The following is a 55,267-nucleotide window of genomic DNA, read 5'->3' on the forward strand; positions in this document are numbered from 1 at the left end:
CGTCGATCATCTTCAGCGCATGACGCTGGGCGATCCGGGCCTCGAGCGGGAAGTGCTGGCCATGTTCTCGACCCAGTCGGCCCGGATCCTCGGTGAACTGGCCGCCTTGCCGCCCGAGGCGGCGACCCATGCCCACACCCTGAAAGGATCGGCGCGGGCGATCGGCGCCTTCGGCGTCGCCGAGGCTGCTGCCCAGCTGGAGACCGCGCTGAGCGGCGGTTCCGATGCGGCCCAGCCGCTTGCCGCGCTCGGCGCCGCGATTGCCGAGGCGCGCACGGCGATCGAGCTGATCCTGGGCCGCTCCTAGGCGTCCGGCGTCTCAGCGGTCCGCCGCGACTGCTTGGGCGGCATCCCAACAGGCGGGCAGGTTTTCGGTCTCCGCGCTAGCGCTGTGCGGACCGACCCGTTATACGACTGCCCGGGACCTTTCCATCCATCGTCCGGCGCATTCCGGCAGCACGAGCAATCATGGCCAAAATCCACTTTATCGACCATTCCGGCGAGAAACGCACAGTTGACATCGAGAACGGCGCGACGGTGATGGAAGGCGCGATCCGCAACGCCATTCCCGGCATTGAAGCCGAATGCGGCGGCGCCTGCGCCTGTGCGACCTGCCATGTCTATGTCGATGAAGCCTGGCGCGAGAAGGTCGGCGCGCCGTCACCGATGGAAGAGGACATGCTGGATTTCGGCTTCGACGTGCGTCCGAATTCGCGGCTGTCCTGCCAGATCAAGGTGACCGACGATCTCGACGGACTGGTCGTGTCGACGCCGGAACGACAGGCCTAGAGCCTTTCGTTCCGATTGAATCGGAACGAGGCTCTAGATTTTTGTTTTGACGCGTTTTCTTCACGCGAACCGGTATCCACTTCGCTTGAAAACGCTCTGCCGTCTCTATTCGCCGTCCGGATTCACTCCGCGACGGACCCAGCGGCGGAAGTTCTGCTTGACCTCCGCCGGCAGCGGCGTCGGCCTGCGCGTGGCCTCATCGATCATCACCGTGACCGCCTTCGCCGACGCCACGCATCTGCCTTCCGAAAACACCACCTGGTCGAAGGTGGTCGATGTGCGTCCAAACTTGACGAGACCGAGCCCGAGCTCGATCTGACCCGGCCAGTGCAGCTCGGCGCGGAAATGGATGTCGAGGCGCACCATGATCCAGCCGAGCCCCGCCGGCATCAGCCCCATGCTGCGGTCCTTTACCAGCGTGACGCGGCCGGTTTCAAAATAGCTCGCATAGACGGCGTTGTTGACGTGCCCGTTGGGGTCGAGATCGGCAAAGCGCACATTGTCGGACAGGCGGTAGGGAAAGTCTTCCAGGCGCGGCGCATCGTCAGCACGAACAGGGGCATTCACGAGGGGGATCTCCGTCGGTTTCCCGCCCATACAGCCGACTTGCGCAGGCTCGGCAAGGGGTTGCCGCGCCAGCCGCTGTCCCTATTATGCGTGTCGCGATCCGGCCCACTTGGCTGGACAGGCGAAAAAGCCGTCCAGTCGATTTCAACTGAAAAGAAGCGGACATGAGCGAAGCGATCAAGACCGATGTGCTGATTATTGGCGCGGGCCCCTGCGGACTGTTCGCCGTGTTCGAACTGGGCCTGCTCGACATGAAGGTGCATCTGGTCGACATCCTCGACAAGATCGGCGGGCAGTGTGCCGAGCTCTATCCCGAGAAGCCGATCTACGACATTCCCGGAATTCCCTTCGTCACCGGTCAGGGCCTCACCGAACAGCTGCTGGAGCAGATCAAGCCGTTCAATCCGACCTTCCATCTCAACGAGATGGTGGAGAGCATCGAGAAGATCGGCGATCCCTTGTTCCGCGTGAAGACCGATGCCGGCAAGGAGTTCGAGTGCAAGGTCGTCGTGATCTCGGCCGGCGGCGGCTCGTTCCAGCCGAAGCGCCCGCCGGTGCCGGGCATCGAGGCCTATGAAGGCACGTCGGTGTTTTATGCCGTGCGCAAGATGGAGCAATTCCGCGACAAGAACATCCTGATCGTCGGCGGCGGCGACTCCGCGCTCGACTGGACGCTCAATCTGCATCCGATCGCCAAGCGCATCACGCTGCTGCACCGGCGCGACGATTTTCGCGCGGCGCCGCACAGCGTCGAGCAGATGCGTGCGCTCGTTGCCGACGGCAGGATGGATCTGAAGATCGGCCAGGTCACGGGGCTCGAAGGCGCCAACGGCCAGCTCTCGGGCGCGGCGCTCAAGGGCAACGACAATGCGGTCTCGACGATCGCGTGCGATACGATGCTGCCGTTCTTCGGACTCACCATGAAGCTCGGCCCGGTCGCGAACTGGGGCGTGGCGCTGGAGAACAATCTGGTGCCGGTCGACACCGCGGCGTTCGAGACCAACGTGTCAGGCATCTTCGCGATCGGCGACATCAACACCTATCCGGGCAAGCTCAAGCTCATTCTCTCCGGCTTCCACGAGGGTGCGCTGATGGCGCAGAAGGCGCACCGCTACGTGTATCCGGACAAGCGGCTGGTGTTCCAATACACAACCTCGTCATCGAGTCTGCAGAAGAAGCTCGGGGTGAACTGATTTCACTCGGGCAGAGACCAATGCCAGGGGCATGGGCCACTTCCTGCGCGGCTCCTGCGCGGCGCGGGCACTGGAACGCTCCGTGAAATGGCCGTAGTCTGCTTGTAGTCGAGTTGGTCGATTGATCAGGTGATGATGATGCGGAACACGCTATCCAGACTTCGGCTGATCCTCGCGATCGCCACGGCCTTTGCGCTAGCTGCTCCGCTTGCGGCCTCGGCGGCCGACCCGTCGGCTGCCGGCCTGTGGCAAAAGATCGAAGACGGCAAGCCCGAGGGCTGGTTCCTGGTGATCGAGCGCAATGGCCTGTTCGAAGGCATGATCGCAAAGATGTTCTCATCGCCCGGCGACCCGCCCAATCCGGTTTGCTCGAAATGCACCGACGATCGCAAGGACATGCCGTGGCTCGGCATTCCCCTCATCCGCGACATGAAGCGCAACGGGCTCGCCTATGAAGGCGGCAACGTGCTCGATCCGCGCAACGGCAAGGTCTATAAGGCCAAGATGACGTTGAGCGCCGATGGTCAGACGCTGACGATGCGCGGCTTTCTCGGCATCTCGCTGTTCGGCAAGGATGAGGTCTGGACCCGGCTGCCTGACACCGCGGTGGCCCAACTCGATCCCGCGATCGTCGCCAAATATCTGCCGGCGCAAGCCGCCGTGGCGAAGCCGGCGGCGCCGGTGCCCGCGACGAAGCGGCACTAAGGCGCGATGAGATTAGGTTGAATCGTCATCGCGCTTTAGTTCTTTGTTTGAGCATGATCTTTTCGGAAAACCGCTTCGCACTTTTCCGGATCATGCTTTAGCACTTCTCTCTAACGCTCCGATCTGCGCACGCTCGTGCTCCGCTCTTGCGTGGCAACGTGAGCGTTCAGCGCTGTCCCGTCGGTGCAATCGGCATCGGCAGTGGCGCGACCGGCTCGGTAATCACCTCGGGCACCGCGGTGTTCAGCTGCAGCACGGTGGCGGCCGCGGGGACCGCGGCATCGGCCATCGCGGCATGGCCTTCGGCGCTCGGATGCACCGCGCCGCCATACACCGCCGACAGGATGCCCCATGTCGCGTCGTGGATGTCGCTTGGCTGCATCGAGGACGGCAGGCCCTGCGGGTAGGTCATCGCCGTGAAGTAGCTGTCATTGGCGTCGCGGATCCAGCGCGCGCGGGGCAGATAGGCGCGGTATTCGCCGGCGCTGCGGCCGCATTTGAGCGGCTGGTTGGCGGCGGCGACGATGTCCGAGACGAAGCTGTCGCCATTGGCGGCGAAGCAGTCGCGGTCGAATTCCGGATCGGTCGAGGCGCGTGCGCAGAAGCCATGGCTCGCAAACGCGTCCTGATGCGCATCGACGAAGGTCATGCGGTCGGCCTGCGGATTGCGGCAGATGATGCCGGACTGGCACTGCGCGATCGCCTTGAGCTGCGGCAGGAACTCGTTCTGCACGAAGCTCGAGACCGACGCGAGGCGGTTGGGATCCGCGTTGAACGAGGGATGGATCTCGAAGCCGGCGCGGCCGCCGGGGCAGGGCGCGCCGCCATTGGCCAGCGCCGGATTGGCATAGGCCGTGTAGATCACGTGCGAGAGATCGCCGCCGACCAGCGGCTTCAGCGCATCGCGCAGCTTGGCAAAATCGGCCGGCAGGTCGCGCGCCAGCGCCGAACGGGCATCGTCGACGCTGGCCATCGAGCCGCCGCGGCTGAACAGCGTGCGCTCGGTCGGCGTGTCGACGATCACGTTGGCGACGAGGCCGGAGAAGTAGATATCGTTGGCGCCGATCGAGAGCAGCACGAGGTCGAGGGTGCGGTCGGGCTGACGGCGCTTGGCGGCGGCGAGTGCCGTGCGCAGCTCCGCGATCTGGCCGTTGACGGTGCCCGAGCAGGTGTTGGCTGTCTTCGTCGGCAGGCATTCCCGCGCCTGCTGCGAGCCGAGCAGGCCGTCGGCGATGGTGGCGCCGGTGCAGGCCAGCGGCAGATAGGTCACCGCAATGTGCGGATATTGCACGGCGAGCGCGAGCGCCGTGCGGGTCTGGTAGCTGTACAGCGACCGGTGACAGGCCGAGTTGAGCCACAGCGCGCTCTGGCGCTGCCAGTTGGTCAGGGTGTCCGGTGCTTCGCAGGCGCGGCCGCCTTTGTAGCCGGCGCGGCTCGGCCGGTAATATTGCGCTCCGCCGAGATAGGAGCGGAAGCAGAACCCCTCGTCGGAGAGCGCAATCGCGCGGTCGGGATTGCCCTCGCCGGACGCGATGCTGTCGCCGAGGCCCGCGATCAGCAAGTCGCGTACCTCGATCTGCGTCGTCACGCGCTGGTTGGCGTCCGAGCCGCTTGCGACGTCGACGGTCGCGACCGTGGTGCGGCCGTAGCGGACGCGCAGGTTGATCGGCTCGGCGCAATCGAATGTCGAGGATTGCGGCCCGTCGCCGTCGTCGAACGACCAGGCGCAGGTCGCGCCGACCGGAACCGGCCCGGTGAGCCGTACGACGATCGGATGATCGATCGGCGTCAGATAGCTTTCCTTGACGTTGTCGCGCGTGCAGGGTTCGCTGACGCGGCCCTGCAGGTCGATGCAGAGCCGGTTCACGGTGTTGCGCGCCCAGCCGCGGCCGTCGCTTTGCAGTTCCAGCGTTTGTTCCGAGGCCAGCACGCTGCGGCCAAGCCCGCTCTCGACATGCAGGCGGAAGTCGCGTTCCTCGCGGAACAGGCGGAAGCGGTTGCGGACCTCCCAGGAGATCTGCAGCTGGTTGTCCTGCGCCTCCGCGGCCGATGCGAAGACCGCGGCCAGCGCGCTGCCGAGCAGCACGCTGCAGACCGTCACCCGAAACGAAAATCTAACCAAAAAGCCAATCATGGCGCGGTTTGACGCGAGCGGTACGGCGAAAATAAGAGAAGCGGCCGCGAGGATCGAAAATCCGGGGTCGAGGGGCCCGCACAGGGCCGATAACGTTGTCCGTTACCGTTTCAGCTGCCTGACCCGCTGCTGCCGGCTTTCGATCGGTTGCCGCACGGTCGCCGAAGCCGTGCAGGCTTGGCTTAGTCGTTTCCGCTCTTGCCAGGGCTGCACCACGTTGAGCCAGAGCTCGCGCATGCCCATGATCGAGATCGAAATCCCGAACGGGATCAGGAAGTAGAGGATGCGGAACACGACCAGCGTCGCCAGCAATTGTTCCTTGCTGAACTCCGGCAGCGCCACCAGCATCGCGGCGTCGAACACGCCGATCGAGCCGGGGGCGTGGCTGGCGAAGCCGAGCAGCGTCGCCAGGATGAACACGACCGCCAGCGAGACGAAGTCGATATGCGGCTCGGTCGGCATCAGCAGGTACATCGCGAGCGCGCAGAAACCGAGGTCGACCACTCCGATCAGGATCTGCAACAGCGTCAACTTGGCCGAGGGCAGCACCACCTTCCAGCCGTTCTGGCCGAGCTCGCGGCGCTTCACGCCGGTCAGGAGCCAGACGAAATAGGCGCCGATGCCGGCAAGGCAGCCGAGCGCGATCAGCCGGTTCATCGCCGGCGGCAGCAGGTCCATCGCCGACGCCGCCGCCGGGTGCCAGGCCATGCCGAAGCCGAGCACGAACAAATTGCCGAGCCAGAAGGTCAGGCCCGACAGAAAGCAGATCTTGGCGACGTCGATCGCGGAGAGGCCATAATCGGAATAGATCCGGAAGCGGATCGCGCCGCCGGTGAAAACCGTGGCGCCGATATTGTGGCCGATCGTGTAGCTCGTGAAGCTCGACAGCGCTGCGATGCGGTAGGGGACATGGATCTTGCCGATCGTGCGCAGCGCGAAGAAGTCGTAGAAGGTCAGCGTGCAGAACGCCCCGACCACGCAGAGCGCCGCCAGCGCGATCCGGTGCGGCGCGATGTTGGTGAGCGCGGTGAGAATGATGCCGGTATCGACGCCCTTCAGGGTGTGAACAAGCGACGTGATCGCGAACGCGATGATCAACACGCTCGCGGCGATCCCGAGCCGTTTCCAGCCGATCTTTTCCTTGAAACCACGCCCAAGCGTGGTCAGCAGCCGAAGCATTCATCCTCCCGGCGGGGCGGCAAATTTCAGTGGGACCCGGTCACGGACGGCGACGGGTGACGGGCAAACGCACCGTACGCGATGACCCATAAGGCAAAACCGATGCGTTGTGCAGCCCTTGACAAGCCAACCTTCGGCCCTCGTCCAGCGTCATTGTCATATTGGCTACATATGTTCTCGCTCTGCGGAATGTGAGTCGCAGGACCGCGATGGGGCCACTGCATGTTCCGCCGCTTCAGGCGGTTTCGCAGGCTTTTTTGCCGATTTTGCGGCCGTCCCGGCGTCGATGCGGGTTCATTGGCGCGAGGCGAATGGACGATATGCGTCAGCGTGGGGACGGCTGAGCCGGCTGTGACGTTTACCAAAGTGTGAAGTCGACGCGCGCATGCGCATGATGCGCCCTGCGCTCGGGCCAGTGAGCCGCGCGAGGGCGGCCCGTAGGTCTATTGAGGCAAAACGCCGCGCAAGCGGGCCGCCGTCGGATAGACGGCCAGGCACGCGATTTCACACTTCGATCCGTGGCGAAGTGTTGCGGCGAAACGAAGGCCTATGTCTCGCATTGGTTGCCGAGAGCAAGGACAAGACCATGCAACAGACATCCCTGAACGTCCGGCACATGCCGGGGCGCCGCGCAACGTCGCATCAGCAAACGAGCGGGCTCGCGGCGACGTTGACGCTCGCCGCGATGAGTCTCGGCTATGGCGTCGTGCAGCTCGACGTCACCATCGTCAACACGGCGCTCAACGCGATCGGCGCCTCGCTCGGCGGCGGCGTTGCCGAACTGCAATGGGTGGTCAGCGCCTACACGATTGCCTTTGCGGCCTTCATCCTGACCGCGGGCGCGCTCGGCGACCGGATCGGCGCCAAGCGCATCTTCATGGCCGGGTTTGCGATCTTCACCGCGGCATCGGTTGCCTGCGCGGTCGCGCCTGATGCGGCGACGCTGATCGCCGCCCGCTGCGCGCAGGGGCTGGCCGCGGCCATCCTGGTGCCGAACTCGCTGGCGCTGCTCCGCCATGCCTATGAAGACGAGAAGGCGCGGGGACGCGCGGTCGGTGTCTGGGCCGCGGGCGCGAGCCTTGCGCTGACCGCCGGCCCGTTCGTCGGCGGCGGACTGATCGCGCTGGTCGGCTGGCGCGCGATCTTTCTGGTCAACCTGCCGATCGGCCTCGCCGGCTTGTGGCTCGCCTGGCGCTTTGCCAGCGAAACCGCGCGTCATCAGCAACACCGGCTCGATCTGCCGGGTCAGGTCGCGGCGATCGCCGCGCTCGGCACTTTGGCCGGCGCGCTGATCGAAGGCGGCGCGCTCGGCTGGGGCAACCCGTTCGTGATCGCAGGCTTCGCTCTCGCCGCCGTCTTCTCCGTGCTGTTCGTCTGGCGTGAGGCGCGCGCGCCGCAGCCGATGCTGCCGCTCTCGCTGTTCCGCCACCGGATGTTTGCCCTGACCTCGCTGGTCGGCCTCCTGGTCAATGTCGCGTTCTACGGCCTGATCTTCGTGCTCAGCCTCTACTTCCAGCAGGTCAACGGGCTGTCGGCGTTCGCCACTGGCCTCGCGTTCGTGCCGATGCTCGGCGCCGTGCTGCCCGCCAACCTGATCGCACCGCATGTCGCGGAGCGGATCGGCGCGCCGGCGACAATCGCGCTCGGCGCCGCTCTCTCCGCCACCGGATGTCTTGCGATGCTGTTCATCGGCCCCGGCACCAGCTACCTCGCGATCTGCCTGCAATTGCTGGCCATGAGCGGCGGCCTCGGCCTGCTGGTGCCGCCCCTGACATCGGCGCTGCTCGGCAGTGCCGGGCCACAGCATGCCGGCATCGCGGCCGGGGTGTTGAACGCGACCCGGCAGACCGGCAGCGTGCTCGGTGTCGCGCTGTTCGGCTCGATGGTCAGCCGGTCCGCGGCCTTCATCACCGGCCTGCATGCGGCCCTCGTCATCTCCGCCGGCGTGTTGCTGGCGGCGGCTGCGCTGATCTGGATCGGCGCATGGTCACAGGCTCGGCGCTGAGACGAACCGCAGCGAGGCATCTCCGCGTTGCCCTGACCCGATCGCCTGCATTCAAGGCTTCTTCACCATGCGTGGAACCTTGCTGCGGTGCGGTTACCGTTCCTACACGAATGCGTCTGTTCTTATAGGTCCATAAAGGGGGCCTATATGTATCGCGTTCTGACCTGTCTCACTTTGGAACATGACTGGCGGTTGGTCGTCCTCGGCGGGGTGATCTGCCTGCTCGCCAGCGCCGTCGCGATCAGCCTGTTTCACCGTGCCCGCGCTGCGCAGGGGCGGGCCCGCGAGATCTGGATCGGCCTCGATGCGGCGGTCGGCGGTTGCGGTATCTGGGCCACCCATTTCGTTGCCATGCTGGCGTACGATCCCGGCATCGAGGCCGGGTACAACATTCCCATCACGCTGCTGTCGCTGGTGCTCGCGGTTGCGATCCTGGCGGTCGGATTGGCCGTCGCCACGCTCGATGGACGCTGGCAGACGGTTGCGGCCGGTGGCGCGATCGTCGGCGCCGGTGTCGCGGCGATGCATTACACCGGCATGCTCGGGCTGGAGCTGCCCGCGCGCATCATCTGGTCGCCCGGCATCGTCGCCTCGTCGATCGCGTTCGGAAGCCTGTTCGGCGCGCTCGCGCTCGTCGTTGCCACCCGTGGCGAACGTTTCGGCACCACCGCCGCCGCGACCGGTCTTCTGACCGTCGCGATCGTCTCGCATCATTTCACTGCGATGGGCGCGGTGACGCTCGTCCCGGATCCGACCATCGTTTCCGGCGGACTTACGGTCTCGCCGCGCGTGCTCTCGTTCATGACCGCCGTTGCGGCCTTCGCGATCCTCGGCCTCTCGCTGATCGCCTCGATCCTCGACCGTCGCGCCAAGACCGAACTTCACAAGCAGAAGGTGGTGCTCGATACCGCGCTCGAGAACATGTCGCAGGGGCTGTGCATGTTCGATGCCGACGGCCGCATCATGCTGTTCAACGAGCGCTACAGCGAGATGATGGGGCGCAGTCGCATACCGCTGCAGGGACGCCTGCTGATCGATGTCCTGCAGGACCTCCATTCCATCGGCGAGTGGGACGGCGATCCCGAGGAGTTCTGCAATGCTCTCGTCGCCGAGGCAAAGGCCGGCCACAGCGCGACGCGGATCGTCAGCCGCAACGAGCGCGCGATCCGCGTCGTCGACCAGCCGATGAAGGGCGGCGGCTGGGTCGCGACCTTCGAGGACATCACCGAATGGCAGCAGGCACAGGAGCAGATTTCGCACATGGCGCGGCATGACGCGCTGACCAATTTGCCGAACCGGACGCTGTTCCGCGAGCAGCTCGAGAAGGCCTCGAGACTGGCCAAGCGCTCCGACCAGCTGGCCGTGCTCTGTCTCGATCTCGATCATTTCAAGGAAATCAACGACACGCTCGGACATCCGATCGGCGACGCGCTGCTCCGCGAAGTCGCGCGCCGGCTGGGCGAATGCGTCACCGAGCACGACACCGTGGCGCGGCTCGGCGGCGACGAATTCGCCATCGTGCAGTTCTGCAGCAATTGCGAGCCGTCCGTCGTGTCGTCGCTGGCAAGTCTCGTGGTCGAGCGGATCGCTGCGCCCTACGAGATCGGCGGCCATCAGCTCGTGATCGGCGTCAGCATCGGCATCTCGCTCGCGCCCGAAGACGGCAAGGATCCCGACGAATTGCTGCAAAAGGCCGATCTCGCGCTGTACCGCGCCAAGGCCGACGGCCGCGGCACCTATCGCTTCTTCGAGACCGGGATGGATGCGCGTGCGCAGGCGCGCCGCCTGCTGGAGCGCGACCTGCGGCTCGCGCTCGAGCATGACGAGTTCGAGGTCTACTACCAGCCGATCCGCGATGTCGCGGGCGATCGGATCGTCGCCTTCGAGGCGCTGGCGCGCTGGAACCATTCGCTGCGTGGCCTGATCGCGCCGAACAATTTCATTCCTGTCGCCGAGGAAACCGGGCTGATCGTTCCGCTTGGCGAGATCGTGTTGCGCAAGGCCTGCGCGGATGCCGCGGGCTGGCCCGAGGCCGTCGCGGTTGCCGTCAATCTCTCGCCGGTGCAGTTCAAGAACCCGAACCTGGTGTCGTCGGTGAAGGCGGCGCTGGAAGCATCGGGCCTGTCGGCGGACCGGCTTGAGCTCGAGATCACCGAATCGGTGCTGCTGCAGAACAGCGAGGCGACGCTCGCGGTGCTGCATGAGCTTCGCGGCTTCGGCGTCCGCATCTCGCTGGACGATTTCGGCACCGGCTATTCCTCGCTGAGCTATCTGCGCAGCTTCCCGTTCGACAAGATCAAGATCGACCGGTCCTTCGTCACCGACCTTGCGACACGCGAGGACTCGATGGCGATCGTGCGCGCGGTCACCGGCCTCGGCAAGAGCCTCGGCATCGTCACGACCGCCGAAGGGGTCGAGACCGATACCCAGTTCGACCTGCTGCGTCGGGAGGGCTGCACGCAGGCGCAGGGCTATTTGTTCAGCCCGCCGCGGCCGGCAGCCGACGTCGCCAAGATGTTGCGCAGGACGCCGGAACGGTCGGTCGCCTGAGTTGGAGGGCTAGCTCAGCTCTTGCGCAGGGCAAAATAGGCGCCGCAGAACGCCATCAATGCGCCGAGGCACAGGGCGGCGAGGCCAGCGAGCACGGCGGAAATGGTCGAGACCGTGCTCGGCGCCGACGCGGCCTGGCCGGCACCGGCCAGCATCAGCACGCCGACGACGATCAGGAAGTTACGCATCCGCTGCGGGATCTGGCCGGCCACCGCGCTGTGCATCAGATTGGCGGTGAAGTAGCCGCCCGAAAATCCGACGGTCGCGATCAGCCACCACGCAATCGCGGCGCCCGCCGGCATGAACTCGTGGCTGTCGGAGCGCCACAGGCCGCCGAGATCGAGCCCGTAGCGCGCGCCGAGCATGTGCACGGCAAGCGCCAGCAGCACGCCGGATATCATCGCGCCGCCGAGGATGAGGTAGCGCGGAAAATAGGTCGTCTCGGGCATGGCTCGCTTGTAGGATAGGCGCGACAGGCTGCGCAAGCTGCGTGTGCGTTTGAACAGGTGGAACGGCGGCTTGCCAACAACGTTGCAGGATCGATCGGAGGCAGGCGAGGGCTCGCCGCTGCGCTACGCCTACAAGGCCTCATTGATCGGCTCGGCGCACCAGTTCGAGCTGACCGAGGACGGGCTGGCGTGGCGGATCGCCGGCCGGTCGGGCGTGTGGGACTATGCCGACATCTCCGCGGTGAAACTGTCCTATCGCCCGGTCTCGATGCAGCAGCAGCGGTTTCGCGCCGACATCGACAACGCCAGGGGCGGGCGGATCGCGATCCTCTCGACCACCTGGCAGACCGCGACGCTGGTGGCGCCGCAGGGCCATCTCTACCGCGACTTCATCGTCGAGCTGCATCGCCGGATGCAGGCGGCGGGCAGCACGGCCAAGCTGGTCGGAGGCCTCGGGCCGAAGACGTACACCGCCGCGCTGGCGCTGCTGGCCTGCCTTGCGGTGGCAATGATCGGATTGCTGCTGACGGCGCTGCTGACCTCGAACTGGATGGGCGCGCTGTTCCTGGTCGGCTTTGCCGCGCTGTTCACCTGGCAGGTCGGCGGCTTCGTCACGCGCAACCGGCCGCGGCGCTACAGCTTCGATCAATTGCCCGATGCGCTGCTGCCGAAGGCGGTTCGCAATCGGTGAAGCGGTTCGCGCGGCCGGACTGTAAGCGGGTTGTAAGCAACGCGCTGTAAACTCGGCGACGGATTTGCTTTTGGCTGGAGCGTCAGATGACAATCCGGACCCCATTTTTGGCTCTATGCCTTGTGCTCCTGAGCATCCCGCCGGCTCTTTCCAAGGGCAGCGTGGGCAACAAACATGATCCGCTTGATCCCAATCACGTCGACAATCTGCCGCCCGACGTGCGGCGATACGTTGCCGGAATCTGCAGGGGAACGCCGGTCGCGCAGCACGACTTTGCGACCTACTCGCCGCAAGAAAAGCGCTGGCGGATAAACCTCGAATATCTGCAGTGCGGCGTGATCGGGGAGTATCGCAAAGGCAACCAGTGCATGGATGTGGACTTCGTAGCCGAGGGCGCGCATTTTCGTCTCGTGAGAAAGACGTATGCGGCCTGTGGCTTTTGATGCCCTGGCGCTCACTGGAAATGGGCCGCTGCGAGTGCCACTCCTATCCAATTCTGGACTGCGGCGCCGCTTCGGAGTGAACGTGCGATGTCACTCCGTCGAGTCAAAATCCTCTTCGGTCGCGCTCAGCATTCCCGCCAGTGTCCGCAGGCCGAGGTCGAGTTGCTCCATCGGCGGTGCGGCGAGTGCGAGCCGCACCGCATTGGGCGCGTGCCCCGGCGTGGCCGCAAAGGTGGTCGACGGCGTCAGCGCGATGTCGCGGCGCGCCGCGGCCGCGACCAGTGTCTGCGAGCGCCAATGCGGCGGCAAGGTCAGCCAGAGATGATACGACTTCGGATTGGTCTGGATTTCGAAATCGGCCAGATGCTTGGCCGCCAGAAGCTGGCGGCGGCCGGCATCGATCCGCTTCAGCCGTGACAATTCGGCGGCGGTGCCGTCGGCCATCAGCCGCTGCCCCGCGGCGAAGGCGTAGCCCGACGCGGTCCAGCCGCCCGAGCGCACCGCGGCCATGATGCTCTCGCGCAGCCGCGGCGGCGACACGATGAAGCCGAGCGCAAGGCCCGGCGCGACCTTCTTCGACAGGCTGTCGAGCACGATGCAGCTGTCGGGCGCCAGCGCGGCGAGCGGCGCCTCATCGTCGAGGAATCCGTAGACGCCGTCCTCGATGACGATGAGGCCGAGCTTCTCCACCACGCGCAACAGCTCGGCGCGGCGCTCGGCCGGCATGGTGATGCTGAGCGGGTTCTGGATCGTGGGCTGGACGTAGATCGCGGACAGGTGCGCCTCGCGATGCGCCTTCTGCACCGCATCCGGCCGCACGCCGTGTTCGTCCATCGCGAGCGGCACCAGCGAGATGCCGAGCCGCGCCGCGATGCCCTTGACGAACGGGTAGGTCAGCGCCTCGACGCCGCAGCGTCCGCCGGGCGGCACCACGGCGGCGAGCGCGGCGGCGATGCATTGCCGGCCATTGGCGGTGAACACGATCTGGTCGGGATTTGGCGTCCAGCTTTTGCGCGCCAGAAATTCCGAGGAGATGGTGCGTGCCGCCCGCGTGCCAAAGCTGGTCGCCGGCCGCAGCGCGCCCTCGAGCACCTCGGGCCGCTCCAGTCCTTCGAGGCTCTTGGCGATCATCGTCGCCTGGTGCGGCAGCAGCGGATAGTTGAACTCAAGGTCGATGCGGGCGCCGCGCGGTTCGGTCGGGGCCGTGATGCCGCGGCGTGCCTCGCCGGACACGAAAGTGCCGCGGCCGACTTCACCGACTACCAACCCGCGCCGCAACAGTTCGGTGTAGACCCGGCTCGCCGTCGAGACGGCGATGTTGCGGTCATAGGCGAAATGACGCTGCGGCGGCAGCCGGTCGCCCGCCTTCAGCGCGCCGCTGGCGATCTCGGCGGCCACCGCATCCGCCAGCTTCAGATATTCGAACCTCGACATTATTGCACCGAGAGCAATGTTTTACTTGCTCCGAGCAATGTACCGGATCATTTAAGAGGGAACAAGCCCATGATTGCACCGATGAGTGCGCAAGCAATCCGAGGTCCCGGCGGCGCAGGCGCTGAAACAGCATTTGCGTCAACGGCGTAGCTTTGTCTATGGGCAGCGAAGGAGAGATGACAATGTCAGCGATATCCTCAGCCGCCGCAGCGCCCGCGCGGCCTAGCACATTGGGCGGATTGCTCCGATTGCTCCGAGTGTGGGGCGATGCGCTCGCGACCTATTGGGTGCGCCGCGAGGCGATCAAGACGCTGCGCCAGCTCGATGACCGGGCGTTGCGCGATATCGGACTCTCGCGCTGCCAGATCGAGACCGCCGTCACCGGCGACTTCGACCTGGAGCTGGTGCGGATCCGTTAAGATGCCGGTGCTGCGCTCATGCATGATCCGGAAAAGTGCGAAGCGGTTTTCCCTCGCGACAAACGCGGGACGCGTTTGCGCGGAGGTCATGCTCAAACAAAGAGCTAAAGCGCGATGACGATTCAACCCAATCACGTCGCGCCTTAGGGCCGGGCGCCGACTGCCGGTTGCAGAATTCACCGAAACTACACCAAAAAAGCGGAAGAGCCCCATCTCGTCACCGCCGTCGCTCCAAGGTTGTGACGCTCTATGCTAGCCTGTTAGCTGCGTACGCTAGCGTTGAGTTGGGGACCGATGGCCGCTCGCAAATTGTCGCAAGGGCAGGCCCCGACCCGGGAAGCGCGTCGCCGCTGGCATGAGGAGCGATCGCTGCGCTGTGCGATCCGGTTGGCCCGCATGGGCTACTGGGAGTCGCAGAGTGCCGCCGCGACCGATCTCTGGATATCGCCCGAGCTCGCCGCCTTCTACGAATTCGACACAGCCGACGGCTACATCCCCATCGCCACGGTGCGCGAGCGCTATTTGCCTGAAAGCCGGAAGCTCCTGGAGGCGCATTACGCGGCCTGCTGGGCGGAGGGGCGGCCCTATGCGGTGCGCGCGAGACTCCGCAGTTTCGATGGCAGCCTGCTCGACTGCGTGGTGCACGGCGAGCCGGAGTTCGACGCGGACGGCCAGGTCCGACGCGTGTCCGGCATCGTCCGCGACGTCACGGAGGAGACCTCCGCGCTGCGGCGCCTGGCGGAGAGCGAGCAACGGCTGGCCGATTTTGTCTCGACCGCCTCGGACTGGTGCTGGGAGAGCGACGCCGAGCATCGGCTGCTGCCCTATCCCAAATCGCTTGCCGGCAATGCGGCGTTCCAGACGGTGGCCGCCGGCAGGAAGGCGCGCTGGGAGCTGACTTATGCGGTCGAGGACGGGGAGGCGATGGCGCGGCACCGGGCCGATATGGAGGCCCATCGCCCTTTTCGCGACTTCACCTATACGCTGATCGGCAAGGACGGCTCGCGCGTCAGTATCTGCACCAGCGGCAAGCCCATCTTCGGCGATGACGGCAGCTTTCTCGGCTATCGCGGCACCTCCAGCGACATCACCCAGCTCAGCGCGGCCAAGGCGCTGCTCGACCAGCGCACGCGGGCGCTGGAGGAGGCCCACCGCCTCGGCAAGATCGGCACCTGGAGCTTCCGGCTGGACAGCGGCCGCACGATCTGGGCGCCCGAGCTCTACCAGCTTCTCGGCCTGCCCGACACGTTCGAGCCGACCGATGAGAACATGGGACCCTATTTCCTGGACGGCGACGCCGACCGCTTCCGGGAGGTGCAGAAACGGGTGCTGCGCACCCGCCGGACCGAGGCCACCGATCTACGCATCCTGCACGCGGACGGCATGCCCCGCGATCTGGCTGTGATCTGCAAGGCGGAGGTTGCCCACGACAAGGTCATCGGCATCATCGGCACCGTGCAGGACGTCACCGAGCGCAAGGAAGCCGAGCGCCAGCTCGAGCAGCTCGCCTACAGCGATCCGTTGACCGGCCTTGCCAATCGCGCGCTGTTCACGCGCCAGCTCGCCGCGCTGACCGAAGGCTGCTCCCAGGGAGGCCGGACCGGTGCGCTGCTGCTCATCGACCTCGATCGCTTCAAGGAGGTCAATGATTCCCTCGGCCATGCCGCCGGTGACGAATTGCTGATCAAGGTGGCGGCTGCGTTGCGGCAGGAATTGGGGGCGCGCGCCTTCATCGCCCGGCTCGGCGGCGACGAATTCGCCGTGCTGGCGGATGGATGCGACACGTCCGACGCCGCGCTGACCGGGCTTGCCGATCGGCTCGTCGGCAAGCTGTCCGGCCCTGTCGATCTCGCCGAGGGCGAGGCCTCGGTCGGCGCCACCATCGGCATTGCCCGCCTGCCGGAGCACGGCGCGACGGCGGAGACCGCCGTGCGCAACGCGGACCTCGCGCTCTACATGGCCAAGGAGGCCGGGCGCGGCCGGGCGCAACTGTTCGAGCCGGTCTATGCGCAGGCGGTCGATGAAAGGCTCGATCTCGGCCGCCATCTGCGCCACGCCGTGGAGGCCGGCGCCCTCGAGGCCCATTACCAGCCGCAGGTGGACCTGAAGACCGGCCGCGTCACCGGCTTCGAGGCGCTGCTGCGCTGGGCCCATCCCGAGCGCGGGCCGATCTCGCCGGCGGAGTTCATCCCGATCGCCGAAAGCTCCGGCCTCATCGTCGACCTCGGCCTGTGGGTGCTGCGCGAGGCCTGCCGGCAGGGCCGCGCCTGGCTGGATGCCGGGCTGCCGCCGCGCTCCATCTCGGTCAATGTCTCGCCGGCGCAGATCTGGAGCGTGGATTTCGAGACCGCGGTCTCGGCCGTGCTGGCGGAGACCGGCTTTCCGGCGAAGCTGCTCTGCCTGGAGCTGACCGAAAGCCTGTTCGTGGATCATACCGAGCAACGGATCAGTCGCACGCTGACGGCGCTCTCCGGCTTGGGCGCCCGGCTGGCGCTGGACGATTTCGGCTCGGGCTATTCCTCGCTCGGCTATCTGACGCGCCTTCCTTTCGACTGCCTGAAAGTGGACCGGGCCTTCGTGGATGGCATTTCCACCGCGCCGGAGAAGCGCAAGCTGCTCGGCGGCATCATCGCCCTGTCGCACGGGCTCGGCATGACGGTCGTGGCGGAGGGCGCCGAATTGTCCGCCGAACTGGACGTGCTCGGCGGGCTCGATTGCGATTTGGTGCAGGGCTTCGTGTTTTCCCCGCCCATCGCCGCCGACAAGGCGCCGCTGGTCGCCGCCAGTATCGAGCGCGAGGTGCGTCGGATGCAGCCCCAACGGAATCGCCTCTAGGCGAACACCGCTTGCAGCATTGTTTTTGTGCGTGGCTTTGCCTCGATGGTGGCAGCTGACCAATCAGCTGGGCCGTGTACTCATAAAGCGGAGCTGGATGAGGGACGCTTGATGTCCGCTCTCACCCTGACAGCCGCGAGAAAGCGGACGTCGCCGGAGGTTCGAGAAGGGCCACGAACCGATACTTGGCCGCGAGCCAACGGGCCTCCTGACTTGCACCTCGATCTCATCGATCCCTATTCGATGGCCGATTGTGCAGCCAGTTCGGCCTTGCGTAGCGTTTTGATGTCGTTTTCGGTGTGGTTCACCGGGGCGAGGTGAATCTCCACTTTTAAGAGCTTGCCTGTATAGGGATTGGGCGACGCGTAATCATCGCTGACCGGCGATCCCGTATCCATCCCGATGTCGAAAGTTTCATCGGCCGAGAACCGGCCCAAGACGCTCTTTTCGACCCGCCCCTCTCCAACCTTCGTGTCATTGACGAAAAGCGTGACTACGCCACCCTTTCCGAGCCCACCGCCGTCGTACTTGAAGTCCACGCGAATGATTGCCGGACCCGGTGCGAGCTTCTCCGAACTGGCGACCTTGTATCGTTGCAAGGAAAACCAGTTGTATTCGTAAGTCGGCTTACCGTCCTTGATGTAGAGAGCGTAGCCGGCAACGGTGCCGCCAGCCGCGATCAACACACCATCACCGCCTGCTTGCGGAACATCGATATACGCCGCGATGCTGTGCGAGCGGTTTTTCACGTTGGGCGATGAGCTTTCGGGGATCCGCGTGGCGCCGGGGTAATAGGTAAAATCGGTGCGTCCCGCGATCAGGCTCGGACGCAAGCTTGGGTCGGCGCGCTCGATGAACCGGTCGTCCAGCGGGAGCACGTCGTATTTTGCTGCCTCGACCCAGAACAGGTCCTGCATGTCGCGCAGACGCTTGGGCTCTTGAGCCGCCAAGTCGTTGGCCTCGCTGAAATCGCTCTCAATCCGGTAAAGCTCCCACTTGTCGTTGGCGAAATCATACGAGCCGATGTTTTGCCAGGGCAGCCGTCCATGGCGGACGCACGCAACCCATCCGTCGCTGTAGATCGCACGGTTGCCGAACATCTCGAAATATTGAACGCGACGCTGCTCTTCAGCCTTCGGGTTGTCGAAGGTGTAAACCATGCTGACGCCTTCGATCGGCTTTTGGGCAACCCCGTTGACCGACGAGGGCTGCTCGATTTGAGCAGCCTCCAGGATCGTCGGAACGATGTCGATCGCGTGATGGAATTGAGTGCGAATGCCGCCTTTGTCCTTGATCCTGTTGGGCCATGAGATGACGAGCGGATTGCGCGTACCGCCGAAATGCGAGGCGACCTGCTTGCCCCATTGGAATGGTGTGTCCATGGCCCACGCCCATCCCACGGGAAAATGATTGTAGGACTTGGGACCGCCGATCTCGTCGAGATGCGCCAGGATATAGCTCGGGTCCTCCTGCTGACCGTTAACGCCGACCATCTCGTTAAAGGTGCCATTGAGGGTACCTTCCATCGAGGAGCCGTTGTCGCCAATCTCCCAAAAGATCAGCGTGTTGTCCGTTTGGCCGACTGCTTCCAGAGCATCGAGGACGCGCCCAACATGAAAGTCGGTTTGGGCCGTGTAGGCGGCGAAGGTCTCCATCAGCCGCGAGGCGATGCGCTTCTGATCAGCGGAAAGGGAATCCCAGGCAGGAATCTCCGCCGGCCGCGGGGTCAGCTTGGTGTCGGCAGGGATCACGCCCAGGCGCAATTGTCGCTGGTATGTTTCTTCCCGATATCTATCCCACCCCTGATCGAACTGCCCCTTGAACTTGTTGATCCATTCCTTCGGCACGTGATGCGGCGCGTGCGTGGCACCGGGCGCGTAATAGATGAAGAATGGCCGGTCCGGTGTCACCGACTTTTGCTTGTTGATGTGACTGATCACCTCATCCGCAAGGGCTTCATTCAGGGTGTAATCGGCTTTCCGGCCCTTCGGGACCTCCATCTCGATGGGTGTGTTGTCGCGATAGAGCGCCGGCGCCCACTGGTTCGCTTCACCCCCCAAGAAACCGTAGAAGTGATCGAAGCCCTGCCGGGTTGGCCAGCGGTCATAGGGACCCGACACACTGGTCTCCCAATCCGCAATATTGTGGTTCTTGCCGAACCAGGCTGTGCTGTAGCCATGCTGGCGCAACGGCTCTGCCACCATGGCGGCGCTGTTGGGAATCTGTCCGCTGTAGCCGGGATAGCCGTCGCCCAATTCGGTGATGTTGCCTGTTGCGGCGGAATGATGATTGCGGCCCGTGAGCAGCGCGGCCCGCGTTGGAGAACATAGCGCCGTGGTATGGAAGCGCGTGTAGCGCAATCCGGCCTTTGCGAGCCGGTCCAGGTTCGGGGTAGGGATTTGGCCGCCGAAAGTCCCCCATTGTCCGAAGCCGCAATCGTCGATCAGAACGAGCAGGACGTTCGGCGCGCCGCTTGGTGCACTAATGATCGGTATCTTGTCCGGAAACGAGTCCTTATAGGTGGTGCCGATTTTTCCCTTGAATGGCGGCTGCGGAAGCGGCAGCACTTCCTGAGCCTGCGCCGACTCGCGAAGCCAGGACCAACCGAGTGCCGACGCAAGCGCGCCCTTTGCGGTGGAAAGAAAAAGCTGACGGCGATTCATCGATGCCTCTCCTTCTGTTACGCGCTTGGGCTTTCGGACGCCTCCGCTAACGTGTGGTACGGAGAGGTGTCACCCCGCTCACCTGACGCTGTACAACCATTGGGGGATCGAAATGGAAGCGCCGCTTTGTTCCCTTGATCTAGATCAACGGAGGGCCCCTTGGTACTTCGGGCCAAAACCGCGTCTCGCGACCACTTTGGTCAGAAGCCGAAGAACTCGATGTGAACACAATGCATCCGCTTTGGGGGGCATAGTGACCAAAGCCGTTGGTCAGCGCCTGATTGAGCCGGACTGCCGAGCCGATGCTGTCCAGCAAGCCGCGCGGCGTGCCATAGCGAATGACCGCCGCATCCTCAATGGCATCTTTGTGGCGCAATTTCTGAATATTAGAAGAATGTCCCTGAGTTGGCCGACGTGTCAAGTCGCCTGGTCGAACGCGGACCGAAAGGCCGGCGGAGACGGTGTTGGGCGGCATGGACGCCGCCCAACACGATCATGAATCTCATTTTGCCATTGCCGTCCTGGCGGCCTCGATTTTCGCCTTCACAGCATCGAGGTTGAAGCTCGCGCCCTTCTGCATCGGCGGAAATTCGATTGCGGTCATGGCCAGCTTCTCGACCTCCTGTTGAACGAACACGAAGCGCCAGAATTCATATTTGAACCAGTCGAAGTATTGTTGCGCGCCGTATTTGGTCCCGCTGTCCGGCCAGCCCGTTCGCTCGAACGGATCCAGGCGGAGGTTGATCAGGTAGGGCACGTCAACCTTGGTTTTTTCGCCCAGCCAACCCCCGGGCTGGTCGATGAAGCGATACTTGTAGTCGTCGATGCGCACGGCCCCCAGCTCGCTCTCGCCGAAGTACCAGATTTCGTGCCGGTTCGACGGCCCCTTGCCGGTGATCATGTCCATCTGATTATAGCCATCCAGATGGCACTTGTAGGTGCGATCGCCGATCTGCTTGCCCTTCTTCAGTTCCTCGGCAATGTTCGGATTGCCGGCAGCCGCCAGCAAGGTCGGGAACCAGTCCAGGCCGGAGATGATTCCGTTCTCGACCTTGCCCGCCGGCACCTTGCCCGGCCAGCGGATCATCGCCGGCGCGCGGAAGCCGCCTTCCATGACCGTACCTTTGCTCTGCGCGAAGGGTGTCTGTCCGCCATCCGGCCAAGTGAAGACCTCGGTGCCGTTATCCGTGGTGAAGATGACAATGGTGTTGTCATCCACGCCCATGTCCTTGAGTTTTTTCATGACGAGGCCGACATCGTCGTCGAGCTGCGCCATGCCGGCTTCATGAATCGACCAGCCGTTCTTGGAGTTGCGCATCGCCTCGTACTTCGGCGACAAATGCGTGACGATGTGCATGCGGGTCGGATTGAGCCACAAGAAGAACGGCTTGTTATCGGCCTTGGCCTTTTCAATGAAACTCAACGCAAAGTCTCGAATTTCATCGTCCACGGTTTCCATCCGCTTGGGATAGAGCGTTCCGGCGTCCTCAATTCTTTGCTTGCCGACCTTGCCCCAGCGGGGATCCACGGTGGCGTCGTCCACATTGGTCGCCCACGAATGGATCATGTTGCGCGGGCCGACCTTGTTCAACAGCTCCTGCGGATAGGCAGGGTGGGCCGGATCTTCCATCGCGTCGAGGTGATACAAATAACCGAAGAACTCGTCGAAGCCGTGCACGGTCGGCAGAAATTCGTTCTTGTCGCCAAGGTGGTTCTTGCCGAATTGGCCGGTGGCATAGCCCATGCCCTTGAGCGCGGTGGCAATGGTCACAGCCTCTGCCGGCAAGCCTGTGGGGGCGCCGGCCTGGCCGACCGTTGTCATGCCGGTGCGGATCGGCAGCTCGCCGGTGATGAAGTTGGCGCGGCCTGCGGTGCAACTCGCCTCGGCGTAATAATCGGTAAACAGCATGCCTTCTGCGGCGATCTTGTCGAGGTTCGGCGTCCGGCCGGCCATCATGCCACGATGGTAAGCACCGATATTCCAGATGCCGATATCGTCCCCCATGATGACGACGATATTGGGCCGCTGTCCGCTCGGTGCCTGCTGCGCTTGGGCCAGTGCCTTTTCAACCGACGCGGCGGCGCCCAAGGCGGACGCGGCCGCCAGGCTTGTCGTCGCGAGCAATACATTGCGACGGCTCATGTCGCGCGCAGTGTTATCCTTCTCATCGCTCATCAGTTGCTCCCTTTCTTATGACGCATCAAAAACCAACGTGGCTCGTGGACGTATCCACCGCGTCCGCATGGCGCGCAGCCGGGCGATAGCGACGGCAGTAGTTCGGCGCGCAGAGATGCGAGCCGCCTTTGAGAACCTTGCGGGGAATCTTGATCCTGGGCAGAGACGGATCGTGGCTGTCTTGCTCTCGCCCGCCGCGCGGATCCTGAGGAGCGCAGCACGCCTTGGCCGCGTCGGGCGCATGCCTGGTGGACCACCAATCGGTGGTCCACTCCCAGACGTTGCCGATCATGTCATGAAGGCCGTAGCCATTCGGTGGGAACGCCATCACCGGCGAGGTGCGCGCCTGACCATCGTCGGTAAGATTCTGGTATGGAAAAACACCTTGCCAGGTATTCGCCATTGGCCTGCCGCCGGGCATCAGCTCGTCGCCCCAGGCGAACTCGGCTCCGTCGAGGCCGCCGCGCGCGGCAAACTCCCATTCGGCTTCGGTCGGCAAGTCCTTGCCAGCCCATGTCGCATAGGCCTCGGCATCGCGATAGGCAATGTGGACCACGGGATGATCGTCGAGGCCGCTGATCGAACTGCGGGGGCCATATGGCCGGCGCCAGTTGGCGCCAAATTTGAAATTCCACCATTGCGACCAGTCGCGCAAATCGACCGGACGCTTCGGTGGCGTGAAAACCAGCGAGCCTGCCTTGAGCATGTGCGGCAGTGCGCCCGGATAGTCCTTTGCGTCAGGCCGCGTCTCCGCTGACGTCACGTAGCCGGTTGCGTTGACGAACTTGCGAAAATCGCGATTGGTGACCGGCGTGCGGTCCATCCAGAAGCCGCTCACCGAGACGCGATGGACCGGCGCCTCTTCGGCATAGTGCCTGTCTGAGCCCATGCGGAACGTGCCGCCCGGAATCCAGATCATGCCTCTTTGGCTGGGCCCATCCGACAAAGGTACGCCTGCCGCAACGCCAACGTCGTGCATGGGCTACTCGCAGTGAACGAGCTTTCAAAATTACGAGCGTCGCCTCCAAGAATCTCTCGGCAGCTTTCTAGCGCCGATTCTGCCAGGGAGGAGCGCGGCTTAACACCTTAGTCGGTCAACGTGACAATCGAACATCTGAAGCGGTGGCACGTTCGCAGCGGCACAACCTTCTCCCATTGATCTAGATCAATCGAGCCAGGTCGCCCGTTCCTTGTGGAGAGCCCTGATGACTATGCAAAAAGTGCCAGGGTTGTGGCGTCATGGACACAATCTTCCAATAAACCTCCGGCTGAACTCAAGTGTGCCGAATTCGCGTGGACGAACGGCGGCGTCAGCTTATTCTTTCCGAGTTTCTACCCCGCCGGAGCAAGGGTGGGATCGCGAGAGTCGGGGAATCGGCGATGCGGTACTTTAAACCGAATTTGGGGCGCAGATTTTTTCCGCGGTGGCATTTGAGTGTTGGGGCGCTTGCCGCTTTGCTGGCGCTTTCCACCCAAGCGGCTCGGGCCGATGAAAATGGCATCAGCTTTTGGATACCCGGATTTTTTGGCAGCCTCGCGGCTGTTCCCCAGCAGGCGCCGGGCTGGTCGGTGAGCACGGTTTATTATCACACCTCTGTTTCCGCCGGCGGCGACGTGGCGCGGTCGCGCGAAATCACGCTTGGTCGCTTTCCCGCGAATCTGACGGCCAACGTCAACGCGAACGTCAATGCGAATGTGAACCTTGGCCTTGTGGCCGGGACCTACACCTTTGCAACACCCGTGCTGGGCGGTCAGGCTTCTGCCAGCCTGTTGGCGACCTACGGCTCCAACTCCACGTCGCTGGCGGGATCGCTCGTTGGGACATTGACGGGACCGGGCGGCGGCACGTTCCCCTTCTCCCGGTTTGACAGCATCGACAGCTCGCTCATTGCATTCGGCGACCTGATCCCGCAGTTCGCGCTGCGCTGGAATGCCGGTGTCAACAATTACATGACGTACGTCACCGCCGACCTTCCGGTCGGCGCCTATCAGTCGGGCCGCCTGGCGAATTTGGGGATTGGGCACTGGGCGGTCGACGCGGGCGGCGGCTACACCTATTTCGACCCAAAGACCGGGCATGAATTTTCGACGGTGCTGGGATTCACCTACAACTTCGTCAACCCCTCCACCCAATATCAAAGCGGCGTCGACATGCACCTCGACTGGGGCGCATCGCAGTTCCTGACCAAGCAGTGGCAGGTCGGCCTCGTCGGTTACTTCTATCAGCAACTCGGCTGCGACAGCGGCTCCGGCGATCGCGTCGGCTGCTTCCGGTCGCGCGTGGCCGGTGTCGGCCCGCAGGTCGGCTACATTTTCCCGGTCGGAGACATGCAGGGATATCTGAACCTGAAGGGCTACGGCGAATTCGCCAATGAAAATCGGCCAGCAGGCTGGAACGTCTGGCTGACGTTCAATCTTCAGCCCGCGGCGCCAACGCCGCCGACATCCACAAGGCCCAGATTCACGAAATAGCAATAGCGGTGACGCTGCCACCGGTGCCGTGCTGAAGGCTCAATCTGGCGCGGCGGTAGCGACGCAATCAGCCAATGGATACTCCGCGAGCGTGCGGACATGTCCGGGTTGGGGCCAAAACAGGGACATCAACAGGACGATGCCAAAGCCACGGCAGCTTGTCGGCGGCTATAGCCTGATGCGCTTTTCGCTTGCCTTGATCGCGGCGCCTCAAACCCGATTCACTGTCCCGGCCATAAAGCCGATAAACGATCCGGTGAAGAAAGAGGCACTAAGCATCATTAGACTGCCCGTCACGGAGAGAACAAGCTTGTCTTGAACAAAATGAAGTACGATCCACCCCAGCAGCATGCAGATTAGCCCGCAGCCTGCCGGCCACATCGCACGCCGCCGAACTGCGAGCCGCTGGGCCGGGCCAAGCAGCTCGGAGTTCCGTGATAGATTCCAGGATCGGCGAAACGACACCTCGAAACTCAAGGCTACCACGATCAGACAAGCCGTGAGGAAGTAACCAGACATTACCCTTGGTGCCAACCGTTACCATCTTGAAGGACACGGGCGAGACAATAGCGTGGCTTGATTGCCTCAACCTTAAGGAGATAGCGAACAAACAGCTGTATCGGACCACTATTCCAAACTCGTCAGCGAAGTCCGCTCAAGCACTGCCGGCGTGTGGCAACGCGCTACGACAAACGCGCTGCCAACTGCCTCGGGTTCGTCCAACTCGCGTCAATCCGGCTGTGGCTACGCGCTAATGAGTCCACGTCCTGGTTGGATTAAAGCAGGCTGAGATTAGGCTGCGCCCGCAAATAGGGCGCGTTTCCCTTTCCCGCCTGCGACGTGTGGGGCGAGGGGATGCGGGAGCAATTTCGGAATATTAGAAGAATATTCCTGAGTTGCCCGACGTGTCAAGTCACCTGGTCGAACGCCGACCGCCGCCGGCTACTTTGCATGGGGTTGTTTTCGATATTTTGGCAGCGCCGCCTGCGGCGGCCCCGTAACTCATCCCGCTTTAGTGCCGCACCACCAGCACCGAGCATTTGGCGTAGCGCACCACGTGCCCGGCATTGGAGCCGAGGAAGTAGGTGCGCATCGCCGGCCGGTGCGAGGTCATCACGATCAGGTCGGCCTTCATGGTCGCGGCCTCCTCGAGGATCTCGTGATAGATGCCGCCCTGGCGGACCACGCCCGAGATGCGGGAGGGCGCGATGCCGGATTCGCGCGCCACGATCGCAAGCGCCTCTTCCGACGTTTCGCGTTGCTGGCTGTCGAAATCCGCCGGCACGTATTCGGCGAGCATCACCGGCGTCATCGGCAGCACGTTGAGCAGACGCACCGTCCCGTTCCATGTTTGCGACAATGTTGCAGCGGTTGCGATCGCCGGTTTCGCCAGGTCGGTATCGGCGAGGTCGATCGGAACGAGAATGGACTTGTACATCTGCGCCTCCTGTCCGCGATTGGTCTGGAGCCGTTTGGTCCCTGTGCCCGGGACGCGCGCCTTCTTTTTCTTGAAGTCGGTCTGGTATCGACGCGAACCGGTCCCCCTGTCGCGCAGACGTCAATATAGCATGGCGGCGCGGCGCTGTCCGCTTGCGTCAGCTGCGCGAGGCCTGCTTCAACAGTTTAGGGCTGACGAACAGGACGAGCTTGCCGCGCCGGAACGAGACGTCGTTCCAGTCGTCGGTCGCGAAGTCGAAGACGGCGAGCCCCGAGGTCGGCAGATTGTCGCCGAGCGCGCGCTTTGCGGCCTCGTCGCCGCTGCCGGTCAAGGTCAGCGCGAGCTCGTGCATGCCGGGATTATGGCCGATCAGCATCAGCCGCTTCGGATCGGTGACCGAAGCCATCCGGATCGCGGTCAGCAATTGCACCGGATCGGCGCCGTAGAGGTCCGGCACGAATTCGACTTTCGGCGCATGCCCGGCGCCCTTCAGCACCTCGCGCACGATCTCCCAGGTCTGCCTGGTGCGGACCGCCGGCGAGACCAGCGCCAGATTGGGCAGGGGTGGATGACGGGCGATCCAGCCGCCGATCTCCGCTGCGTCGCGGTGGCCGCGCTCGTCGAGACGGCGGTCCTGGTCGTGCCCCGAAGGCGCGTCGTGTTCGGTTTTGGCGTGACGCAGCAGCAGCAAACGGCGCATGGACTTCCATTCTCGATTCGGTCAGGTCGAATTAATTCTACAGGCTCATGCCCTGGACAAGGTGACAAGCGCCGCAGCGGTCCGTAAGAAACGCCATGAGCGAGAGTTCCACAAGTGCGGCGGACGGCCCCGATCAGGCGGCCTTGCCGTTCCGCGACCGTCTGGCGTTCGACCTCGACGTCGACATTTGCGTGGTCGGGGCTGGGCTGGCCGGCCTGACCGTGGCGCGTGAGGCGGCGCGGCTCGGTGCGAGCGTTGCGGTGCTCGAGGGCCGCCAGATCGGCTGGAACGCCTCCGGTCATCATCTCGGCACCGTGATGCCGGGATTCGGCCTGCCGATATCAGATGTGATCGAGCGCGTCGGCCTCGACGATGCCCGCGAATTGTGGGCGCTGTCGAAGGAGGGCGCCGACTATGTCCGCGCCACCGCTACCGAAGATTTGATCCCGGGCATCGAGCCGAGCGATGGCGCGCTGGAAGTCTCCAATGTCGATGTCGGCGAGGCGCTGATCGGCCGTCTGCAGACGCTCGGCGAGGATTTCGCGACCGAGGTCGAGGGCTGGCAGGTCGATCGCGTGCGCAGCGTGCTCAGGACCGGCCGCTATTTCCACGGCATCTATTATCCGAAGGCGTTCCAGATCGATGGCCGCAAATATGTGCACGGCCTCGCCGCGCTGGCGATGCGGGCGGGCGTGCGGATCTTCGAGGAGACGCCGGTCGTCAGCATCGATTTTTCCGGCATCCGCAAACGCATCGTGACGCCGACGGCGCGGCTGCGGGCCAACCATATCGTCCTCGCCGGCAACATCCATCTCGGTGCGCCGTTGAAGCGGCTGTCCGATACGCTGCTGCCGGTGTGGCGCTACGCGGCATTGACCGAGCCGCTCGGGGAGCGGCTGGCCGAGACCATCGCCTTTCCCGGCTCGGTCGTCGACAGCGACGGCATCGACCATTTCCGTGTCGTCGATGGCGATCGGCTGCTGTGGGCCAGCCCCGAAACCACCTGGGACGCACGGCCGGAGCGCCTCGGCGCCGCAGTGCAGCGTCGCGTCGCCACGGTGTTTCCGCAACTCGGCAAGGTTCCGGTCGCGGAGATGTTCGGCGGCGCGGTCGGCGTTACCGTGCACGGCATGCCGCAGATCGGCCAGTTGCGCCGGGGCCTGTGGGTGGCGAGCGGCTTCGGCCGGCAGGGACTCAACACCTCGGCGCTCGCCGGGCAGCTGATCGCGCGCAGCATCCTGTGGGGCGACGACCGCTGGCGGCTGTTTTCGCCGTTCGAGCTGGTCTGGGCCGGCGGCACCACCGGCCGCGTCGCCGGTCATTTCGTCAGCCTGTGGGCGAGGGGGGCCTCGTCCGTGGCAGGTGTTCTGGCGCGCTACCGCGAGGGTGCACGTGCGAAGGAGCGCCTGCGCGAGGCGCGGCTCGCCGAGGCCAATCTCAGGGCGGGAACCCGGGGACCCGCACTCCGCCGTCCACCCCCGTCGGCTGTGCGGCCGGCGCGTGCGCCCGCGCCCAGGCAGATCGAGGACGGTGAGGCGCCGTATCCGGATGCCTCGCAAGAAAGTGAGCGGATCTCCGACGGGCGGATGTAACGTCCGCCGGCGGGATTCGTATCTGTTGACGAACCTCGGGGCACGCCCCCTGAGCCGTCCGCACTGGAGATGATTGATGATCGATCGCCGCATCCTGCTTGCTTCCGTCGCCGGCCTGTTCGGCTTCGCCGCCTTCCGCTGGCTGCGCGCCTCGCCGGCGCAGGCCGCCGAGAAATTCGAGATCGAGAAGACCGACGCCGAATGGCGCGCCCAGCTGACGCCGCAGCAATACGAGATCCTGCGCAACCAGGGCACCGAGCGGCCGGGATCGAGCCCGCTGCTCAAGGAGCACCGCAAGGGCACCTTCGCCTGCGCCGGTTGCGACCTGCCGCTGTTCTCGTCCGAGACCAAGTATGAGAGCGGCACCGGCTGGCCGAGCTTCTGGAAGCCGCTGGAGAATGCGGTCGGCACGACGTCGGACCGCACCTTCGGCATGGTGCGCACCGAGGTGCATTGCCGCCGCTGCGGCGGCCATCTCGGCCACGTCTTCGACGACGGCCCGAAACCGACCGGACTGCGCTACTGCATGGACGGTTTCGCGCTGGTGTTTCACCCGGCGGCGCCGTCGGCGACCTGACATTCCTTCCCGGCAATTGTTGCCGCTCCCGGCAAATGTGCCCCGGTCGAACGACCGGGGCATTTTTTTCAAGCGGATGATTTTGTTACGTTTTGTTTCGTGGCACGACCTTTGCGACATGCTCCGCCGATGCGGCCATTCCTGTGATTGCCAGCCGCCGGGAATCGAATTGGAGAACATGTCATGGGTATCTTCGGCGCTCTCACGACGGCTGTCGGTGGCTTGCGCGCGGGGTCGTACGCGCTCGAAAACATCTCCGGCAACATCGCCAACTCGCAGACCACCGCCTTCAAGCGCATCGATACCTCGTTCCTCGATCTCGTCCCGCAGACCGCGCTGACCGCGCAACTTGCCGGCGGCGTCACCGCGCAGTCCCGTTCGACCAACTCGGTGCAGGGCGACGTCCAGTCGGCATCGGTCGCGACCTTCATGGCGATCAACGGCAACGGTTTCTTCGCGGTGCAGAAGCCCGGCAGCTTCACCGACGGCGCCCCGGTGTTCGATGGCGTCGACCGCTACACTCGCCGCGGCGATTTCCAGCTCAACAAGGACGGCTATCTCGTCAACGGCGCCGGCTACTATCTCGAGGGCGTGCCGATCGACCCGACCACCGGCAACCCGGCGGGCTCATCGCCGCAGGTGCTGCAATTCAAGAACGACTTCCTGCCGGCGCAGCAGACCACCAAGATCGACTATCGCGCCAACCTCGCGTCCTATCCCTTGACCACCGCGCACGACACCTCGGTTCCCGGTTCCGAGCTGATCCGGCCGGGCGCGTTCAGCAGTGGAAACAATCCGTTGGTGCTGGGCACGCCGGCTGCGCCGTATACCGATTCCGCCATCACCGGCACCGCGCAAAACAACAAGGCGACGCCGTCGGTGGCCATTACCGCCGCGACCCTGCTTTCAGGCGCAGCCGGCACCGATTCGATCAATACCAACTTCAGCGCCGGCTCTGCGGGCCCGCCCGTCGTGCCCGCCGACACGATCACGGTCAACGGCACCGTCATCACCTTCGTGGCGTCGGGGGCGACCGGCAACCAGCTCAACGTCACCGACAGCATCGGAACGCTGCTCGCGAAGATCGACGCGATTACCGGTACCACGACGCCATCGACGATCAGCGGCGGCAAGATCACCCTGCACTCCGGCAAATTGGCCGATCTCAACGTGACGAGCTCGAACGCGACCGCCTTTGCGGCGCTCGGCTTCACCGGGTCGGCGGTTGCGGTTCGCGGCGGCGGCGGCACGGTCGGCACCGGCCAGGTTATCGGCAACGACAACTCGACCTTCCTGAACGAATCCGTCTCGGGCGGCGCCGTCACGGCCTACGACGTGTCGGGCGCGCCGGTGAACCTGCAATTCCGCTGGGCCAAGACCGACAGCTCCTCGCTGGGCAGCGGACATACCGACACCTGGAACCTGTTCTATCAGGTCGATCCCAATGCGACCGGCACGCAGGTCTCGTGGCAGAACGTCAACGTCAACTTCACCTTCGCCTCGAACGGCCAGATGTCGCCGGCGATCTCCTCGGTGGCGCTCACCAATGCAGTCGTCAACGGCGTGTCGCTCGGCAGCCCCGTGATCAATTTCGGCTCCGGTGGCGTGACCCAGTTCGCCGACGCCAACGGCAACGTTCAGGTGAACCAGATCCAGCAGGACGGTTTCCCCGCCGGCCAGCTGCAGTCGGTCAGCGTCTCGACCAACGGTCGCATCGTCGGCAACTACACCAACGGCCGCAACATCGACCTCGCCGAAATCTCGGTGGCGACCTTCAACGGCACCAACTTCCTCAAGCGCATCGACGGCGGTGCGTTCGAGGCAACCGACGAGTCCGGCGCGGCGCTGTTCGGCAAGGCCGGCACCATCGTCGGCTCCTCGCTCGAGAGCTCGAACACCGATATCGCCGACGAATTCACCAAGCTGATCGTGACCCAGCAGGCCTATTCGGCAAACACCAAGGTGATCACGACGACCAATTCGATGGTGCAGGACCTCCTGAACGTGGTGCGCTGATCGCGTCGTTGCTGCACGTGTGAAGAAGTAAAGGCGAGTACATATCATGGGTTTGAGCCAAGCCCTTTCCACCGCGATGTCGGGCCTGCGCGCCACGCAGGCCTCGCTCTCGCTCGTGTCGTCGAACGTCGCCAACGCGGAGACGCCCGGCTACGTCAGGAAGACGCTGAACCAGACTACCGGCACCACCGGCCAGTTCGGATCGAGCGTCCTCATCGCCGGCGTCAACCGCCAGCTCGACGAATTCCTGCAGACCCAACTTCGCACCGAGACGTCGGGCGCGGCCTATGCCGACGTCCGCTCGGATTTCCTGGCCAATCTGCAGGGCGTGTACGGCAATCCCGACTCCACCGGCACGATCGAGGACGCCTACAACAAGTTCCTGACCGCGCTGCAGGGGCTGTCGACCAGCCCGGAATCGCAGTCGGCCCGCATCGGCGTGATCAATGCCGCGCAATCGATGGCGCAGCAGCTCAACGCGACTTCGCAGGGAATCCAGACGCTGCGCGCCAACGCCGAGGCCGGCATCAGCGACTCCATCAACAGCGCCAACAATGCGTTGCAGCAGATTGCGCGCCTCAATGTCCAGCTGGCGGCCAATGGCGGCACGACCGATGCCTCGACCGCGGCATTGCTCGATCAGCGCGACCGTTACGTCACGCAGCTCTCGCAGCTGATGGACATCCGTACCGTCACCAACAGCCAGAACCAGGTGAGCGTGTTCACCAATTCCGGCGTGCAGCTGGTCGGCACCGAGGCCGCGACGCTCAGCTTCAACGCCCAGGGCACGATGACGCCCAACACGTTGTACAATACCGACCCGACCAAGAGCACGGTCGGCACCATCACCATCACGTTCCCGCATGGCGGCACCTATGACATGGTGTCGACCAACTCGATCCGCTCCGGCAAGATCGCCGCCTATCTCGAGTTGCGCGACAACACGCTGGCGCAGGCCCAGACACAGATCGATCAGTTCGCGGCCGCGATGTCGAGCGCGTTGTCGGACAAGACGACCGCGGGCACCGCGGCGACGGCGGGGGCGCAGTCCGGCTTCGACCTCGACCTCTCGGGGCTGCAGAACGGCAACACCATCCACGTCTCCTACAAGGACAACACCACCGGCCTCACGCATAATCTGTCGATCATTCGCGTCGACGATCCGAACGTGCTGCCGCTGAGCAATACCGCGACCGTCGATCCGAACGACGAGGTGCTGGGCATCGATTTCTCAGGCGGCATGAGCTCGGTGCTGTCGCAGCTCAACGGCGCACTCGGCGGAACCGGCCTGCAATTCTCCAATCCGTCCGGGTCGACGCTGCGCGTGCTCGACGACGGCGCCGTCAACAAGGCCGATGTGACCGCGGCGTCGGTCACGTCGACGGTTTCGTCGCTGACCTCGGGCGATCCGCACCTTCCGCTGTTCACCGACAATGGCGGACTCTACACCGGCGCGATCACCGCGAACGGCTCGCAGACCACCGGCCTTGCCGCGCGCATCAGCGTCAACACCGGCCTGATCGGCGATCCCTCGCGCATGGTGGTGTACTCGACCAATCCGCAGACGCCGGCCGGCGACACCACGCGCGCCAACCTCGTTCTGAACCAGCTGTCGAACGCCTCGTACAGCTATTCGCCGCAGACCGGCCTTGGCACGTCAGGCGCGCCGTTCACCGGCACGCTGCTCAACTTTGCCAAGCAGTTCATCAGCCAGCAGGGCGAGTCGGCGACCGCCGCCAAGCAACTGGCTGACGGCCAGGACGTCGTGCTGAACACGCTGCAGACCAAGATGGACTCGACCTCCGGCGTCAACATGGACGAGGAGATGGCGCATCTGCTTTCGCTGCAGAACGCCTATTCCGCCAATGCGCGCGTGATGTCGTCGATCAAGCAGATGTACGACGCGCTGCTGCAGCTCACGTGAGGGTAACATGTCGATCGACGGCGTAAGCGGCAGAACTTCCTATATCGGCACCACGATCCTCAACCTGCGGAATCAGCTCAATGACCTGACCACGCAGCTTGCGACCGGCAAGGTATCGACGACCTATGCGGGGCAGGGGCTCGATCGCGGTTTCGCGCTCAGCCTGCGCGCGCAGATCAGCGGCATCAACGCATTCTCCGATACCGCCACCAACCTCAACACGCGCCTGAGTGTCGCGAACCTCACCCTGCAGGGCCTGTCCGACGTCGGGACCCAGGTGAAGAACGCCGCGACGACGGCGACGCTGACGCTCAACGACAGCGGCCAGACCTCGGGCCAGATCACGGCGCAGGCGGCCTTCGCCAACGCGGTCGCGATGCTGAACAGCCAGTCGGGCGACCGCTATCTGTTCTCCGGCCGCGCGATGGATACGCCGGCCACGGTGTCCGCCGATACCATGCTCAAGGGCACGGCAACCCAGGCCGGCCTGACGCAGCTCATCAATGAGCGCAAGCAGGCCGATCAGGGCGCCGGCATGATGGGCCGCCTGAGCGTCTCGTCGCCGCCGGCGACCACGACGGTCACGAGTATCGCCGAGGACGGCTCGCCGTTCGGCCTGAAGCTCCTGTCGGTGCAGTCGTCGTCGACGGGTGGCGCCACGGTGACGCAGCCGACCGGCACGCCGAAGTCGGCGTCGGTCGATCTCGGCGCCGTCAATCCGAAGGACGGCGACAAGATCAAGTTCAACTTCACGCTGCCCGACGGCACCACCGAAGCGATCGAACTCACGGCGACGACGACGAACCCGCCGCCCGCCGGTTCGTTCCTGATCGGCGCCGACACCGCGGCGACGACGGCCAACCTGCAATCGACGCTGACCTCGTCGATCAAGACGTTGAGCGACACGTCGCTGGTCGCGGCGTCCGCGGTGGCGGCGTCGAACAATTTCTTCAATCCGGTCGCAACCGTCTCGGGTGCGGCGGTCAACAACCAGAACACGCCGCCGGCGCCGATCAGCGGCGCCACGGCGCTGTCGGGGACGGCGGGCACCGACTCGCTGTCGACGAGCTTTGCCGCCGGCGATACCATCACGGTGAACGGCACGCCGATCACCTTCGTGGCCTCGGGCGCCACCGGCAACCAGGTCAACGTCACCGACAGCGTGCAGACGCTGATGGCCAAGATCGACCAGATCAGCGGCACCAAGAACCCGTCGACCATCAGCAACGGCGCGATCACCCTGCACGGCGCCGATGGCGAGAGCCTGTCGATCTCGAGCTCCAACACCGCCGCACTCGGCGCACTCGGCATCGCCAGCAACACCACCGCAGCGCCGGCGCCGCTCAGGGTAGGGGGACCGCCGTTCGACACCGCGACCAACCTGGTCGCGGGCACGCCCGGCAACACCGTCTACTGGTACACCGGCGAGAACGGCCCGGGGTCGGCGCGCGGCACCGCGGTCGCGCAGGTCGATCAGTCGATCACCGTGCAGTATGGCGCGCGCGCCAACGAGCAGGCCTTCCGCTATTTGCTGCAGAACGTCGCGGTGTATGCAGCCGTCACCACCAATGCCAGCAACCCGAATGCGAGCGCGCAGGTGACGGCGCTCGCGCAGCGCGTCAGCGGCAACCTCGCCCCGCAAAACGGTCAGCAGCAGATCCAGGACGTGCAGGCCGAATTCGCCGGTGCCCAGACCGCGACCAAGGCGGCCACCGATCGGCAGACCCAGCTCAAGGGGATGGCGGAAACGATGCTCGACTCGGTCGAGGGCGTCAATCAGGACGAGGTCGCGACCAAGATCCTGGCGCTGCAAACCAGCTTGCAGGCGTCGTACCAGACCACGTCGATGCTGTATCAGACGACGCTGCTGAAATATCTGCCGATCAGCTGATCACGCGCCCCTGAACTCCAGCCAGCAAAAGGCCTCCGCGCGGAGGCCTTTTTCGTGTGTGCCGAGCATGACCGGCAGCTTGGAGGTGGAAGTCCTCTATCCAGCCTGATGACGGTGAAGGATTAGCGAAGCGCAAGGGCGTCATCGCGAGGTGGGGTCTGAAGGAAGCGTGGAGCAAAGCCGCGGCCCGATGGACAAAAACCGGATAACGAGGCCTACCCGGCCGGACGAGCGAGCACGTGATCGCGAAGTCCACGGTCATCAAGGGCCGGGGTGGTAAATCCGGCGGGCGTGCGGCGAAGGCGGTCGATCTTACCTCGGGAGATCTGCGCTGCGTCTCGGCAACGAGACTGAGGTCGTCGTAAGGCGATCTGACCGCAGTGCAGAAGTCAGCAGAGGGCATAGTAGGCGGAACGAGTTTCGCCGAAGGCCTGAACGCTGGAAGTGACGAGTAGATGCAGCGATATCGCATCGGCCATGCGACTGAATTCCGGGCAACTGGCCTCGGAACGGCGGGAAGGGGTGAAACCCTGACTGACGCTGATCAGAGGAGTCGAAGCTGGCGCGACGATTGCTGACACCCAAACTACGGCGGCAACAGAACAACTCTTGCCGCTTAATCCAGCGAACCGCCGTATACGGACCCGTATGTACGGTGGTGTGGGAGGGGAGGGGCTGCGAGGCTCCCCCCTATCCCGATTCAGGCGAGTGGGGCTAGAGCGTTTTCAAGCGACGTGGACGCCGGTTCGCGCGAAGAAACGCGTCAAAACAAGAAGCTCTACGCGCTCTTGCGTGTGTCGTCCCGTTCGGCGTTCTGCTGGTCGCGCGCGGTTTCCAGCAGCTTCTCTTCGTGTGCGATCAGCTTCTTGGATTCCTTCAGCGCGTGATAGAGGTCGCCGTTGAGGATGAAGTTGTTGACGCTTTCGATGAAGGGCCACGCGCTCGGCATCGCGGTGATGATGTCGCGCACCAGACTGAAATAGGTCGGGTGGTGCGCCATCGGGTCCGGCGATAGATACATCAGCTGCACGGCGAGATAGATCAACTTCGCGGGCGTATCCGCGGTCTCGGGCGTCAGGATATCCTTCTCGCGCAGGATCGGGATGCGATCGCCGTCGATCAGCAGGCGGGCGCGCTGGTCGGTGTTGGTGATCACGCAATTGCCGACGATGATGCGTTCGTTCGGTTTGAGTTCGACCTTCAGGGCCATGACCGTTCTCCTTTGCCTGCAGTCGCGCGATGTCTTCGCTGGCGGAGCGAAGTGGTTCGGCACTGCTTAGCAGCCGCCGTTGCGGGCAGGGGCCGATGCGACAGCGATCCTTTCCCATGATGGTTAATGCTTGGTGAACGAGGGGCGGGCGCTAGCGTCGTTATCTAGCCGGAATTGTCAGTCGTCTCAGTAGTTTTCGGGGCGAACCTCGCCCAATGGCGACAATTTTATTCTTCGGCCTTTGTCTCAAATACCGTGCCGGAGATTTCTTTTTCCTTCGCGGCCAGACCGCAGGATCGGCCATCCGCCCGATCAGAAAGGATTGGAGCGGCTTTTTCCTCAGTTTCACACCAGAAAGGTATGAAAATGTCCGATATCATTCTCTCCTCCTCCGTTCGCCAGAACCTCCTCTCCCTCCAGTCCACCGCCGATCTGCTCTCCACGACGCAGAACCGCCTTGCCACCGGCAAGAAGGTCAACACGGCGCTCGACAACCCGACCAACTTCTTCACCGCGCAATCGCTCGACAACCGCGCCAGCGACATCAACAACCTGCTCGATGGCATCGGCAACGGCGTGCAGGTGCTGCAGGCCGCCAACACCGGCATCACCTCGCTGCAGAAGCTGGTCGATACCGCGAAGTCGATCGCCAACCAGGTGCTGCAGAGCCCGACCGGCTACACCACCAGGTCGCAGGTCACCTCGACTGCGGCGCTCGGCGGCACGTCTGCCAACCTCGTCGACGGCACCACGATCAAGAGCGGTGACGTGCTGGCGATCGCGGCTTCGGCCGGCCAACCCGCCTTCAGCTTCACCTTCGGGGCCAGCACGTCGCTGGCGCAGCTGAACACGTCGCTGGCGGCGAGCAACCTGACGGCGAGCCTCGACAGCTCCAACAAGCTTGTCATCACCACGACCAATGACGCGGCGTCCTCGACGATCGGTGCGGTGACCTTCACCAACACCGGCGGCGGCACCGCGACGTTCAGCGCGGCCGGCACGGCCCCGGTTGCCGACCAGGCCTCGCAGTCGGCGCGCGCCGCTCTGGTGACGCAGTACAACAACACCATCGCGCAGATCACGACCACGGCGCAGGACGCCTCGTTCAACGGCATCAACCTGTTGAACGGCGACAGCCTGAAGCTGACCTTCAACGAGACCGGAAAGTCGACGCTCAGCATCACCGGCGTCACCTTCAATGCCAGCGGCCTCGGACTGAAGGCGCTGACCGCCGGCGCCGACTTCCTCGACAACAACTCGGCGAACAGCGTCATCTCGTCGCTGAGCTCGGCGAGCTCCGCGTTGCGCAGCGAAGCCTCGACGCTGGGTTCGAACCTGTCGATCGTGCAGATCCGTCAGGACTTCTCGAAGAACCTGATCAACGTGCTGCAGACCGGTTCGTCCAACCTGACGCTGGCCGACACCAACGAGGAAGCGGCCAACAGCCAGGCGCTGTCGACCCGCCAGTCGATCGCGGTCTCCGCGCTGGCGCTCGCCAACCAGAGCCAGCAGAGCGTGCTGCAGCTGCTCCGCTAAACGCGCCGGCAAGTGCTTCGAGAACGGCGGGGGAAACCCCGCCGTTTTCTTTTGTCTCCGGGATATTACGGTGTCTGTCTATGCCGTCAGAACGACGCATTTCGTAACGCCTGCTAACCATATTTAAAGGCGCCGGATGCATAAATATCGGGCGCTAGAATTGCGTCTTCGCGGCTCGAGAAATCCGCATCCCATCGAGGTCATTGAATGTCGAATGCAGCCCAGGCCTACGCTCGTACCTCCACGACGACGGCGTCCCCACGTGAAATCGAAGCGCAGGCGCTGTTGAAGGCCGCGCGGCAGCTGCAGGAAGTCCAGACGAACTGGAACGGTCCCGACAAGGCGCTCGATCACGCGTTGCTGTTCAACCGCCGGCTGTGGTCGATCTTTCTCAGCGCCGCGCAGGGCGACGACAATCCGCAGCCGCTCGAGATTCGCCAGAACATCGCCAATATCGGCGTGTTCGTGATGAAGCAGACCGTCGACATCCAGATGAATCCGGATCCGGCGAAACTGAAGTCGCTGATCGATATCAACTGCAATATCGCTGCCGGCCTCTCGGGTCGCGGCTGATCGATCGATTCCTCACGGAGCCCTCGGCATGGCCGACGTGTTGAGCATCCTGTCGGCCAACTACAAGGCCGCCGGCCTGACGGTCCCGTCGAAGACGCCCTATGTGGCCGTCGATCCGAACCTCTATGAGGGCAGCTGGAGCGGCAAGTACGCCAACAACAAGTCGTTCAACATCTCGGTGTCGAACGTCGATGGCTTCCGCGCCAAGGTCCACTACCAGAGCGACGGCACCAGCAAGTATCAGGACGTGCTGATCAAGGATGGCGGGTTCCGGATCGGCGATACCAAGTTCGCGCTGGTGCAGCAGGGGACGGCGTTGATCGCCAATGTCGTCACCGATCCGGCTACTGGGGCGACCTATCTCGACAAGGCCTACGCCACGCAGAAGACCTGAGCGGTCGTTGGTCCGCGCCTAGGCGCGGCGATCGGTGGCACGCACCCGCGTCGGCGCGTCCTTGCTGAGATCGAGCGCGTGGAAATAGGCGCGGCGGCGCAATACGGCTTCTTCCGGAAACTGCCTCACCACCAAATTCGTGCGATTGTCGACCACCTGATAGACCACGGCGCGCGCGTCGCGGTCGATGATGACCTGGTCGCTGACCGACGGAGCCTGATTTGAAATCGATGCGTTGACGGCGTCGGGATCGATGGTGACGCGCACGCTCGGCTCCGGAGCGGTGACGCTCTGGCTCGCCGGCAGTTCAGTCTTGACCGCCTTCTGCGCCGTATCGCTCGTGGGAGAGACCATCGGCGCCGCGACCGGTGCCCCCACCGGCTTGATGTTGAAATCTGTACTCATGGCAGCCTCGTAGTGCACAGGCACTAGTTTGCTTGAGTCAAATCCCAACCCCTCACGGTCCGCAACTCTACGGGGAACCTCTCAACAGGCTGTTAGAAAACACGCTGAATGCCGCGCTGCCGGGGCGGCGTCGAATTGAGCTAAATTGTAAGCGTAGGCGTCAGAGTGTGCGGCTGATCGCGATCGGCGTCATGTTGCGGGGGCCCGGCGTGGCGCGCTGTCCGCTTGCGGTATAGGTGTTCGGAATGTTGCGGCGCTGCACCTCGGCATTGACGCCGCGCACGATGCCTTCGGAGACGGCGTGCGCCGTTGCAAGCACGGTCAAATTGACCTGCAGCATGGCGCGGAACGTCTCGTGATGACGGCGCAGTGTCGCGAGCAACTCGGGATCGGTCTGCGACAGCATCTTCTGCATCGATTTCAGATGCTCCACCGCGAGCATGTAGCGCCGCGACAGCTCGGACTTCTGCGGCTCGAGCCGCATGCCCTCGCGGATCTTGCCGGCGCGGACGAACTCGGTCTCCTGCTCGATCACGGCAAGTAGGCCGCTCATCACCTCGGTCAGCTCGTTGGCGAGACGCGCGACGTCCGGCGGCGTCGACGTCGCGGACCGCGCGGCGGGGGCGGATGCTACTGGCCGCGGCTGCTGTGGACGCTGGTTCATCGCGCTGCTCCTTGAAACCCTAGCTCTTGTTCGCCTGCTGCAGGATCAGCGAGCGGAACACTTCGTTGGAAATGCCGACGCCGCCGGCCTTGGCGAAATTCTTCGAGTATTCGTCGGTCAGCATCGACCGCCACGCGCCGGTGCCGACGGTGTCGCCGTACGGGCCATCGCCCTTCAGGCCGGTCGTCATCTGCGAGAACATCGAATTCAGGAACATCGATTCGAAATCGGTCGCGGTCGCCTTCGCCTTGGCGGCCTGCTGCGGCGTCGCCTTCTTCAGCGCGTCCTGCAGCACGGGATCGGGGCGGCCGTTGAACATCGGCATCAACGCCGTGTTCGGCATGCTGCCGGTGGTGCTGTTGATCAGGCTCGCCATCACATCACCTCGATGTCGGCTTCGATCGCGCCGGCGGCCTTGATCGCCTGCAGGATACTGATGAGGTCGCGCGGTCCGATGCCGAGGCCATTGAGGCCGTCGACCAGTTGCTGCAGCGAGACGCCGTCCTTGACCACGGCGAACTTCTTGCCGTCCTCGCTGACGCCGACGCTGGTGCGCGGCGTCACGACTGTCCGGCCGCGCGACAGCGGATTGGGCTGGCTGACCTGCGGACTCTCGGAGATCGAGACGGTGAGATTGCCCTGCGCGACGGCGACGGTGGCGACGCGAACGTCGCGGCCCATCACGATGATGCCGGAGCGCTCGTCGATCACGATCTTGGCCACCAGATCGGGATCGACCTGCAGCTGCTCGATCTCGGTCAGGAAGGCGACGACGTTGCCCTTGAACTCCGTCGGGATCGCAAGCTGCACCGTGGAGGGATCGATCGGCTCGGCGGTCTTGACGCCGAGATAGTCGTTGACCGCGGCGGCGATCCGCTTGGCGGTGGTGAAGTCGGCGTTGCGCAGCGCGAGGCGCACATTGGGCAGGCGGTTGAGCGCGAATTCGATCTCGCGCTCGATGATGGCGCCGTTGGCGATCCGGCCGACGGTCGGCACGCCGCGCACGACGCTGGCGGCGGCACCTTCGGCCGCGAAGCCGGCGACCGCCACCGATCCCTGCGCCACCGCATAGACATTGCCGTCGGCGCCGAGCAGGGGGGTGACGAGCAGGGTGCCGCCCTGCAGGTTCTTGGCATCGCCGAGCGCCGAGACGGTGACGTCCATGCGCGTGCCCTGGGTGCCGAACGCCGGCAGATTGCCGGTCACCATCACCGCGGCGACGTTGCCGGTGCGGATGGTGGCGCCGCGGATGTTGACGCCCATGCGCTCGAGCATCGCCTGCAGCGATTGCTTGGTGAAGGGGATGTTGTTGAGCGTATCGCCGGTGCCGTTGAGGCCGACCACGAGGCCGTAGCCGATCAGCTGGTTCTGGCGCACGCCCTCGATATTGGCGAGATCCTTGATCCGCGACGTCGCGGCCGCCGGCATGACGGAGGCCGCCAGCGCCAGCAGCGCGGCGCAGGCCACTCCGAACAGATTTGCGATGCGGATGCCGGGCATCCCGATGCTCCCCTCGAACTGAACTCGCGGATCGCGCGACACTCCCATGACGGCGATCCGCCATTAACCATGCGAGCTGCGTGCCACTCTGCTTCGCTTGGGCAATGTGTTGATATATTTATCGAAATTGTCGGGTCGTCATTTTGCTCCGGTTCGCCAGGGAGCGCGAAACTGCCGCGCGGCGGCAGAAATTGCCGGGTCGTTTACGCGCCGTTAACCATAAAACAGCGATGCTCGGCCCATTCAGGCCTGCGGGATCATCACGACGATGCGCATCTACGGACCGAACGGCACCACGCTTGGCACGTCCACCAGCGCCACGCGGCGCACCTCGTCGAGCGGCTTCTCGCTGCCGGATGCGACGACCGCGCAGGAGGAGGTGCGCTCCACCGCGGCGCCGAAGGCCGCCGCCAGCCTCGATGCGCTGCTCGCGCTGCAGGGCGTCGAGGACCCGACCGAGCGCCGCAAGCGCTCGGTGGCCCGCGGCAAGGGCGCGCTCGACGTGCTCGATGCGCTCAAGCTCGGTCTGCTGTCCGGCAATTTCGATTCCTCCACGGTGAACCGGCTGCGTGACGCTGCGGCGAGCCTGAAGGAATCTTCCGGCGATCCCGGTCTCGATGCCGTGCTCGGTGAGATCGAACTGCGCGTCGAGGTCGAGCTCGCCAAGGCCGGGCAATACTAGGCTCCTCCCGATCAACTCACCTGTCCGACGCCGCCGGTGCCTGCAGGTGCCTCAGGCCGCCAGCGCCTTGCGCTGCGCGTCGTAGCGGCGCTGCGCGGCCAGCACGTCCTTCAGATTCCGTTCGGCCCAGTCGCGCAGCGGATCGACGGCTTCGGCGAGCGTCGATCCGAGCGGCGTGATTGAATACTCCACCGTCACCGGCACCGTTGCGATCGCCCGGCGGCGCAGCAGCCCGTCGCGCTCCAGGCTTTTCAGCACCTGCGACAGCATCTTCTGCGAGATGCCTTCGATCGCGCGTCGGAGCTGGTTGAAGCGCATCGGCTCGCTGCGCAGCAGCAGCAGGATCAGCACCGCCCATTTGTCGCCGACCCGGTCGAGGATCTGGCGCGTCGGGCAATTGGCGGCATAGGCGTCCGGCTTGAGGCTCGTGGCTTTCATCGCGGTTACTCCGGCGTGATCAGGTGAGGCGAGAGTGCCTTCTTCACACCTACATCCTTTTCGCTATCTAGTCACCATTGGAAACCATCAATCGGAGACTTGAGATGAAGATCGCCATCGCCGGCGCGTCCGGCCAGGCCGGCTCGCGCATCACCGCGGAACTCGCCCGCCGCGGCCACGCCGTCACCGCCATCGCCCGCAACCCGGAGAAGATCGCCAGCCTGCCCAATGTCACCGCCCGCAAGGGTGACGCGAACGACCAGGCCGCCTTGGCCGCGCTGTGGGCCGGCCACGATGCCGCGGTCAGTTCGATCCATTTCCTGGCCAGCGACCCCGCCAAGCTGACCGGGGCGGCCAAGGCATCCGGGGTCGGCCGCTATCTCGTGGTCGGCGGCGCCGGCAGCCTTGAGGTGGCGCCGGGCGTCCGCCTGGTGACCACCCCCAACTTTCCGCCCCAATACAAGGCCGAGGCCTCCAAGGGGGCTGAATTCCTCGACCTGCTGCGCCAGGAGAAGGACCTGAACTGGACCTTCTTGTCGCCCTCGGCGCTGTTCGTGGCCGGCGAGCGGACCGGCAAGTTCCGCCTCGGAACCGACCAGCTCCTGACCGCCGCCGACGGCAAAAGCTCGATCTCCTTCGAGGATTTCGCAGTTGCACTCGCCGACGAAATCGAGCGCCCGGCCCATATCCGCCGCCGTTTCACGGTCGGCTATTGAGGGGGCGGGGCCGTCCCCGGGCAGGGCGGATAAGTTTGCCTGTGCAAGGCCTTGGGGGCGGCCCGCCTTTCGCGGTGGCAGATATTGTCTGTCACATGACGTGGCTATATAAGGCGCCGCGCGGAGGAGTTGTGTTCCCTCCGCCTGACAGGGACATGGCTGCCTTTGGAAAAGCTGAAGAACTACCGGCCGACTGAAAAAGAGCCTTTCATGAATGAGCGGCAGCGCGATTATTTCCGCGCCAAGCTGCTGGCCTGGAAGGATGAAATCCTCCGCGAATCGAAGGTCACGTTGCAGACGTTGCAGGAAGAGAACGTCAATCATCCCGACCTCGCGGACCGAGCGTCCTCGGAAACCGACCGCGCGATCGAACTTCGTGCCCGCGACCGTCAGCGCAAGCTGATCTCCAAGATCGACGCGGCGCTCCAGCGCATCGAAGACAACACCTACGGCTATTGCGAAGAGACCGGTGAACCGATCTCGCTGAAGCGGCTCGAAGCCCGCCCGATCGCAACGCTGTCGGTGGAGGCGCAGGAACGCCACGAGAAGCGCGAGAAGGTCTATCGCGACGAATAGTGGCGACGGATCGCCACGGATGCTGCCGGCGCGTACCGGTTGTACGTTCGCGCCGCCATGATGACACGCACTCTCAGCATCGCTTCGGTGTTTTTGCTGGGCTGATCCCGCTTCCTCCTGGAAGCGCTGAGCGGCCCCACGAGCTTTCGCTCCTGGGATTCCAGTGAAACCGAATGAGCCGGTCAGGTTCCGCGCATCGCGGAGCATCGATGGCTGGCGACAGTTTGAGAGACAATCATGACCCATCGAAACGACGCGCGTGCGCTTGACGGCGCGCAGATCGAGCAATTCATCCAGCAGGGCTTTGTCCGGATCGACAGCGCCTTTCCCCGGGAACTCGCCGACCGGGGACGCGCCATCATGTGGCGCGACCTGCCATGCAGCGAGCACGACCCTTTGACTTGGACCCAACCGGTGATCCGGTTGCCGGGGTACGGCGGTACGCCGTTTCGCGAAGCGATCAACACGCCGCTACTGCACCGGGCGTTCGATCAGATCGCCGGTCCCGGCCGCTGGCGTCCGCGCGACGACATCGGAACCTTTCCGGTGCGCTTCCCGCATCCGGACGATCCCGGCGATGCTGGCTGGCACATCGACGTCAGCTTCCCCGGCGAGGATTGCGACCCGAACGAGCGCAGCGACTTCTCCGGCTGGCGGGCCAATGTCGTCTCGCGCGGCCGGGCGCTGCTGATGCTGTTCCTGTTCTCCGACGTCGGCGAGGACGACGCGCCGACCCGGATCAGGGTCGGCTCGCATTGGCCGATGGCGCGCCACCTCGCGCCGGCGGGCGAGGCCGGGCGCGCACGCATGGTGCTCGACGATGTCGGCGCCGACTGCGAGGTCGCGCTCGCGACCGGGGAGGCCGGCACGGTCTATCTGTGCCATCCGTTGCTGGTGCATGCCGCGCAGAAGCATCGGGGCACGACACCGCGCTTCATGGCCCAGCCGTCGCTCGCTGCCGGCGAACCGTACCGGCTGGAACGTGCGGACGGCGCGTATTCGCCGGTCGAGATCGCGATCCGAAAGGCGCTTGGCATGGAGTGATCGGACGCCGATCTGAAGGCGAGGCGATATTCAGGCTAACCCGGCTCCGAGTATCGCCTCGCTTGCCTCCGCCTGACGGCGCGGGCCGAACGTCTTCGACCATGCCAGCAATTCGCGGAAAGCCGGCGTCAGGCTCCAGGCCGAATCCGTCAGCTCGTATTCGACCTGCAGCGGCTTCTCGGCGAGCACCCTGCGCGCCACCAGGCCGTCGCGCTCGAGCTCGCGCAGCTGCGCAGTCAGCATGTGCTGGGTGATCGGCGCGAGCGCGCGGCGCAGCGCGCCGAACCGCACACCGCCATTCATCAGCGTGAACAGGATCTCGAGCTTCCATTTCCCCCCGAGCGCATGGATCGCGTGCTTGAATTCGATCAGCACATTGGGGTCGGTGGGGCAGCTCTCGCATTCACCGCCGTCACACATATCGCTGGTATTGTTTTCCATACCGGTCTCGAATTTCATCCTACTTGTCCAAGATCAGATAGTGACCAGATGCGGCCTGTGCAGGGCGGGCAGTGCAATGTTGGGCCCATCCGCCGAACCATGAAGAGGGCAGGGACATGAGCACGGTTTTGGTCACAGGCGGATCGGGATTCATCGGCGTGCATACGATTCTGCAGCTGCTCGCCGACGGGCATGCGGTGCGAACGACGGTGCGCAATCCGGGTCGCAGCAACGACGTGATCGCGATGCTGCGCGAGGGTGGCGCGCTGGCGCCCGACCAGGTCGGCTTCGTCACCGCCGACCTGCTGCGCGACGACGGTTGGCGCGAAGCGGTCACCGGGTGCGACTACGTGCTGCATGTCGCATCACCGCTCGGCGCCCGTGTGCCCGAGGACGAGAACGAGCTGATCGTCCCGGCGCGGGAAGGCACGCTGCGGGTGTTGCGCGCCGCGCGCGACGCCGGCGTCAAGCGCGTGGTCGTGACGTCGTCGTTCGCGGCAATCGGTTACGGCCATCCGCCGCAGGCGGCGCCGTTCAACGAGACCGTATGGTCCAATCTCGATGGCGAGGGCGTGCAGGCCTATCCGAAATCCAAGACGCTGGCCGAGCGCGCCGCCTGGGATTTCGTGGCGCGCCAAGGCAATGGCCTCGAGCTTGCCGTGGTCAACCCCACCGCGGTGTTCGGCCCGGCGCTCGGTGCCGATTTCTCCGAGTCGATCGGCATCATCAAGGCGCTGCTCGACGGCGCGATGCCGGCGGTGCCGCGGATCCATTTCGGCCTCGTCGACGTCCGCGATGTCGCCGACCTGCATCTGCGCGCCATGATGTCGCCCGAGGCCAGCGGTGAGCGCTTCCTGGCGGTCGCCGGCGAGACCATGTCGATCCTCGGGGTCGCCCGGGTGCTGCGCGCAAAACTCGGCAGCAAGGCGCGGCGCGTGCCGCGGTTCCAGGCGCCGGACTGGATGATGCGGCTCGCCGCACGGCGCAACCCGATGGCCCGTGCCGCGCTGCCGCTGCTCGGCAAGGTGCGCCGCGCGACCAGCGCCAAGGCGCAGCACCTGCTCGGCTGGCGCCCGCGCGGCAATGAGGAGATGATCGTCGCGACCGCGGAGAGCCTGATCCGGCTCGGCCTCGTCAAGGCCTGACGGCAGCTCCCGTGCAGCGTGCTTGCCAGACGCGTCGGCGAGTGCTGAATTGCAGCGAGCAGACGGAGGCGCCACCGCGCCGCCGAGAACACCAGGGAGGCTGCGCAGATGGATCGGGTCCTCGCGGCCGCAAAGGCGATTGCCAGCGCGCGCCGCAGCCGGGCGCCGCTCAAGGCGCTTCCGAAGGACGTGCTGCCGCGCGACGAGGCCGAAGGCTATCAGGTGCAGTACGCGTTGCACGCTCTGATGCAGCCACACGTCGGCAGCCTCGTCGGCTACAAGATCGGCTGCACCAGCGCGGTGATGCAGGAATATATCAACATCCCGCACCCCTGCGTCGGTGGCGTGTTCGAGAAGGTCGTGCATGACAGCGGCGTGCGGCTGCCGGCCGCCGAGTTCGTCCATGTCGGCGTCGAGTGCGAGATCGCGGTGCGGCTCGCCCGCAATCTCGCTCCCAGCGAGGCGCCGTTCACCGCCGAATGGGTCGCGGAAGCGATCGATGCCTACTATCCCGCGATCGAGATCGTCGACGACCGCTACGTCAAATGGGAGACATTGGGCGCGCCGACGCTGATTGCCGACGACTTCTTCGCCGCCGGTTGCGTGCTCGGGGAGGAGGTGCCGCGCATCACCGTGCCCGATCTGCGCGCGGTCGCGGGACGCGCGATCGTCAACGGCAAGGAAGAAGGCCGCGGCACTGGCGCCGACGTGCTCGGGCATCCCCACAACGCGCTCGCCTGGCTCGCCAATCATCTCGCCACTGAAGGCCGTGGCTTGCATGCCGGCCAGATCGTACTGACCGGCAGCCTGGTCAAGACGGTGTGGCTGAACGCGGGCGACACGGTCGTGATGGAGCTCGACGGCCTCGGCAAGGTGGAAGCGGCCTTTACGTGAGGTGACGTTGTGCGAGCCTGCCTCCACATAAGGACGTCGTCCCTGCTTTCGCAAGGCGAAAGCAGGGACGACACCGAGTGTGTTGCGCGACCTTGACCTGACTTTACTGAATTCACCTGCCTTTCAAGTCGTCGGCCGATTGGCGTCCGTGACGAGCTCGACCTTGCCGTCGGTCAGCCGATAGACCGCGCCGACCACCCTGAGCTTGCCCTGATCGACCGCGGCGCTAAGGATCGGCGTCGCCGATTTCAGCTTCGCGACGTTGTCGATGACGTTCTGCCTGATGGCGTTGGCGAGCCGGTCGCCTCCCTTGCCCTCGGTCGCCTTCACCGCCGGTGCGATCGCATTGACCAGCGAGGGCAGATGGCCGGGCAGGGTGGTGTTGTCCTTCAGCGACTTGATGGCGGCGTCGACCGCCCCACAACTGTCGTGGCCGAGCACCATGAACAGCGGCACGTTCAGCACGGCCGATGCATATTCAAGGCTCGCGATGGTCTCGTCGCTGGCGAAATTGCCGGCGATGCGGCAGACGAACAGATCGCCGCGGCCGGTGTCGAAGGCGTATTCCGGTGCGATGCGGGAGTCCGCGCAACTCAGGATGCCGGCGAACGGATTCTGTCCGCCGGCCAGCGCCTCGCGCTCGTGCTTGAAATCATGCCGCCGCGAGACGCCTTCGACATAGCGGAGATTGCCCTTCACCAGCCGCTCCAGCGCCGCGTCCGGCGCCAGCACATTCTGCGGCTTCGGCGGCGATTTGGTTTCCTTGGCGGAAACCGGCGGTGCAAGGGCGAGACTGGCTGCGGTGCAGGCCGCGGCAGCGAGGAAGCGGCGCCGGGAGGTCTGGGTGGGAGCTGTGATTTCGCAAAGCTGGCACATCAAAAATCTCCGTAAAATTATCCGGGAATAGCAATCGCGTCCGTGCAAAGGTTGTAGATCATGCGCAGTGCCACCGCAACGACACGGTTTCATGCTCGGTCCCTGCTCCCATGTGCAATTGCGCACTAGGCAGGGATGACGGTGAGGACGAGTCGCAATTCAAGATATCAAACAGCGCGGTGTGATGACCCGCTAAAGCGAAAGCGGGTGATCCAGTATTGCAGAGACGGCTGTGCTTGATCCGAGAGGCCGCGGCGTACTGGATCGCCCGGTCCCGTCTTCGCCAAGGCTTCGACGAGGCCACGCATCCTTGGCGCGCCGAAGCTTCAGCGGAGGCGGCGAGCCGGGTGATAACAGAGCGGATTCCACGCACACGATCGTCGTCCTGGCGAATGCCAGGACCCACCACCGCACCTGATGATGAACGGGATCGTGGCCCCAGCATCGCGCAACAACGCTCATTTGGGGTAATGGGTCTTGGCTTTCGCCAGGACGACATTGAATGTGTTGCGCGCGTTGTGAGTCAAACTTCCGCGTTCTCGCGACATGATTTGCCCGAGCTTTGCTCTTCGTTCCGCCCGGATTTGCCCGACGGGCCGATCGCCGCCACCGGATAACCTGCGGGTTATGAAAGGCGCGGGCGGTCTTGTTGTGCCATCGAGCCGGAAAGCCTCAGGTGGCGCGGCCGCTGTCGAGCCGCCGAAGTTTGCGGTTGACTTATCCATAGCTGGATAGTTATACGTTAATCCATAACCAATGGGTTATTGATCGCAAATGCCAGACGCTCACGACATCCTGTTTCGAACCCTCGCAGACCCGACCCGCCGGGCCATCTTCGAGCGCCTGTGTCGCGAGGGCGAGCAGACCGTCGGCGCGCTGACGGCCCGCGCTAGGATCTCGCAGCCGGCGGTGTCGAAGCATCTCGGCGTGCTGAAGCAGGCCGGGCTGGTGCGCGACCGCCATGAAGGCAGGCAGACCCATTACAGCGCGCAACTCGGCGCGCTGGCGCCGCTGATCGACTGGACCAGCCAGATGGCGGGCTTCTGGCAGAACCGGTTCGACCACCTCGAAGATCTCCTCAAAAGGATGGACCAATGAACAAGACCACCGCTGAAACGCGTTCCGCGATCGTCGAGCGTGAATTTCCTCATCCGCCGGAAAAGCTCTGGCGCGCGCTGACCCAACCGCATCTGATGGAGGAGTGGCTGATGAAGAACGACTTCAAGCCCGAGGTCGGGCACGGCTTCAACCTGCGCGGCGAGTGGGGCGGCGTGCTGGACTGCAAGGTGCTCGCTGTGGAGCCGCACAGGACGCTGTCCTACACCTGGAATTTCGTGCATGCGGATGCCGCCTACAATCTCGAGAGCGTTGTGGTCTTCACGCTGACGCCGACGGCGACCGGCACCCATCTGCGCGTCGAGCAGTCCGGCTTCCAGCCGCATCAGAAGCAGGCCTATGGCGGCGCTCATGCCGGATGGAAGCAGTTCCTCGAGAATCTCGATCAGCTGATGGCGCGGCAAGGTTGACGGCCTCTCTCTCTCGTCATTGCGAGCCAACGGGTCGGCGCATAGCGCCGCCCGATGACAGGCTCCGCGAAGCAATCCATCGTGCCGCATACACGGATAGATGGATTGCTTCGTCGCTTCAGCGCAAAATTGCTCTGCAATTTTGTCGGAAGCTCATGACGCTGGATCATTCACTCACCAACAGGAGGTCACATTGAACCGGAATAACTGGATCCGGCAATCGCACCGCTGGCTCTCGATCGCCTTCACGGTCGCCGTCATCATCAACATCGTCGCCATGGTCCTGCAGCAGCAGGCGGTCTGGATCGGCTTGCTAGCGCTGTTCCCGCTGATCTTCATGCTGCTCAGCGGCCTTTATCTGTTCGCGTTGCCATATCTGTCGCCGCGGCGTCAGCATGGGGGATCGACGTCCGCGTCCCAAGTGTGATTGCATGACGTGACGACTTGACGTGACGACTTGGGGCGGATGAGGCGCGAGAGACAGCAATGACGGCATCGGAACGTATCGACCAGATGATCGAGGACCTCACCGACTGGCGCGGCAAGACGCTGGCCAGCCTGCGCAAGAGCATCCTCGCCGCCGATCCTGAGATCATCGAGGAGTGGAAGTGGATGGGCAGCCCGGTGTGGTCGCGCGACGGCATCATTGCGGTCGGCAACGCCCACAAGGGCAAGGTCAAGCTGACCTTCATGTATGGCGCGCAGCTGCCCGACCCCGACAAGCTGTTCAACACCGGCTTCGAGGGCAATGCGCGGCGCGCGATCGATCTGTTCGAGGGCGACAAGATCAGCGCCCCTGCGCTGAAGACGCTCATTCGTGCTGCGATCGAACTCAACCAGGCCAAATCCAGGAAATCTGCGAAGAAGCCGGCAAAGAAGGCCGCGGGTACCCGCGCGACCGCAAAGAAGAAGGCGTGAGCTGCGCCGCCATGGTGCTCGCGATCCATCCGCGATGATCAAGACCAGGCTCGCCACATTGTCCGATGCGGACGCCATCTCCGCGCTGTTGACGGCCAACAACGGGGAGCACGGTGGCATGCTGCTCGGGCAATGGCCGCGCGACGTGATCGAGACGCGCATTGCAAGCGGGCAATCGATCGTCGTCGCGACCGACGATGAGGGCAGACTGCTCGGCGCGCTCCTGACGTCGGAGAAGGGATATGGCGAGGCGCCGCAGGTGCAGGCCATGCTGAAGGCCTGGCCGGGGCGGGCAGATGCGTATGTTTATGGTCCGGTGTGCGTCTCGCGGGACGCGCGCGGCCTTGGCGTGCTGGATGCGTTGTACGCGAAGCTTCAGGCGACGTTCCCCGGCCGCGAGGCAATCCTGTTCATCAGGGAAGACAACCCGCGTTCGCTCAAGGCGCATCTGCGGCTCGGCATGCGCGAGGTCGCGCGATACGACTTCGGCGGCAAGGTCTTCATTGTCCTGAGCGACAGGCCCGACGCGTGAATGCGGCCGTCGCGCTCCCGCGCAGGCAAGCTAGGCCGAGATGTCGACCGCCTGGCCGGCCTTGCCGGCGTTCTTCTGGAACGCCTGCTCGATCAGCTCCTTGATCTTCTGCTCGACCGTGGCGCGCTGATCCGGCGTCATGTTCTTGAGATCTTCTTCCGACATGCCCATCCTTTTGAGGATGTTCGCGCGCATCCGGTCCATCGGGCTCATCTGCGCATATTTGAGAAACTTCTGCTCGACGGTGTCGCCGAGCGAGCTGCCGCCGGTGGCGTCGGCGGTCAGCGGTTTCTTCAATGTGCCAGTCGTCATGCTGGCGGTGACCGATCCAAGGGCCGAGATCGACGTCATCTGCGCGCGCAGTCCCCATTGCAATGCTGCAATCGTGGAGCAAATGGCGTGCCATCCGTTGCAGCCGTGATTTCAACGGGATCGCGACGCCGCCACGCGCACGACGCGCAGCCGGCAGCTTCTGCCGGGCGAAGTTTGCCGGTTGCGGCCTTCGGGCTATGATATGCACGATCACTGGACCCGCAACCCGGTTGCGGCCGTTATGCCTTGGTATGCACGATCACCGGACCCGCAACCCGGTTGCGGCCGTTATGCCTTGGTATGCACGATCACTGGACCCGCAACCGCGGTGGCCTGGCCGACCAGCAATGGGCCGAGATTGTCATCGATCCAGGCCAGCGCGCGGCGGTTGGCCTCTTCGGCGCCGGCATGGTTGTTGAAGATGCTGATCGCGGTGACGGTATCGTCGCCGGCATAGACCACGTAATAGGCCATGAAGCCTTCAACGTCGCTGATGATCGGGATTGCGCCTTCCTTGATCCGGCGCGCGAGTTCCTCGGCGCTACCGGTCTTCGCCTTGGCGTGACGGATGGCGGCATACATGCGTTCCTCCTTCCGGCTGCATCGATCGGGCTGCGCTTCGCGCATGCGCGATCGTACGCCGGACCGGGTGGCGACGCCATCGGGATTGCGGACGGATTAGCTGAAACGCCTGCTCACGACCGTCGTGCGCCGGCCGGGGAGCTTCGGCAGCCTCGCCACACCCGCGCGTGTTGTCGTGGTCCTTGGGCCGGGGGCGGGCTCCGGCTCCTGTTGCTGCAGAAACAGCGTGGCTTCGAACAGCACGCCGGGGGCCTGCTTGGCCGTGCCCGAGCACACCGCCCGGTTGCCGTTGAACGAGCCGGTCAGCTGCGCCTCGACCTCGTCACATCCGAACACGGTGGTGAACGGGCCGTCGGCATAGCGATGCGTCGTCAGCGTCGCCGTGAAGCGGTCCTGATCGAGCTGGTAGGTGCCGCCATAAATGAACATGGCGTCACCGCCCGAGATCCTGCCGTTTGCAAGCTGGACTATTCCGGTGCCTTCGCCCCGCGGCGTCCGGAACCACGCCGCATATCGTCCGTCTCTTTGCATGACCGTCATACAAACAGAAAACCCTGCGTTGTCGTCTCCCTACGTTGCAAGCGCCGGGACTTCCACTGTGCGCTGCTGCGAGGGTTAACGAACCGACAAGGCGATGGCGCGACTTTCGTGAAGCGGTATCGGACTGCGCGCGGCGACCGCGCCGGCGCACGCCACCGGTCACAAAAAGCCACGGCCCTCGCCAGGGGAGCTAGCGAGGGCCGTGTTGGTACACCGCGCCGCGCCTAGGTTCGCGACGAGATGTGGGAGCTCGTAAAAGTCCTACTCAGGCATGATCCGTTTCCGAAAACCGGTTTCCACTCTTCGGGATCATGCCGTCAGAAGGGCAGCAGCACGTCGAGAACCTGCTGGCCGTAGCGCGGCTGTTGCACGTCGGTGATCTGGCCGCGCCCGCCATAGGCGATGCGGGCCTGCGCGATCTTCGAGGAATCGATGGTGTTGTCGCTCTGGATGTCCTCCGGGCGCACGATGCCGGCCACGATCAGCTCGCGGATTTCGAAGTTGACGCGAATCTCCTGCTTGCCTTCGACCACGAGGTTGCCGTTCGGCAGCACCTGGGTGACGACCGCGGCGACGTTGGTCTGCAACGCTTCCTGGCGGTTCACCGAGCCCTTGCCGTCGCTGGAGGCCGTGGAGTCGGCGGTCAGGATGCGGCCGGGCAGGATCTTGTTCGGCTGCGTGATGGTCTGCGAGCCCAGGAAGTTGGTGACGCCCGAATCCTCGGAGTTGGTACGGCTGCGCTGGGTTTCGTTGGCGATCGCGGCCTTGTCAGTGAAGTTCACCGTGATGGTCAGGATGTCGCCGACGCGCGCGGCGCGCTGGTCCTTGAAGAAGGCGCGGGAGCCGCTGCGCCACAGCGAGTTCGGACTGTAGGAGGCGACCTCGGGCTTCGGCATCGGCATCTGCACCGGCTTGTAGCCGGGCTGGGTGGTCGGATTGTCAATCGACGACAGCTTCGGCTGCTCGCCGATCTGGGAGAGACGATCGATCGACGAGCAACCGCTGGCGATCGTTCCGAGCGCGAGCAGCGCACCGGTCAGGACGAGGCGGTTGATGCGGTACTGGGACATGAACTTTACTCGGCGTTTGGTGCGACTGAACTCAGCTTGACGGAAGCGGAATTGGATTCGGTGGCGTCGGCGGTCGGCGCCGGGCGCGGGGTCGCGACCGAGATCGAGACCTCGCCGCGGCCGGTGACGACGCCGGAAACGGCGCGCTTGGACTGCAGATTCATCACGCTGACGGTGTCGCCCTCGGCGCCGCCATCCATCGCCTTGCCGCGGATCGTCAGGTAGAGGCCGGCAGTGCGATAGATCAGCGTGACATTCTGGTCGCGGGTGACGAGATCGGGCTTCGCGAGGTCGGCGACGCGCAGCGCCTGGCCGGGGCGGAGCTGGCGGCGGACCTGCATGCCGACGGCGCTGTCGCGCACCGCCGCGTCGTTGCCGATTTCGGCTTTCGGACGGCGTTCGACGATCACGTCGGAGGCCTTCAACACGTCGCCGCGCTCGACATTGCGCGTCAGCACGGCGGCCTCGATAGTTTCGATCGCGGTTCCGGTGAAGCGCAGCTTCGACGGCGCGGCGCCGGCGTCGTTGCCGATCTCGAAGGTCAGGTCGAAACGCGTCGAGCGCGGGTCGTAGCGCACGGCGATCGGCTGCATCGCGCCGGTATTGGTGGCCTCGAGGCGGATGTCGCCGGGATCGCGGTCGAAGGTCAGCGCGATGTTGCCGGCCCTGCCGAGCCCGTGGCGGCCCTCCAGCGCGCGCGACACCTGCTGCTCGATCTCCTTGCTGTCGATGGTGCGCGCCAGCCGGGTGACGGTGATCTCCTTCAGCTCGCGGGTATCGACGCCGATCACCTGGTGCGAGCGCAACACGTTGAGCACCTGCGCGACCGGCAGCTTGCCTGTCGTGCCGAGGTCCGGCGCGCGGTAGACCGCGACGCTGCCGGCGCTGCCGGCGTTGTCGATGAGGTCGCCGACCCGCACGATGTCGTCGGCGACCGTGGTGCTGGCGCGCAGCGTCGGCACCGCGATCGTCTCGCGACGGCTTTGGGCGGCGGACGGCGCCACGGTGACGGCGAGGAGCGCGGCTGCGATCAGGAGTGAGCGGGCGATCATCGACATCATCCTCAGCGGAACAGGTTGGAGGTCGACTGCATCATCTGGTCGGCGGCGGAAACCACCTTCGAGTTCATCTCATAGGCGCGCTGTGCGGCGATCAGGTCGGAGATTTCCGAGACCACCTCGACATTGGCCTGTTCGAGGTTGCTCTGCTGCATGTCGCCATAGCCGTCGGTGTTGGCGGTGCCGTCCTGCGGCTGGCCGGAGGCCGGCGTTTCCTGGAACAGATTGTCGCCGATCGGCATCAGGCCGGCCTTGTTGATGAATCGGGTCAGGCCGATCTGGCCGATGTTGGTCGATGCGGTCTGGCCCGGCAGCGTCACCGAGACCTGGCCTTGCGCATTGATGGTGAGGCCGGATGCGTTCTGCGGGATCGTGATCGTCGGCTGCAGCAAATTGCCCTGCGCGTTGACGATGCGGCCCTGATTGTCCATCTGGAACGAGCCGTCGCGGGTGTAGGTGAAGGTGCCGTCCGGCATCAGGATCTTGAAGAAGCCTTCACCGCGGATCGCGATGTCGAGATCGTTGCCGGTCGGCGACAGCGTGCCCTGGGTCATCATGCGCGGCGTGCCGACGGTCTTGACGCCGCCGCCGAGGTCGATGCCCATCGGTATGATGGTGTTCTGATCGGAGGCCTGCGCGCCGACCCGGCGCACATGATCGTAGATCAGGTCCTGGAACGCGGCGCGCTGCTTCTTGTAGCCGGTGGTGCGCAGGTTCGCGATGTTGTTGGAGATCACCTGAACGCTGAGTTCCTGTGCCGCCATTCCGGTCGCAGCTGTATAAAGTGCGCGCA

At 64.5% G+C, this 55,267-nt stretch carries 54 protein-coding genes and 1 pseudogene (2 of these 55 running past the window's edge); 31 read left to right on the forward strand and 24 right to left on the reverse strand.

Annotated elements, in window-relative coordinates; translation table 11 throughout:
* Positions 1-307, forward strand: partial view of an Hpt domain-containing protein gene (locus tag ACVWZM_RS34600; RefSeq protein WP_456855716.1) — the 3' portion only. 71 nt of this gene lie to the left of the window's left edge; 307 of the gene's 378 nt are visible here — the last part of the coding sequence; its start codon lies off the left edge, out of view; the stop codon is at positions 305-307.
* Between the two features lie 161 nt (positions 308-468).
* Complete coding sequence (locus ACVWZM_RS34605; RefSeq protein ID WP_016841525.1) at positions 469-789, forward strand: 2Fe-2S iron-sulfur cluster-binding protein; 321 nt, start codon at positions 469-471, stop codon at positions 787-789.
* Between the two features lie 105 nt (positions 790-894).
* Here ACVWZM_RS34605 and ACVWZM_RS34610 read toward each other — a convergent pair whose 3' ends face one another.
* The gene (locus ACVWZM_RS34610; protein ID WP_076825837.1) at positions 895-1,356 is read right to left on the reverse strand and encodes an acyl-CoA thioesterase; all 462 of its coding nucleotides are present in this window, start codon (positions 1,354-1,356) and stop codon (positions 895-897) included.
* A gap of 164 nt (positions 1,357-1,520) precedes the next feature.
* Between ACVWZM_RS34610 and ACVWZM_RS34615 the strand changes: the two genes are divergently transcribed.
* Together ACVWZM_RS34615 and ACVWZM_RS34620 are read left to right on the forward strand one after the other, a co-directional pair.
* The gene (locus ACVWZM_RS34615; protein ID WP_057016688.1) at positions 1,521-2,549 is read left to right on the forward strand and encodes an NAD(P)/FAD-dependent oxidoreductase; all 1,029 of its coding nucleotides are present in this window, start codon (positions 1,521-1,523) and stop codon (positions 2,547-2,549) included.
* A gap of 138 nt (positions 2,550-2,687) precedes the next feature.
* Positions 2,688-3,254 carry a DUF2147 domain-containing protein gene (locus tag ACVWZM_RS34620; RefSeq protein WP_057016746.1) on the forward strand — a complete coding sequence of 189 codons (567 nt, stop codon included), beginning with the start codon at positions 2,688-2,690 and terminating at the stop codon, positions 3,252-3,254.
* 166 nt (positions 3,255-3,420) lie between these two features.
* On the opposite strand, the gene ACVWZM_RS34625 is transcribed toward ACVWZM_RS34620, so the two are convergent.
* Together ACVWZM_RS34625 and ACVWZM_RS34630 are read right to left on the reverse strand one after the other, a co-directional pair.
* Positions 3,421-5,388: an SGNH/GDSL hydrolase family protein gene (locus ACVWZM_RS34625; protein ID WP_376708480.1), complete on the reverse strand. Its 1,968-nt coding sequence runs from the start codon at positions 5,386-5,388 to the stop codon at positions 3,421-3,423.
* 102 nt (positions 5,389-5,490) lie between these two features.
* The gene (locus tag ACVWZM_RS34630; RefSeq protein WP_253639438.1) at positions 5,491-6,567 is read right to left on the reverse strand and encodes a lysylphosphatidylglycerol synthase transmembrane domain-containing protein; all 1,077 of its coding nucleotides are present in this window, start codon (positions 6,565-6,567) and stop codon (positions 5,491-5,493) included.
* 616 nt (positions 6,568-7,183) lie between these two features.
* On the opposite strand from ACVWZM_RS34630, the gene ACVWZM_RS34635 reads away from it, so the two are divergent.
* On the forward strand, positions 7,184-8,572 hold the full coding sequence (locus tag ACVWZM_RS34635) for an MFS transporter (protein WP_456856822.1): 1,389 nt from the start codon (positions 7,184-7,186) through the stop codon (positions 8,570-8,572).
* Positions 8,573-8,719: 147 nt separating this feature from the next.
* Positions 8,720-11,122, forward strand: a complete 2,403-nt coding sequence (locus ACVWZM_RS34640) for an EAL domain-containing protein (protein WP_253589847.1) — start codon at positions 8,720-8,722, stop codon at positions 11,120-11,122.
* A 14-nt stretch (positions 11,123-11,136) separates the two neighbouring features.
* Here ACVWZM_RS34640 and ACVWZM_RS34645 read toward each other — a convergent pair whose 3' ends face one another.
* Positions 11,137-11,571 (reverse strand): hypothetical protein, encoded by a 435-nt coding sequence (locus ACVWZM_RS34645; protein ID WP_168855013.1) that lies wholly within the window; start codon positions 11,569-11,571, stop codon positions 11,137-11,139.
* A gap of 70 nt (positions 11,572-11,641) precedes the next feature.
* Here ACVWZM_RS34645 and ACVWZM_RS34650 point away from each other — a divergent pair, with 70 nt between their 5' ends.
* Both ACVWZM_RS34650 and ACVWZM_RS34655 read left to right on the forward strand, forming a co-directional pair.
* On the forward strand, positions 11,642-12,262 hold the full coding sequence (locus ACVWZM_RS34650; protein WP_456855717.1) for a hypothetical protein: 621 nt from the start codon (positions 11,642-11,644) through the stop codon (positions 12,260-12,262).
* Between the two features lie 86 nt (positions 12,263-12,348).
* Entirely contained in the window at positions 12,349-12,705 is a 357-nt protein-coding gene (locus ACVWZM_RS34655) for a hypothetical protein (protein WP_253589849.1), read from the forward strand.
* Between the two features lie 90 nt (positions 12,706-12,795).
* Here the strand turns inward: ACVWZM_RS34655 and ACVWZM_RS34660 are convergent, their stop codons facing one another.
* Positions 12,796-14,139, reverse strand: a complete 1,344-nt coding sequence (locus ACVWZM_RS34660; RefSeq protein WP_229159674.1) for an aminotransferase-like domain-containing protein — start codon at positions 14,137-14,139, stop codon at positions 12,796-12,798.
* A gap of 257 nt (positions 14,140-14,396) precedes the next feature.
* Here ACVWZM_RS34660 and ACVWZM_RS34665 point away from each other — a divergent pair, with 257 nt between their 5' ends.
* Entirely contained in the window at positions 14,397-14,558 is a 162-nt protein-coding gene (locus ACVWZM_RS34665) for a DUF1127 domain-containing protein (protein ID WP_080583391.1), read from the forward strand.
* A gap of 294 nt (positions 14,559-14,852) precedes the next feature.
* Complete coding sequence (locus ACVWZM_RS34670; protein ID WP_456855718.1) at positions 14,853-17,393, forward strand: sensor domain-containing protein; 2,541 nt, start codon at positions 14,853-14,855, stop codon at positions 17,391-17,393.
* A gap of 236 nt (positions 17,394-17,629) precedes the next feature.
* Here ACVWZM_RS34670 and ACVWZM_RS34675 read toward each other — a convergent pair whose 3' ends face one another.
* The 3 genes from ACVWZM_RS34675 to ACVWZM_RS34685 form a co-directional block, all read right to left on the reverse strand.
* The gene (locus ACVWZM_RS34675; RefSeq protein ID WP_456855719.1) at positions 17,630-20,056 is read right to left on the reverse strand and encodes an arylsulfatase; all 2,427 of its coding nucleotides are present in this window, start codon (positions 20,054-20,056) and stop codon (positions 17,630-17,632) included.
* A 502-nt stretch (positions 20,057-20,558) separates the two neighbouring features.
* A complete protein-coding gene (locus ACVWZM_RS34680; protein ID WP_456856824.1) occupies positions 20,559-22,199 on the reverse strand; it encodes an arylsulfatase in 1,641 nt (546 codons plus the stop codon).
* Between the two features lie 58 nt (positions 22,200-22,257).
* The gene (locus tag ACVWZM_RS34685; protein WP_456855720.1) at positions 22,258-23,211 is read right to left on the reverse strand and encodes a formylglycine-generating enzyme family protein; all 954 of its coding nucleotides are present in this window, start codon (positions 23,209-23,211) and stop codon (positions 22,258-22,260) included.
* 401 nt (positions 23,212-23,612) lie between these two features.
* Here ACVWZM_RS34685 and ACVWZM_RS34690 point away from each other — a divergent pair, with 401 nt between their 5' ends.
* A complete protein-coding gene (locus ACVWZM_RS34690) occupies positions 23,613-24,704 on the forward strand; it encodes a SphA family protein (protein WP_456855721.1) in 1,092 nt (363 codons plus the stop codon).
* Positions 24,705-25,352: 648 nt separating this feature from the next.
* Positions 25,353-25,484: pseudogene (locus tag ACVWZM_RS34695) on the forward strand (IS5/IS1182 family transposase); the annotation flags it as partial.
* 232 nt (positions 25,485-25,716) lie between these two features.
* On the opposite strand, the gene ACVWZM_RS34700 reads toward ACVWZM_RS34695, so the two are convergent.
* Entirely contained in the window at positions 25,717-26,142 is a 426-nt protein-coding gene (locus ACVWZM_RS34700) for a universal stress protein (protein WP_016840840.1), read from the reverse strand.
* Positions 26,143-26,299: 157 nt separating this feature from the next.
* The gene (locus tag ACVWZM_RS34705) at positions 26,300-26,842 is read right to left on the reverse strand and encodes a SixA phosphatase family protein (protein WP_229191929.1); all 543 of its coding nucleotides are present in this window, start codon (positions 26,840-26,842) and stop codon (positions 26,300-26,302) included.
* A gap of 95 nt (positions 26,843-26,937) precedes the next feature.
* On the opposite strand from ACVWZM_RS34705, the gene ACVWZM_RS34710 reads away from it, so the two are divergent.
* The 5 genes from ACVWZM_RS34710 to ACVWZM_RS34730 all read left to right on the forward strand — a co-directional run bounded on the left by ACVWZM_RS34710 (position 26,938) and on the right by ACVWZM_RS34730 (position 34,842).
* A complete protein-coding gene (locus ACVWZM_RS34710) occupies positions 26,938-28,434 on the forward strand; it encodes an NAD(P)/FAD-dependent oxidoreductase (RefSeq protein WP_456855722.1) in 1,497 nt (498 codons plus the stop codon).
* 76 nt (positions 28,435-28,510) lie between these two features.
* Positions 28,511-29,011 carry a peptide-methionine (R)-S-oxide reductase MsrB gene (msrB, locus tag ACVWZM_RS34715; protein WP_092084905.1) on the forward strand — a complete coding sequence of 167 codons (501 nt, stop codon included), beginning with the start codon at positions 28,511-28,513 and terminating at the stop codon, positions 29,009-29,011.
* Between the two features lie 183 nt (positions 29,012-29,194).
* Complete coding sequence (locus tag ACVWZM_RS34720) at positions 29,195-31,027, forward strand: flagellar hook protein FlgE (RefSeq protein ID WP_168855003.1); 1,833 nt, start codon at positions 29,195-29,197, stop codon at positions 31,025-31,027.
* Positions 31,028-31,073: 46 nt separating this feature from the next.
* Positions 31,074-32,951, forward strand: a complete 1,878-nt coding sequence (gene flgK / locus ACVWZM_RS34725) for a flagellar hook-associated protein FlgK (protein ID WP_057016672.1) — start codon at positions 31,074-31,076, stop codon at positions 32,949-32,951.
* Between the two features lie 7 nt (positions 32,952-32,958).
* Entirely contained in the window at positions 32,959-34,842 is a 1,884-nt protein-coding gene (locus ACVWZM_RS34730) for a flagellar protein (protein ID WP_456855723.1), read from the forward strand.
* A gap of 778 nt (positions 34,843-35,620) precedes the next feature.
* Here ACVWZM_RS34730 and flbT read toward each other — a convergent pair.
* Positions 35,621-36,052: a flagellar biosynthesis repressor FlbT gene (gene flbT / locus ACVWZM_RS34735; protein WP_028337700.1), complete on the reverse strand. Its 432-nt coding sequence runs from the start codon at positions 36,050-36,052 to the stop codon at positions 35,621-35,623.
* 366 nt (positions 36,053-36,418) lie between these two features.
* On the opposite strand from flbT, the gene ACVWZM_RS34740 reads away from it, so the two are divergent.
* The 3 genes from ACVWZM_RS34740 to ACVWZM_RS34750 all read left to right on the forward strand — a co-directional run bounded on the left by ACVWZM_RS34740 (position 36,419) and on the right by ACVWZM_RS34750 (position 38,555).
* The gene (locus ACVWZM_RS34740; protein WP_456855724.1) at positions 36,419-37,588 is read left to right on the forward strand and encodes a flagellin N-terminal helical domain-containing protein; all 1,170 of its coding nucleotides are present in this window, start codon (positions 36,419-36,421) and stop codon (positions 37,586-37,588) included.
* 207 nt (positions 37,589-37,795) lie between these two features.
* Positions 37,796-38,161, forward strand: coding sequence for a flagellar biosynthesis regulator FlaF (gene flaF / locus ACVWZM_RS34745; RefSeq protein WP_016846762.1), 366 nt, complete (start codon positions 37,796-37,798; stop codon positions 38,159-38,161).
* 28 nt (positions 38,162-38,189) lie between these two features.
* Positions 38,190-38,555 (forward strand): hypothetical protein, encoded by a 366-nt coding sequence (locus ACVWZM_RS34750; protein ID WP_016846761.1) that lies wholly within the window; start codon positions 38,190-38,192, stop codon positions 38,553-38,555.
* An 18-nt stretch (positions 38,556-38,573) separates the two neighbouring features.
* Here ACVWZM_RS34750 and ACVWZM_RS34755 read toward each other — a convergent pair whose 3' ends face one another.
* From ACVWZM_RS34755 to ACVWZM_RS34770, 4 genes are all read right to left on the reverse strand, one after another.
* Positions 38,574-38,960, reverse strand: a complete 387-nt coding sequence (locus ACVWZM_RS34755) for a hypothetical protein (RefSeq protein WP_076825676.1) — start codon at positions 38,958-38,960, stop codon at positions 38,574-38,576.
* A gap of 160 nt (positions 38,961-39,120) precedes the next feature.
* Positions 39,121-39,624, reverse strand: coding sequence for a hypothetical protein (locus ACVWZM_RS34760; protein WP_076825674.1), 504 nt, complete (start codon positions 39,622-39,624; stop codon positions 39,121-39,123).
* 19 nt (positions 39,625-39,643) lie between these two features.
* Positions 39,644-40,000, reverse strand: coding sequence for a flagellar assembly peptidoglycan hydrolase FlgJ (gene flgJ / locus ACVWZM_RS34765; protein WP_456855725.1), 357 nt, complete (start codon positions 39,998-40,000; stop codon positions 39,644-39,646).
* Positions 40,000-41,124, reverse strand: coding sequence for a flagellar basal body P-ring protein FlgI (locus ACVWZM_RS34770; protein ID WP_038385504.1), 1,125 nt, complete (start codon positions 41,122-41,124; stop codon positions 40,000-40,002). Before ACVWZM_RS34770 ends, flgJ begins: the two co-directional genes overlap by 1 nt.
* A gap of 268 nt (positions 41,125-41,392) precedes the next feature.
* Here ACVWZM_RS34770 and ACVWZM_RS34775 point away from each other — a divergent pair, with 268 nt between their 5' ends.
* Positions 41,393-41,806, forward strand: coding sequence for a flagellar assembly protein FliX (locus tag ACVWZM_RS34775; RefSeq protein WP_057016669.1), 414 nt, complete (start codon positions 41,393-41,395; stop codon positions 41,804-41,806).
* Between the two features lie 51 nt (positions 41,807-41,857).
* Here the strand turns inward: ACVWZM_RS34775 and ACVWZM_RS34780 are convergent, their stop codons facing one another.
* Positions 41,858-42,244, reverse strand: a complete 387-nt coding sequence (locus ACVWZM_RS34780; protein ID WP_028337693.1) for a winged helix-turn-helix transcriptional regulator — start codon at positions 42,242-42,244, stop codon at positions 41,858-41,860.
* 104 nt (positions 42,245-42,348) lie between these two features.
* Between ACVWZM_RS34780 and ACVWZM_RS34785 the strand changes: the two genes are divergently transcribed.
* The 3 genes from ACVWZM_RS34785 (at position 42,349) to ACVWZM_RS34795 (ending at position 44,580) form a co-directional block, all read left to right on the forward strand.
* On the forward strand, positions 42,349-42,960 hold the full coding sequence (locus tag ACVWZM_RS34785) for an NAD(P)-dependent oxidoreductase (protein WP_456855726.1): 612 nt from the start codon (positions 42,349-42,351) through the stop codon (positions 42,958-42,960).
* A 210-nt stretch (positions 42,961-43,170) separates the two neighbouring features.
* Positions 43,171-43,536 (forward strand): RNA polymerase-binding protein DksA, encoded by a 366-nt coding sequence (gene dksA / locus ACVWZM_RS34790; protein ID WP_170991616.1) that lies wholly within the window; start codon positions 43,171-43,173, stop codon positions 43,534-43,536.
* 237 nt (positions 43,537-43,773) lie between these two features.
* Positions 43,774-44,580 (forward strand): phytanoyl-CoA dioxygenase, encoded by an 807-nt coding sequence (locus ACVWZM_RS34795; RefSeq protein WP_456855727.1) that lies wholly within the window; start codon positions 43,774-43,776, stop codon positions 44,578-44,580.
* A gap of 30 nt (positions 44,581-44,610) precedes the next feature.
* Here ACVWZM_RS34795 and ACVWZM_RS34800 read toward each other — a convergent pair whose 3' ends face one another.
* Positions 44,611-45,039: a winged helix-turn-helix transcriptional regulator gene (locus ACVWZM_RS34800; RefSeq protein ID WP_156436155.1), complete on the reverse strand. Its 429-nt coding sequence runs from the start codon at positions 45,037-45,039 to the stop codon at positions 44,611-44,613.
* Positions 45,040-45,137: 98 nt separating this feature from the next.
* On the opposite strand from ACVWZM_RS34800, the gene ACVWZM_RS34805 reads away from it, so the two are divergent.
* On the forward strand, positions 45,138-46,166 hold the full coding sequence (locus ACVWZM_RS34805) for an SDR family oxidoreductase (RefSeq protein ID WP_076825670.1): 1,029 nt from the start codon (positions 45,138-45,140) through the stop codon (positions 46,164-46,166).
* Positions 46,167-46,274: 108 nt separating this feature from the next.
* Positions 46,275-47,060 (forward strand): fumarylacetoacetate hydrolase family protein, encoded by a 786-nt coding sequence (locus ACVWZM_RS34810; RefSeq protein WP_253589860.1) that lies wholly within the window; start codon positions 46,275-46,277, stop codon positions 47,058-47,060.
* Positions 47,061-47,183: 123 nt separating this feature from the next.
* On the opposite strand, the gene ACVWZM_RS34815 is transcribed toward ACVWZM_RS34810, so the two are convergent.
* Complete coding sequence (locus tag ACVWZM_RS34815) at positions 47,184-47,936, reverse strand: carbonic anhydrase (protein WP_456855728.1); 753 nt, start codon at positions 47,934-47,936, stop codon at positions 47,184-47,186.
* Between the two features lie 774 nt (positions 47,937-48,710).
* Here ACVWZM_RS34815 and ACVWZM_RS34820 point away from each other — a divergent pair.
* The 5 genes from ACVWZM_RS34820 to ACVWZM_RS34840 all read left to right on the forward strand — a co-directional run bounded on the left by ACVWZM_RS34820 (position 48,711) and on the right by ACVWZM_RS34840 (position 50,912).
* A complete protein-coding gene (locus tag ACVWZM_RS34820) occupies positions 48,711-49,034 on the forward strand; it encodes an ArsR/SmtB family transcription factor (RefSeq protein WP_016846748.1) in 324 nt (107 codons plus the stop codon).
* Positions 49,031-49,462 carry an SRPBCC family protein gene (locus ACVWZM_RS34825; RefSeq protein ID WP_456855729.1) on the forward strand — a complete coding sequence of 144 codons (432 nt, stop codon included), beginning with the start codon at positions 49,031-49,033 and terminating at the stop codon, positions 49,460-49,462. Before ACVWZM_RS34820 ends, ACVWZM_RS34825 begins: the two co-directional genes overlap by 4 nt.
* A 193-nt stretch (positions 49,463-49,655) precedes the next feature.
* Entirely contained in the window at positions 49,656-49,889 is a 234-nt protein-coding gene (locus ACVWZM_RS34830; protein ID WP_456855730.1) for a hypothetical protein, read from the forward strand.
* A 59-nt stretch (positions 49,890-49,948) separates the two neighbouring features.
* On the forward strand, positions 49,949-50,380 hold the full coding sequence (locus tag ACVWZM_RS34835; protein WP_456855731.1) for a DUF1801 domain-containing protein: 432 nt from the start codon (positions 49,949-49,951) through the stop codon (positions 50,378-50,380).
* A gap of 34 nt (positions 50,381-50,414) precedes the next feature.
* The gene (locus tag ACVWZM_RS34840; protein WP_456855732.1) at positions 50,415-50,912 is read left to right on the forward strand and encodes an N-acetyltransferase family protein; all 498 of its coding nucleotides are present in this window, start codon (positions 50,415-50,417) and stop codon (positions 50,910-50,912) included.
* 30 nt (positions 50,913-50,942) lie between these two features.
* On the opposite strand, the gene ACVWZM_RS34845 is transcribed toward ACVWZM_RS34840, so the two are convergent.
* The 6 genes from ACVWZM_RS34845 to flgG all read right to left on the reverse strand — a co-directional run.
* Entirely contained in the window at positions 50,943-51,263 is a 321-nt protein-coding gene (locus ACVWZM_RS34845; protein WP_456855733.1) for a hypothetical protein, read from the reverse strand.
* A gap of 249 nt (positions 51,264-51,512) precedes the next feature.
* The gene (locus ACVWZM_RS34850) at positions 51,513-51,806 is read right to left on the reverse strand and encodes an antibiotic biosynthesis monooxygenase (RefSeq protein WP_456855734.1); all 294 of its coding nucleotides are present in this window, start codon (positions 51,804-51,806) and stop codon (positions 51,513-51,515) included.
* Between the two features lie 96 nt (positions 51,807-51,902).
* Positions 51,903-52,235 carry a hypothetical protein gene (locus ACVWZM_RS34855; RefSeq protein WP_375166679.1) on the reverse strand — a complete coding sequence of 111 codons (333 nt, stop codon included), beginning with the start codon at positions 52,233-52,235 and terminating at the stop codon, positions 51,903-51,905.
* Positions 52,236-52,663: 428 nt separating this feature from the next.
* Complete coding sequence (gene flgH / locus ACVWZM_RS34860) at positions 52,664-53,416, reverse strand: flagellar basal body L-ring protein FlgH (protein ID WP_028337175.1); 753 nt, start codon at positions 53,414-53,416, stop codon at positions 52,664-52,666.
* A gap of 5 nt (positions 53,417-53,421) precedes the next feature.
* Complete coding sequence (gene flgA, locus ACVWZM_RS34865) at positions 53,422-54,477, reverse strand: flagellar basal body P-ring formation chaperone FlgA (RefSeq protein WP_456855735.1); 1,056 nt, start codon at positions 54,475-54,477, stop codon at positions 53,422-53,424.
* A 2-nt stretch (positions 54,478-54,479) separates the two neighbouring features.
* On the reverse strand, positions 54,480-55,267 hold the 3' portion of the coding sequence (gene flgG, locus ACVWZM_RS34870) for a flagellar basal-body rod protein FlgG (RefSeq protein WP_076825657.1). It continues 1 nt past the right edge of the window; only the last 788 of its 789 coding nucleotides appear in the window; only part of the start codon is in view: it crosses the right edge, with 2 bases visible at positions 55,266-55,267; it ends in the stop codon at positions 54,480-54,482.

Source organism: Bradyrhizobium sp. USDA 4501, from assembly GCF_054062115.1.

Excerpts from the sequence above, each read along its gene's own strand:
- ACVWZM_RS34605 (WP_016841525.1), top strand. The coding sequence starts at position 469 with ATGGCCAAAATCCACTTTATCGACCATTCCGGCGAGAAACGCACAGTT.
- ACVWZM_RS34615 (WP_057016688.1), top strand. The coding sequence starts at position 1,521 with ATGAGCGAAGCGATCAAGACCGATGTGCTGATTATTGGCGCGGGCCCC.
- ACVWZM_RS34620 (WP_057016746.1), top strand. The coding sequence starts at position 2,688 with ATGCGGAACACGCTATCCAGACTTCGGCTGATCCTCGCGATCGCCACG.
- ACVWZM_RS34625 (WP_376708480.1), bottom strand. The coding sequence starts at position 5,388 with ATGATTGGCTTTTTGGTTAGATTTTCGTTTCGGGTGACGGTCTGCAGC.
- ACVWZM_RS34630 (WP_253639438.1), bottom strand. The coding sequence starts at position 6,567 with ATGCTTCGGCTGCTGACCACGCTTGGGCGTGGTTTCAAGGAAAAGATC.
- ACVWZM_RS34635 (WP_456856822.1), top strand. The coding sequence starts at position 7,184 with ATGCCGGGGCGCCGCGCAACGTCGCATCAGCAAACGAGCGGGCTCGCG.
- ACVWZM_RS34640 (WP_253589847.1), top strand. The coding sequence starts at position 8,720 with ATGTATCGCGTTCTGACCTGTCTCACTTTGGAACATGACTGGCGGTTG.
- ACVWZM_RS34645 (WP_168855013.1), bottom strand. The coding sequence starts at position 11,571 with ATGCCCGAGACGACCTATTTTCCGCGCTACCTCATCCTCGGCGGCGCG.
- ACVWZM_RS34655 (WP_253589849.1), top strand. The coding sequence starts at position 12,349 with ATGACAATCCGGACCCCATTTTTGGCTCTATGCCTTGTGCTCCTGAGC.
- ACVWZM_RS34660 (WP_229159674.1), bottom strand. The coding sequence starts at position 14,139 with ATGTCGAGGTTCGAATATCTGAAGCTGGCGGATGCGGTGGCCGCCGAG.
- ACVWZM_RS34670 (WP_456855718.1), top strand. The coding sequence starts at position 14,853 with ATGGCCGCTCGCAAATTGTCGCAAGGGCAGGCCCCGACCCGGGAAGCG.
- ACVWZM_RS34675 (WP_456855719.1), bottom strand. The coding sequence starts at position 20,056 with ATGAATCGCCGTCAGCTTTTTCTTTCCACCGCAAAGGGCGCGCTTGCG.
- ACVWZM_RS34680 (WP_456856824.1), bottom strand. The coding sequence starts at position 22,199 with ATGAGCCGTCGCAATGTATTGCTCGCGACGACAAGCCTGGCGGCCGCG.
- ACVWZM_RS34685 (WP_456855720.1), bottom strand. The coding sequence starts at position 23,211 with ATGCACGACGTTGGCGTTGCGGCAGGCGTACCTTTGTCGGATGGGCCC.
- ACVWZM_RS34690 (WP_456855721.1), top strand. The coding sequence starts at position 23,613 with ATGCGGTACTTTAAACCGAATTTGGGGCGCAGATTTTTTCCGCGGTGG.
- ACVWZM_RS34700 (WP_016840840.1), bottom strand. The coding sequence starts at position 26,142 with ATGTACAAGTCCATTCTCGTTCCGATCGACCTCGCCGATACCGACCTG.
- ACVWZM_RS34705 (WP_229191929.1), bottom strand. The coding sequence starts at position 26,842 with ATGCGCCGTTTGCTGCTGCTGCGTCACGCCAAAACCGAACACGACGCG.
- ACVWZM_RS34710 (WP_456855722.1), top strand. The coding sequence starts at position 26,938 with ATGAGCGAGAGTTCCACAAGTGCGGCGGACGGCCCCGATCAGGCGGCC.
- msrB (WP_092084905.1), top strand. The coding sequence starts at position 28,511 with ATGATCGATCGCCGCATCCTGCTTGCTTCCGTCGCCGGCCTGTTCGGC.
- ACVWZM_RS34720 (WP_168855003.1), top strand. The coding sequence starts at position 29,195 with ATGGGTATCTTCGGCGCTCTCACGACGGCTGTCGGTGGCTTGCGCGCG.
- flgK (WP_057016672.1), top strand. The coding sequence starts at position 31,074 with ATGGGTTTGAGCCAAGCCCTTTCCACCGCGATGTCGGGCCTGCGCGCC.
- ACVWZM_RS34730 (WP_456855723.1), top strand. The coding sequence starts at position 32,959 with ATGTCGATCGACGGCGTAAGCGGCAGAACTTCCTATATCGGCACCACG.
- flbT (WP_028337700.1), bottom strand. The coding sequence starts at position 36,052 with ATGGCCCTGAAGGTCGAACTCAAACCGAACGAACGCATCATCGTCGGC.
- ACVWZM_RS34740 (WP_456855724.1), top strand. The coding sequence starts at position 36,419 with ATGTCCGATATCATTCTCTCCTCCTCCGTTCGCCAGAACCTCCTCTCC.
- flaF (WP_016846762.1), top strand. The coding sequence starts at position 37,796 with ATGTCGAATGCAGCCCAGGCCTACGCTCGTACCTCCACGACGACGGCG.
- ACVWZM_RS34750 (WP_016846761.1), top strand. The coding sequence starts at position 38,190 with ATGGCCGACGTGTTGAGCATCCTGTCGGCCAACTACAAGGCCGCCGGC.
- ACVWZM_RS34755 (WP_076825676.1), bottom strand. The coding sequence starts at position 38,960 with ATGAGTACAGATTTCAACATCAAGCCGGTGGGGGCACCGGTCGCGGCG.
- ACVWZM_RS34760 (WP_076825674.1), bottom strand. The coding sequence starts at position 39,624 with ATGAACCAGCGTCCACAGCAGCCGCGGCCAGTAGCATCCGCCCCCGCC.
- flgJ (WP_456855725.1), bottom strand. The coding sequence starts at position 40,000 with ATGGCGAGCCTGATCAACAGCACCACCGGCAGCATGCCGAACACGGCG.
- ACVWZM_RS34770 (WP_038385504.1), bottom strand. The coding sequence starts at position 41,124 with ATGCCCGGCATCCGCATCGCAAATCTGTTCGGAGTGGCCTGCGCCGCG.
- ACVWZM_RS34775 (WP_057016669.1), top strand. The coding sequence starts at position 41,393 with ATGCGCATCTACGGACCGAACGGCACCACGCTTGGCACGTCCACCAGC.
- ACVWZM_RS34780 (WP_028337693.1), bottom strand. The coding sequence starts at position 42,244 with ATGAAAGCCACGAGCCTCAAGCCGGACGCCTATGCCGCCAATTGCCCG.
- ACVWZM_RS34785 (WP_456855726.1), top strand. The coding sequence starts at position 42,349 with ATGAAGATCGCCATCGCCGGCGCGTCCGGCCAGGCCGGCTCGCGCATC.
- dksA (WP_170991616.1), top strand. The coding sequence starts at position 43,171 with ATGAATGAGCGGCAGCGCGATTATTTCCGCGCCAAGCTGCTGGCCTGG.
- ACVWZM_RS34795 (WP_456855727.1), top strand. The coding sequence starts at position 43,774 with ATGACCCATCGAAACGACGCGCGTGCGCTTGACGGCGCGCAGATCGAG.
- ACVWZM_RS34800 (WP_156436155.1), bottom strand. The coding sequence starts at position 45,039 with ATGAAATTCGAGACCGGTATGGAAAACAATACCAGCGATATGTGTGAC.
- ACVWZM_RS34805 (WP_076825670.1), top strand. The coding sequence starts at position 45,138 with ATGAGCACGGTTTTGGTCACAGGCGGATCGGGATTCATCGGCGTGCAT.
- ACVWZM_RS34810 (WP_253589860.1), top strand. The coding sequence starts at position 46,275 with ATGGATCGGGTCCTCGCGGCCGCAAAGGCGATTGCCAGCGCGCGCCGC.
- ACVWZM_RS34815 (WP_456855728.1), bottom strand. The coding sequence starts at position 47,936 with ATGTGCCAGCTTTGCGAAATCACAGCTCCCACCCAGACCTCCCGGCGC.
- ACVWZM_RS34820 (WP_016846748.1), top strand. The coding sequence starts at position 48,711 with ATGCCAGACGCTCACGACATCCTGTTTCGAACCCTCGCAGACCCGACC.
- ACVWZM_RS34825 (WP_456855729.1), top strand. The coding sequence starts at position 49,031 with ATGAACAAGACCACCGCTGAAACGCGTTCCGCGATCGTCGAGCGTGAA.
- ACVWZM_RS34835 (WP_456855731.1), top strand. The coding sequence starts at position 49,949 with ATGACGGCATCGGAACGTATCGACCAGATGATCGAGGACCTCACCGAC.
- ACVWZM_RS34840 (WP_456855732.1), top strand. The coding sequence starts at position 50,415 with ATGATCAAGACCAGGCTCGCCACATTGTCCGATGCGGACGCCATCTCC.
- ACVWZM_RS34845 (WP_456855733.1), bottom strand. The coding sequence starts at position 51,263 with ATGACGTCGATCTCGGCCCTTGGATCGGTCACCGCCAGCATGACGACT.
- ACVWZM_RS34850 (WP_456855734.1), bottom strand. The coding sequence starts at position 51,806 with ATGTATGCCGCCATCCGTCACGCCAAGGCGAAGACCGGTAGCGCCGAG.
- ACVWZM_RS34855 (WP_375166679.1), bottom strand. The coding sequence starts at position 52,235 with ATGTTCATTTATGGCGGCACCTACCAGCTCGATCAGGACCGCTTCACG.
- flgH (WP_028337175.1), bottom strand. The coding sequence starts at position 53,416 with ATGTCCCAGTACCGCATCAACCGCCTCGTCCTGACCGGTGCGCTGCTC.
- flgA (WP_456855735.1), bottom strand. The coding sequence starts at position 54,477 with ATGATGTCGATGATCGCCCGCTCACTCCTGATCGCAGCCGCGCTCCTC.